The sequence below is a fragment of the Pseudoalteromonas sp. OF5H-5 genome (assembly GCF_021530695.1).
Classification (GTDB): domain Bacteria; phylum Pseudomonadota; class Gammaproteobacteria; order Enterobacterales; family Alteromonadaceae; genus Pseudoalteromonas.
The window spans coordinates 57,672-101,856 of the sequence record NZ_JAKGBF010000017.1; the positions used below are offsets into that span (position 1 = coordinate 57,672).

37 protein-coding genes and 1 rRNA gene are annotated in these 44,185 nt (G+C 42.9%); 19 read left to right on the plus strand and 19 right to left on the minus strand.

The features are described from left to right. Positions 1-13 precede the first annotated feature (13 nt). A complete protein-coding gene (locus L1271_RS20375) occupies positions 14-1,048 on the minus strand; it encodes an MBL fold metallo-hydrolase (RefSeq protein WP_235368671.1) in 1,035 nt (344 codons plus the stop codon). Between the two features lie 197 nt (positions 1,049-1,245). Here L1271_RS20375 and L1271_RS20380 point away from each other — a divergent pair, with 197 nt between their 5' ends. Next, complete coding sequence (locus tag L1271_RS20380) at positions 1,246-1,857, plus strand: TetR/AcrR family transcriptional regulator (RefSeq protein WP_102058609.1); 612 nt, start codon at positions 1,246-1,248, stop codon at positions 1,855-1,857. 120 nt (positions 1,858-1,977) lie between these two features. Continuing rightward, the gene (locus tag L1271_RS20385) at positions 1,978-2,697 is read left to right on the plus strand and encodes a DUF4336 domain-containing protein (protein WP_235368672.1); all 720 of its coding nucleotides are present in this window, start codon (positions 1,978-1,980) and stop codon (positions 2,695-2,697) included. A gap of 227 nt (positions 2,698-2,924) precedes the next feature. On the opposite strand, the gene L1271_RS20390 is transcribed toward L1271_RS20385, so the two are convergent. Beyond that, positions 2,925-4,481: an AbgT family transporter gene (locus tag L1271_RS20390; protein WP_235368673.1), complete on the minus strand. Its 1,557-nt coding sequence runs from the start codon at positions 4,479-4,481 to the stop codon at positions 2,925-2,927. A 186-nt stretch (positions 4,482-4,667) separates the two neighbouring features. On the opposite strand from L1271_RS20390, the gene L1271_RS20395 reads away from it, so the two are divergent. Together L1271_RS20395 and L1271_RS20400 are read left to right on the plus strand one after the other, a co-directional pair. Next, complete coding sequence (locus L1271_RS20395; RefSeq protein WP_235368674.1) at positions 4,668-5,531, plus strand: HDOD domain-containing protein; 864 nt, start codon at positions 4,668-4,670, stop codon at positions 5,529-5,531. 115 nt (positions 5,532-5,646) lie between these two features. Next, positions 5,647-6,879: an NRAMP family divalent metal transporter gene (locus L1271_RS20400; RefSeq protein ID WP_235368675.1), complete on the plus strand. Its 1,233-nt coding sequence runs from the start codon at positions 5,647-5,649 to the stop codon at positions 6,877-6,879. A gap of 69 nt (positions 6,880-6,948) precedes the next feature. Here L1271_RS20400 and L1271_RS20405 read toward each other — a convergent pair whose 3' ends face one another. The 6 genes from L1271_RS20405 to fadI form a co-directional block, all read right to left on the minus strand. After that, complete coding sequence (locus L1271_RS20405; RefSeq protein ID WP_010377735.1) at positions 6,949-7,224, minus strand: YfcL family protein; 276 nt, start codon at positions 7,222-7,224, stop codon at positions 6,949-6,951. A 13-nt stretch (positions 7,225-7,237) separates the two neighbouring features. Beyond that, entirely contained in the window at positions 7,238-8,359 is a 1,122-nt protein-coding gene (locus tag L1271_RS20410) for an ATP-NAD kinase family protein (RefSeq protein WP_174169369.1), read from the minus strand. Further along, positions 8,349-8,915, minus strand: a complete 567-nt coding sequence (locus L1271_RS20415) for an elongation factor P hydroxylase (RefSeq protein ID WP_045990526.1) — start codon at positions 8,913-8,915, stop codon at positions 8,349-8,351. The genes L1271_RS20410 and L1271_RS20415 overlap by 11 nt, the downstream gene beginning before the upstream one ends. Positions 8,916-8,991: 76 nt before the next feature. Further along, positions 8,992-10,524: a sensor domain-containing diguanylate cyclase gene (locus tag L1271_RS20420; protein ID WP_235368676.1), complete on the minus strand. Its 1,533-nt coding sequence runs from the start codon at positions 10,522-10,524 to the stop codon at positions 8,992-8,994. A gap of 204 nt (positions 10,525-10,728) precedes the next feature. Continuing rightward, positions 10,729-12,831, minus strand: coding sequence for a fatty acid oxidation complex subunit alpha FadJ (gene fadJ, locus L1271_RS20425; protein ID WP_235368677.1), 2,103 nt, complete (start codon positions 12,829-12,831; stop codon positions 10,729-10,731). After that, entirely contained in the window at positions 12,831-14,141 is a 1,311-nt protein-coding gene (gene fadI, locus L1271_RS20430; RefSeq protein WP_010605222.1) for an acetyl-CoA C-acyltransferase FadI, read from the minus strand. Before fadI ends, fadJ begins: the two co-directional genes overlap by 1 nt. A gap of 268 nt (positions 14,142-14,409) precedes the next feature. Here fadI and L1271_RS20435 point away from each other — a divergent pair, with 268 nt between their 5' ends. The 9 genes from L1271_RS20435 to L1271_RS20475 all read left to right on the plus strand — a co-directional run bounded on the left by L1271_RS20435 (position 14,410) and on the right by L1271_RS20475 (position 23,725). Continuing rightward, on the plus strand, positions 14,410-15,366 hold the full coding sequence (locus L1271_RS20435) for an AAA family ATPase (protein WP_010377722.1): 957 nt from the start codon (positions 14,410-14,412) through the stop codon (positions 15,364-15,366). A 4-nt stretch (positions 15,367-15,370) separates the two neighbouring features. Further along, a complete protein-coding gene (locus L1271_RS20440) occupies positions 15,371-16,324 on the plus strand; it encodes a DUF58 domain-containing protein (protein ID WP_010605221.1) in 954 nt (317 codons plus the stop codon). Beyond that, on the plus strand, positions 16,325-16,756 hold the full coding sequence (locus L1271_RS20445) for a DUF4381 domain-containing protein (protein ID WP_102057909.1): 432 nt from the start codon (positions 16,325-16,327) through the stop codon (positions 16,754-16,756). Continuing rightward, the gene (locus L1271_RS20450; RefSeq protein ID WP_235368678.1) at positions 16,749-17,732 is read left to right on the plus strand and encodes a vWA domain-containing protein; all 984 of its coding nucleotides are present in this window, start codon (positions 16,749-16,751) and stop codon (positions 17,730-17,732) included. The genes L1271_RS20445 and L1271_RS20450 overlap by 8 nt, the downstream gene beginning before the upstream one ends. Before the next feature lie 4 nt (positions 17,733-17,736). After that, a complete protein-coding gene (locus tag L1271_RS20455) occupies positions 17,737-19,719 on the plus strand; it encodes a vWA domain-containing protein (RefSeq protein WP_102057907.1) in 1,983 nt (660 codons plus the stop codon). Continuing rightward, positions 19,713-21,344 carry a BatD family protein gene (locus L1271_RS20460; protein ID WP_102057906.1) on the plus strand — a complete coding sequence of 544 codons (1,632 nt, stop codon included), beginning with the start codon at positions 19,713-19,715 and terminating at the stop codon, positions 21,342-21,344. The genes L1271_RS20455 and L1271_RS20460 overlap by 7 nt, the downstream gene beginning before the upstream one ends. Before the next feature lie 156 nt (positions 21,345-21,500). After that, on the plus strand, positions 21,501-22,016 hold the full coding sequence (locus L1271_RS20465; protein WP_010605216.1) for a sigma-70 family RNA polymerase sigma factor: 516 nt from the start codon (positions 21,501-21,503) through the stop codon (positions 22,014-22,016). Continuing rightward, positions 22,016-22,735, plus strand: coding sequence for a DUF3379 family protein (locus L1271_RS20470; RefSeq protein WP_102057905.1), 720 nt, complete (start codon positions 22,016-22,018; stop codon positions 22,733-22,735). The genes L1271_RS20465 and L1271_RS20470 overlap by 1 nt, the downstream gene beginning before the upstream one ends. A gap of 144 nt (positions 22,736-22,879) precedes the next feature. Further along, complete coding sequence (locus L1271_RS20475; protein WP_102057904.1) at positions 22,880-23,725, plus strand: Tim44 domain-containing protein; 846 nt, start codon at positions 22,880-22,882, stop codon at positions 23,723-23,725. A gap of 26 nt (positions 23,726-23,751) precedes the next feature. On the opposite strand, the gene L1271_RS20480 is transcribed toward L1271_RS20475, so the two are convergent. Next, entirely contained in the window at positions 23,752-24,555 is an 804-nt protein-coding gene (locus tag L1271_RS20480) for a kinase (RefSeq protein WP_102057903.1), read from the minus strand. A 205-nt stretch (positions 24,556-24,760) separates the two neighbouring features. Here L1271_RS20480 and L1271_RS20485 point away from each other — a divergent pair, with 205 nt between their 5' ends. Then, positions 24,761-27,142: a TonB-dependent receptor gene (locus L1271_RS20485; protein WP_010605212.1), complete on the plus strand. Its 2,382-nt coding sequence runs from the start codon at positions 24,761-24,763 to the stop codon at positions 27,140-27,142. A gap of 62 nt (positions 27,143-27,204) precedes the next feature. On the opposite strand, the gene L1271_RS20490 is transcribed toward L1271_RS20485, so the two are convergent. The 6 genes from L1271_RS20490 to L1271_RS20515 form a co-directional block, all read right to left on the minus strand. After that, complete coding sequence (locus L1271_RS20490; protein WP_102057902.1) at positions 27,205-29,214, minus strand: TonB-dependent receptor plug domain-containing protein; 2,010 nt, start codon at positions 29,212-29,214, stop codon at positions 27,205-27,207. Between the two features lie 136 nt (positions 29,215-29,350). After that, positions 29,351-29,611, minus strand: coding sequence for a CBU_0592 family membrane protein (locus tag L1271_RS20495; protein WP_010379248.1), 261 nt, complete (start codon positions 29,609-29,611; stop codon positions 29,351-29,353). 171 nt (positions 29,612-29,782) lie between these two features. After that, positions 29,783-30,034 carry a hypothetical protein gene (locus L1271_RS20500; RefSeq protein ID WP_010605210.1) on the minus strand — a complete coding sequence of 84 codons (252 nt, stop codon included), beginning with the start codon at positions 30,032-30,034 and terminating at the stop codon, positions 29,783-29,785. A 6-nt stretch (positions 30,035-30,040) separates the two neighbouring features. Beyond that, positions 30,041-30,451 carry a DUF1761 domain-containing protein gene (locus tag L1271_RS20505; RefSeq protein WP_010605209.1) on the minus strand — a complete coding sequence of 137 codons (411 nt, stop codon included), beginning with the start codon at positions 30,449-30,451 and terminating at the stop codon, positions 30,041-30,043. A 51-nt stretch (positions 30,452-30,502) separates the two neighbouring features. Next, the gene (locus tag L1271_RS20510) at positions 30,503-31,018 is read right to left on the minus strand and encodes a response regulator transcription factor (RefSeq protein WP_102057901.1); all 516 of its coding nucleotides are present in this window, start codon (positions 31,016-31,018) and stop codon (positions 30,503-30,505) included. Further along, the gene (locus L1271_RS20515; protein WP_235368679.1) at positions 30,999-32,183 is read right to left on the minus strand and encodes an ATP-binding protein; all 1,185 of its coding nucleotides are present in this window, start codon (positions 32,181-32,183) and stop codon (positions 30,999-31,001) included. Before L1271_RS20515 ends, L1271_RS20510 begins: the two co-directional genes overlap by 20 nt. 237 nt (positions 32,184-32,420) lie before the next feature. On the opposite strand from L1271_RS20515, the gene L1271_RS20520 reads away from it, so the two are divergent. Both L1271_RS20520 and L1271_RS20525 read left to right on the plus strand, forming a co-directional pair. Then, entirely contained in the window at positions 32,421-33,491 is a 1,071-nt protein-coding gene (locus L1271_RS20520; RefSeq protein ID WP_010605206.1) for a ketoacyl-ACP synthase III, read from the plus strand. Between the two features lie 97 nt (positions 33,492-33,588). Then, a complete protein-coding gene (locus tag L1271_RS20525; RefSeq protein WP_102057899.1) occupies positions 33,589-35,061 on the plus strand; it encodes an aminoacyl-histidine dipeptidase in 1,473 nt (490 codons plus the stop codon). Positions 35,062-35,162: 101 nt separating this feature from the next. Here L1271_RS20525 and L1271_RS20530 read toward each other — a convergent pair whose 3' ends face one another. Together L1271_RS20530 and L1271_RS20535 are read right to left on the minus strand one after the other, a co-directional pair. Beyond that, on the minus strand, positions 35,163-36,524 hold the full coding sequence (locus L1271_RS20530; protein WP_102057898.1) for a leucyl aminopeptidase family protein: 1,362 nt from the start codon (positions 36,522-36,524) through the stop codon (positions 35,163-35,165). Between the two features lie 55 nt (positions 36,525-36,579). Then, a complete protein-coding gene (locus tag L1271_RS20535) occupies positions 36,580-36,954 on the minus strand; it encodes a hypothetical protein (RefSeq protein WP_102057897.1) in 375 nt (124 codons plus the stop codon). A 531-nt stretch (positions 36,955-37,485) separates the two neighbouring features. On the opposite strand from L1271_RS20535, the gene L1271_RS20540 reads away from it, so the two are divergent. Together L1271_RS20540 and L1271_RS20545 are read left to right on the plus strand one after the other, a co-directional pair. Next, on the plus strand, positions 37,486-40,077 hold the full coding sequence (locus L1271_RS20540; RefSeq protein ID WP_029215790.1) for a TonB-dependent receptor plug domain-containing protein: 2,592 nt from the start codon (positions 37,486-37,488) through the stop codon (positions 40,075-40,077). Between the two features lie 98 nt (positions 40,078-40,175). Beyond that, complete coding sequence (locus L1271_RS20545) at positions 40,176-41,642, plus strand: tetratricopeptide repeat-containing sulfotransferase family protein (RefSeq protein WP_328266131.1); 1,467 nt, start codon at positions 40,176-40,178, stop codon at positions 41,640-41,642. Here the strand turns inward: L1271_RS20545 and L1271_RS20550 are convergent. Beyond that, positions 41,584-42,504, minus strand: coding sequence for an alpha/beta fold hydrolase (locus L1271_RS20550; RefSeq protein ID WP_102057895.1), 921 nt, complete (start codon positions 42,502-42,504; stop codon positions 41,584-41,586). The genes L1271_RS20545 and L1271_RS20550 overlap by 59 nt on opposite strands. Positions 42,505-42,680: 176 nt before the next feature. Between L1271_RS20550 and rlmF the strand changes: the two genes are divergently transcribed. Beyond that, positions 42,681-43,538 carry a 23S rRNA (adenine(1618)-N(6))-methyltransferase RlmF gene (gene rlmF / locus L1271_RS20555; protein WP_102057894.1) on the plus strand — a complete coding sequence of 286 codons (858 nt, stop codon included), beginning with the start codon at positions 42,681-42,683 and terminating at the stop codon, positions 43,536-43,538. A gap of 562 nt (positions 43,539-44,100) precedes the next feature. Here the strand turns inward: rlmF and rrf are convergent. Next, positions 44,101-44,185: ribosomal RNA gene (gene rrf, locus L1271_RS24990) — 5S ribosomal RNA — on the minus strand; the annotation flags it as partial.

Genomic DNA, 44,185 nt, shown 5'->3' on the forward strand with positions numbered 1-44,185 from the left:
TAAAATACGGATATTAGGGCATCAACGCTTCCCACCAGCTGCTACTTGATAGCGTTTCTGAAAGCGTCAATACTTCACCCACAACAGGTGTTACCAGTGCAACTTGATTTTGCTCAGCTGCGATTTTCACTCTTGCGAGCGGATCAAACCAAGAGTGAAAGGCCAAGTCAAAGGTACCATTATGAATGGGGATCATATGCGTTCCTCGCAAATCTATATGAGCCTGTACGCTTTGCTCTGGCGTCATGTGAATATCAGACCAATCTTTATCATAGGCACCAGTCTCTACTAAGGTTAGATCAAACGGGCCAAGTCTTTCACCTATTTCCTTAAATCCAGCAAAATAACCAGAGTCTCCACTAAAAAAGATATTTTTGTCTGCTGTGCGAATAGCCCACGCTCCCCAAAGGGTTTTATTTGCATCTCCAAGTCCACGTCCAGAAAAATGTTGAGTAGGTGTAAAGGTGAGTGTTAACTCAGCGGTTTCTTCAAACTGCCACCAGTCAAACTGCTTTATTTTTTCAGCGGGAACTCCCCACTTTTGCAAATCCCCCTCTACACCCAAAGGTACATAAAATGCCCCCACTCTGTCTGCTAATCGCTTTACGCTTTCCTTGTCTAGGTGGTCGTAATGGTTATGTGAAATCAGCACCTTATCAATTTGAGGCAATGATTCAATTGTAATCGGTGGTTGATGAAAACGCTTTGGACCAATAAACGAAAATGGCGATGCTCGTTCAGCAAAAACGGGATCAATCAGAAGATACTGCCCTTGCGCTTTAATGAGTACTGATGAGTGTCCCAGTTTAATAACGTGAGTTTGCGTATCTGAAAGTGCCTTTAAATTCGCCTCTGTGAGCTCTTTTATTGGCATATCAACCTTCGGCACCGTATTGACTTTTTGTTCGGTAAAAAAGCGCCAAAAAATTTCCAGCGTCTTACCTAGGCTCGTTTTATTCGTTTCATGAGTATTATGAAATTTACCATCACTATATTGGGTTGATGAATACCCACCTTGATTTACCGCAGCATTTAAATTAGAAGCCATAATTCCTCCTACTCCTATCAGCAAGACCACAATCAATCCAAACCATGTTCGCTTTTTCATATAACCACCAAAAGTAAACTACACAGTGTAGTTTACACATGAAAAATAGAAAGTAAACTAAGCAGTGTAATTTATTTTAGTTTTGCTAAAATACGGAGTATCCACTTGTAGATATTCCCTTGCCTGTAATAGAGAAAATGAAACAATCAGAAAGAAAGCGACTGCAAATTCTAGAAGCTGCGCAGCAATTATTTGCTCAGCACGGTGCTCAAAATACCAGTATGGATCTCATCGCAAAGCACGCTGAAGTGTCTAAACGAACGATCTATAATCACTTTGAGACCAAAGAGCTACTACTCTATAACGTACTTGAACACATGATGCTTCAAGTTGACCAAGGTGATATTTATCAATATCGACCCGATGTCTCGATTGCAAAACAACTTCAAGAAATCGCTTTACGAGAAGTCAATCTGCTCACCTCTGAATCATTTATCAAAGTGGCTCGCGTGGCATTTATCGAGTTGTTGCAAAATCCTACATTGGCTGCGCATTTCAATAACAGTAAAGTAGGTTGTATGCGTTATTTAGAAACGTTTTTAGCAGATGCAGTTGCGAATAATGCACTGTATATCGAACATCAGGCATTCGCAGCACAACAGTTCTTATATCAACTCAAGTCTTTTATCTTTTACCCACGGCTTTATGGATTTGATCTCACAAATATGGAGGAAATGGACTTTATTGTAGAGCAAAGCGTTGCGCTTTTTATGGCGAGATATGGGACTGAACAACGCGCCCAAGATTAATGATAAGGTATGCTAATACGAGGATTTAAATAAATTTCATACCAACTTGCATAAGGCTATATTTCAAACAAAAAGCTTCCCTGATATAGTTATCCACGCTAGCAAGAGTAAGGAAATCAGATGAGCGAATTAATTGCAATTGGTAAAAACATTTGGATCCACAACGGCCCCGCGGTACCATTCTTTGGCATGCCGTACACTACCCGAAGCACTATAGTAAAGCTTTCCTCTGGCGCATTATGGGTGCACTCTCCTGGAAAATTAACGGCAGGATTACTCCGTGAATTGACGCAACTTGGGCAAGTCAAATATCTAATTTCTCCAAATAAACTACACCACCTATTTATGGGAGATTGGCAGGAAAAGTTCCCATATGCAATTATGTTTGCTTCTCCAGGTGTCGACAAAAAACGTCCTGATCTTACTTTTCAGCGCCAACTGGGCAACATTGCAGAACCCGAGTGGCAAGAAGATATTGATCAACTCATTTTTAAAGGCAGCGCGGTGATGGAAGAAGTCGTATTCTTCCACAAAGAGAGCAGTACATTAATTTTGACAGATCTTATCGAGAACTTTCACCCTAATCACTTCTCCGGTTTTAAAAAAGTATTAGCGAAAATCACCGGGATTATTAGCCCTAACGGTAAAACCCCCATAGACTGGCGAACTTCGTTTATGTTTGGGAAGCAGCAAGCCCGAGCCTGTTTTTCAAAAATGGCCGCATGGCAACCCCAATATATTGTTATTGCCCATGGTGAATGCATTACAACAGGCGCTGGGGCATTTTTACATCGCTCATTTTCTTGGCTGGGTATCAATAATACCAATTGTATTAAGTAAATGAGCTATTTTGAAGCGGGGAAATAGCTTTAGTAGCAAGGCAAAAATTTTGCTATTTAGTTGTTCTAAATGAGAAATTTTTAACGAAGCTAATATGATATTTCACTCTTCAAATTGATTGGAGAATTAATTCAATTGGTATAAGGCCGCGTAAGGCGCAGAACAAATAGCAGTATATAAAAAGCGCTGTCACTTTACTGAACAGCGCTTTTTTACTTAACCTAAAATTACATACCAGCAGGGTATGTATAACTTGCTTGTAGACCTAGCGGAATACCAAGCATCCAATAGATCAATAAGAAGATGCTCCAACCAATCAAAAAGGCAATTGAGTAAGGCAACATCATCGCTATCAAAGTGCCTATCCCGGTCGACTTAACGTATTTCTGGCAGTAAACCACAACCAACGGGAAGTAAGGCATAAGCGGCGTGATTATATTTGAGCCGGAATCACCAACACGATAAGCCGCTTGTGTTAAATCTGGTGAAATACCCAATTGCATTAACATCGGAACAAAAATCGGCCCCAACAACGCCCACTTCGCAGAGCTTGACCCTACAAATAGGTTTACAAATGCGGTGAGGAAGATAATACCAACCACGGTAACATAGCTTGGAAGCGCCAATGCCTTTAATATTTGGGCCCCTTCAATAGCAAGCAGTGCGCCCAAATTTGAATGGCTGAAGGCACTGATAAAAAGTGCACAGAAAAACGCCATAACAATATAGTAAGACATGCTATTCATGGCTTTAGTCATGGCATCAATCATGTCTTTTGAAGTTTTGAACGTACCAACAACGAAACCGTATACCGCACCTGGGATCCAAAACAGAAGGAAAATAAGTGGCACAATTGATTGCATTAACGGTGCACTAAAATCAGTTAAAGCACCCGACGGACTGCGTAGTGCTGAATCTTCACCGCTTGATGCATAAACCAATAACGCGATACCTGCTAACATCACCATAGACGCCACCACAAAGCCCTTCTTTTCTTTGCTTGTGATCTCATCAAACGAAGGCAAACTATCGGTATCGCCGTCAATTTCAGTCGCTTTTAGTCTTGGCTCTATGATTTTATCGGTGATATACCAACCTAATAAAATAATGAATAAACTCGATGCTGAAGTGAAAAACCAGTTATTTAGCGGGTTAATCGCGATTTCTGGATCGATGATCTGCGCTGCACTTTGGGTAAAGCTTTGTAGCAACGGATCGATACCAGAAGGAATAAAGTTCGCGCTAAATCCGCCGCTTACACCAGCAAATGCCGCAGCAATACCCGCAAGAGGATGTCTTCCCATCGCATAGAAAATAACACCAGCAAGCGGAATAACTAACACGTATCCAGCGTCTGTCGCCGTGTGGCTTACAATTGCGATAAGAATAATAGAAGGAGTTAGTAGTGCTTGAGGCGTGCTTTTAAGCATGATTTTAAGGCCAGTATTAATATAGCCAGAATGTTCAGCAACACCCACACCTAGCATAGCAACTAGCACCACGCCTAATGGCGCAAATCCCGTGAAGGTTTTTACCATCGTTGCCATAAATCCGGCAAGCGCATTTGGGTCTAATAAATTGTGAACGACAATCGCCTGATTGGTTCTTGGATCAATAGCGCTAAATTCTACGCCTGAAAATAACCAAGATAGCAGCCAAATCAGCAACATTGCTGATAAGAAAATGATTGCAGGATCAGGGAGTTTATTCCCCACCCGCTCAATCCCGTTTAAAAAACGGGTGATCGCAGAGTTTTGCGAGTTCGCTTGTTGTGTTTCGTGCATACCATTGCCCTAAGAAAAAAATTGCTTAACCATAACTTAATATTTACATGTTAAGCAAGAAAACGTGCCTATTGACGAGACACTTTGCCGAATTAGTAGCCGACTTGGTATTTTTTTGTCTCAAGTCAGTGTTCAATAAAGAATTTACGCTATGCTTTTTATATGTCTGAAATTAAGGATTTTTAGATGATAGATCTAGACGACAAAGTGTTAGCTGACGTCAAACATGGTTTCAATTTACCACCTAAACCTGCGCTGATAAGCGAATTGCAAGCAGCACTTGCTACAGCAGATCCAGATCTGAACGACATCGCTTCTATCATCGCTCATGATGTCAGCACCTCAGCCGCGGTGCTAAAAATCATCAACTCGCCCCTATACGGCTTGGCAAGAACGGTCACTGATGTAAAACAGGCTGTCGTCTTTCTAGGTCTAGACTCTATTAGTACGCTTGTGACCGGCTTTTTGCTCAAACAAACCTTTGACCAACGTAAATGTTGTATCAGTTTGGAGCGGTTTTGGGATAACGCTTCAGACATCGCGGATAGTATCATGGTGATTGGTAATAAACTTAAATCGCGTGTTCCTATCGAAAACTTGCACTTACTAGGCTTATTTCACGACGCAGGGATTGCCGCTATGGCAGTAAATTACCCCGATTATATGGAAACGCTCATTGCCGCTAACAAAGATTATGACAAGCTGTTAGTCGAACACGAAGAAGAAAAGTACGAGACCAATCACGCTATTATCGGCTACTTCCTCGCGGCTTCCTGGAACTTGCCACAAAGTATTTGTCAGATGATTTTATGCCATCATGACCCCGAGTTTTTGGGAAACTGTAAAGATGAAGAACAGAAATTAGCTTTCTCTGCTCTAAAAATGGCGGAAAATTTTGTACATATCAATAAACGTTTTGTTGCAGCGCCTGATTGGCACTTAATGAAAGCGGATGTATTGAAGGTTTTAAATTTAGATGAAGATGATTATCAGGACATCAAAGAAGACCTAGATGAATACTTCTTAGAGCAGGATGGGGTAAGCAACTAGTTATCTCACACTCAACACCGCCTGTGAAATGCGACTCAACGACACTGTTGCGGCAATTCTTAAAACTTCGTAGACTGGCAGCAAAATTAAAATAAAAAAACTTAAGGAATTTACATTGCCAGCGCTGCTATCTCTTAAAGGCAAATTTGCCATCTTTGGGCCTGGAATATTAATGGCAACTGCTGCTATCGGTGGTTCACATCTCGTTTCATCAACTCAGGCTGGAGCACTATTTGGTAGTCAATTGATCTGGTTAATAGTTGCTGTTAATTTGCTCAAATATCCCTTTTTTAAATATGCAGTCGAGTACACAAGCCACTCTAAGCATAGTGTCGTCGAAGGTTATCACGCACATTACCGCTTCGGATTTAAGGTTTTTGTGCTACTCAATATTTTCGCAGCCGTTGTAAATACCGCGGGTGTGCTATTACTTACCGCAAGTCTCTTGAGCTACTCGCTGCCATTTCCAATAAATATTGAATTGTTAAGCTTTATACTTTTGACTAGTTGCTTGGCAATCTTACTGGTTGGACACTACAAAATACTCGATGTAACAAGCAAATGGGTGATGATAATTTTGACAATTTCCACTGTCATAGCACTTGCCATTGCGGCTAATAATGGACCGGCCCATCCAGCCCCCATTGATCCGATATCCCCGTACGACATCGCGTTACTGGGCTTTTTAGTTGCCTTAATGGGTTGGATGCCCGCACCAATCGAGATTTCAGCCATTAATTCCTCTTGGCTAAAGACGAAGATGGCTAAACAATCACTAACAAGTGGCCAGATCTTACTGGATTTCAAGGTGGGATATTTTGTTACGCTGGGTCTTGCGGTCGTGTTTTGTTTACTCGGTATGCTAATGCAATACGGTCAAGATAAGCCTGTGGAACTCGCTGGTGTTGCGTTCTCACAGCAGCTCATTGATATGTATGCCAATACAATCGGCGAATGGGCCAGATGGCTAATTGCTGGCGTCGCATTTTTGTGTATGTTTGGAACAACGATCACAGTGTTAGATGGCTACTCCCGAGTGCTTAGTGAATCACTTCAGCTGTTACGACCGAACACAACGAAAAAGAGTTACACGCTCATTCTATTGCTACAAGCAACGCTTGGTATGGCCGTAGTGCTGTTTTTTAAAGCCGACTTAAAGAGCATGCTAATGTTTGCCATGAGCTCAGCGTTTGTCACTACTCCTATCTTTGCTTGGATGAATTTAGGATTAGTGAAAGGTGAGATCTATCGCAGTCAACCAATGTACACCAAGATTTTGACGGGACTGGGGCTGATTTATTTAGTGGGCTTTGCACTGTTATTCATCTATTGGCGATTTTTGATGTAAAGCCAAGCGAGGCGGAGTAGCAGATGCAAATTAGACTTCTAGCATCTGCTACTCTCAGGTGAGGTGCGGTTATTTTAGATTTTGCACCTGCTCCCAGATAGAAACCACGTGCGCTTTATCATCGTCATTTAACTCTCCATTTCGGTATGCTTTTACCAAGCTGCTTTCAACTTTGGCATTTAGCTCATCAATCGAAAGATCTGCTTCCTCTACTTGTGCATAGCCTACCGCTAAGTCAAAGTGACCGCGTAAATAGCCACCAGCAAATAATTCATCATCGCTCGCTCTATCAACAAGCTCATCAAAAAACTGCTGCGCTTTCTCTACATATTCTACTAAAGACATAGTTATTCCTAAATTATTCTTGATGGCCTATGGCGTACATTACATGGTCATTGAACCCAGTGATCACTTTAATAAATCCAGCTAAGGACTCATCAAGTTGTTCGTCACCGGTATCAGCAATTAAAGGACGACCATTTAAGGCCTTTAATTTCGATTTTGTGGCGATAAGGATAATATTATCTTTGCCGATTTTTTTGATGAGGTTAGGACTTAGCTGCTGATTACCGCGGCCAAAAATATGTCCTTGCCCACCAATTAATGTGATCACTAGCTTTGTTTTGTTATCAGCAAGCGACAACAATTGCTGCGCAGTTTGATCTTGGGCGATCAGCGCTTGGTCCCTTACAACATCAACACCTAGAAGTGTATTATCAAGTCCCATCTCTTCCATCACTGCTGCAACGGTAGAACCAGACCCCATAATGTAGGTTTCATCTTCTTCCATTTCGGCAACCACGTAGGCAGCGATATCGGCTAACACTAATTCATCGCTTTCTTTACCACCGTTTTTCACCGCTTGTACATATCTCAGCTCGGTCGGCACTTGCATTTCACCAAATCGCTTAGCGCGCACAGTCCCTTCACGAAATGCTGCTTCATCGATGTCCATCACATCGGCTTCGCCAATGGAGACAAGCTCTCCGGTAACCAAAAGTTCAACGACTCTACCTGCTGCTTTTGGCGTTATCGCGTATACGCCGCTATGAATTTTGCACCCAGCAGGGATCCCAAGTACAGGACATGAATCACCCACCGCGTGGCAAATGTTGCGGGCAGTACCATCGCCACCAGCAAACAAAATCAAATCGACACCGTGCTGTTGCATCATTTGCGCTGCGGTCTCGGTATCTTCAGGACGAGTTGCCGTACTTTGAGTTTGATAAATCACTTGGGTGTTAAAACCCAGCTCTTTTGCCGTACGCTCCCCCATCTCACCATTAACAGTGTATATTTCGATATTTTGTTGATGTGAAAGCAGTTGTGTTAAAGCCGTTTTTGCTCGCTGATTAGCGCGAGGCTCTGCACCTAACGCCAAAGCTTGTTGAGCTGTTTCTGCGCCATCGCTACCTTTTAGTGCAACGCTCCCACCAAGTCCAGCTAAAGGATTGATGATAAGTCCAAGCTTAAATTGCATCGTCAAACTCCATGCTTAGCTCTGTCGGGATATCCCAGTTAAATTGCTGCTGGCGTAAAGGCCAAGGTGTATTATAAAAATTGCTTAATGCGTTGAGTAGCTGAGTTGTTCTGGTATTAAATCCGCTTTCTAATAAAGCTAACACTTGCTGATGCACCCGTTGTTGAAAGCTGAAACGGCAAGTTTGTTCACCGTTGAGGTTATCAACGGAAACATTAAATGAAAAACCAGCTGCGACGCTTAACGCCCACTCAATCGCTTGTGGTTTCACTTCCACTTTTTCAAATTCGAGCTGCTGCGCTTTATCTCGTCCATCGGGACAATACCAGTAGCCGTAATCTTCGAGTTGACGACGCGCTTCACCCGCAACAAGCCAGTGCGCAACTTCATGCAAAGCACTAGCATAAAAGCCATGAGCAAAAATAATGCGGTGATGAGGGTATGATTCATTTGCAGGTAGATAGATGGGCTCGTCGTCGCCCACTACCAGCTCCGTGTTGAGCGTGTGCAGGAATAACCCATTAAAAACAGCAATGAGGTCTTCTATTTTATGCATCAACATCCGCCACAAGTCTAAACTGGGCGCAAATTGTAAAGTTTTTAGCGGCTAAAGTAAAAGATCTCGTTTTAGACTATGCCTTTTTGTCCAACGAGCTCCGTGGCGCGATATAAAGCGAAGCACGATCTCGACCTGACTTTTTCGACTCATAGAGGGCTAAATCAGCTTCTTCAAAACATCGTTTGTGATTAAAGCTTTCGCCAATAAGCTCGTACCCCGCGACGCCAATGCTAAATGTCAGTCCAAAACTGGTGAAACGGGTAAATTCATGCACCAGTCGTTGTGCAAAATTAAGCGCGGCATCCGGTCTAGTTTCAGGGCAGATAATCACAAATTCATCACCGCCCCATCGTCCAATATGGTCGCTTGGGCGTGCTTGCTCTCTTAGAAACTGCCCAACTTCCTTCAATGCATTATCACCATCTTGGTGTCCTGCGGTATCATTTAATTGTTTAAAATGATCAACGTCGATTACCAGTAGCGATAGCGCTCGATGATAACGTATGGCCCGCTGCACTTCTTCTTTCAGCAGCGCTTCAATCTTTCTGCGATTCATAACCTGAGTTAAGAAATCCAGTTCAGCTCGGTTCTTCAATTCTTGTTCTTGACGTAAATCTCGGATCACCGCAATGAAAACATCATTTTTAGAGACGGACACCGTGGATAACGCGATATCCACCGGGATCTCCACACCTGATTGATGTCGCCCTACAATTTTAAGGCCATCATGCGTCACTCTGCGCATCGTAGAGGTACCTTGGAACTTTTCTCTGTCCGCGACGTGTTTACCGGTATACCGTTCTGGGATGAGGTCTTCAACCTTCATACCTAGTAGTTCTTGAGGTTGATAACCAAACAAGTCAGTGCACGCCTTATTGACTTCTTTAAGCCTACCGTCTTTGTCACAATATAAAATGGCATCAGGAGTAGAATTGAATAACTTTCGTTTCTCGTTGATAAGTTTAACCACAAAAATGAGCGTGAAGATGTTTAAGCAGGCAAACAACAAGACTATTGGTAGTAACAACAATACACCGGTGTTACTCAACTCTTGGGTTTGAGCAAGCTTTACAGATTGATTTTGCTTTGCAAGCTCAAATTTTTCTCCAATCAACTTACGCAAATAGTTAAATGCAACTTCTGCGTCAGTGTCATCTACTCTCACTAAGCGGTCCACCACTTCAGAGCTCAACCTACCTGATGTAAATTTTGACTTAGCAAGCGCAAGCATTTGTGTATATTCATCAAAGGTGTGTTGAATAACGGCTAATGCCTTTGTCTCTTGACTGCTTAGCGCCGTACTTTGCAATTTTAAGATGGTCGCTTTGGTGGCTTCAACATCAGCTAAAGCCTGTTCGTAATAAATCTCGTCTTGACGTAGTACATAATTTTTGAAGTGATGAATAAAGCCGTTATAACCAAAACTACGCTCTAGCTCAGCTAGCAGCTCGGCACGTTTAATTGCAACTTCAGTTTCTGATTGCCATGACTGATGAAATGAGGAAATGGAGTGGTTTAACAAAGTGGACCAATAAAATAGACCACCACTCACCAAAATAGTAAATATAACTAAGCCACTGATCTGCAAAAAAATACGTTTATTCATATACTCTGCTGTCCAAATTCAGCAAATCCTAGAGTGCAGTAAGCAAAAGAAGAAATTAGAGGCCGTCTAGGTGCTGTAGAATCCATGTCGATGGTACAAAAGTTACATACCATTACAGCTACTAAGTCTAGACCAGAGAACGAAAAAAGCCGCATTACAGCGGCTTACAGATAGGATATTTTCAATTAAGATAAATTGGTATCGTTACTCGTAATAAGCTTTGCCTTCTTCGGCCATTGCGAGTAGCGGCTCCGCAGGTGTAAATACAGGGTTGTCAGCAGCGTATGTTGATAGCTCTGAACACACCTTATTGGCGCCTTTTTTGTCCATATAACTAAATGGGCCGCCCAAGAATGGTGGGAAACCAATGCCAAAAATAGCACCGATATCACCATCTCTTGCATTACGAATAATACCTTCATCAAGACAGCGAGCAGCCTCATTGAGCATCTGTGCAACGCAGCGGTTCGCAATTTCTTGTTTATTCAATTTAGGAGAAGGCGTGACACCGAGTAACTCATAAACTGACTCGTCCACTTGCTTGCCTTTTTTACCTTCATAGGTGTAGAAACCACGACCAGATTTGCGACCAAGACGTTTGCTATCTATCATACGTGCAAAAGCATCCGGCGCCTTAAAGCGAGCACCTAATTCTTTTTCTAGGATTGGCGCAATCTTAGAGCCAATGTCTACACCTACTTCATCAAGAAGCGCAAGAGGACCAACAGGGAAACCAAACTCAACCAAGGCTTGATCGATTTTCTCTATCGGCTCACCGGCAAGCAAAAGATTTGCCGCTTCGTTGACATAAGGAGCCAGAATACGGTTTACGTAAAAACCAGCTTTGTCTTTTACTACGATTGGGGTTTTCCCCTGCTTGCGAGCAAACGCCACAGTGCGCGCAATAACCTCATCACTGGTGGTATCGTGCGGAATGATCTCCACCAGCGGCATTTTTTCTACTGGCGAGAAATAATGCAAACCAATTACGTTTTCAGGACGCGTTGCTTTTGCCGCGATTTGGCCGATTGGTAATGATGACGTATTACTTGCAAATATCGTACTCTCACTGCATTCGCGTTCAATATCCGCTACCATCGACTGTTTCAGGTCTAAGTCTTCAAATACAGCTTCAATCACCATGTCTGTGTGTTTAAAACCAGAGTAATCTGTTGTCCCCGTGATCATATTCAAAGTTGACTGCATCTCTGCCTTTGAAATAATACGGCGCTTTTGGCGTTGAGTTAGGATCTTATAGCTGTAATTTAATGCGTTGCTAATGCCTTGATGCGCAACATCTTTAATACGTACTGGTGTGCCTGCTTTAACCGCACTAACATGGGTAATACCCGCCCCCATTAAACCACCGCCTAGCACTGCAACACGCTGCACAGGAGCAAGATCTTCACCTTGGAAATCCTTTTTCATTTCCGTTGTCGCAAAGAAAATCCCACGTAGCGAGCGGGATACTTCAGACATCACTAAATCAGCGAAACCCTCGGCTTCGGTTTTGTAACCTTTAAGCTTGTCCAGCTCTACAGATGCACGTACCGCTTTGATGATAGCGAGCGGCGCTGGATAGTGACCACCCGTTTTCTTCTCAACATTTTCTTGTGCTTTTTTGAAAATGATATTGCGTCCGAACGGGTTAGACTCTAGCAATTGGCTAATTTTGTCTAAATTCGGTTTGCGAGGCTTAGGCTTACCTTTTCTGGCAAGCTTCACCGCTACGTCGAGTAAAATACTGTGCGGCACGGAATCGTCAACTAGGCCCGCTCTTTTCGCTTGCTTAGGTCGAACTTGTTTACCAGTTAGCATCCATTCAAGTGCTTTTTGAATACCAACTAATTTTGGTAGACGCTGTGTACCGCCACCACCTGGCAATAGACCAAGCTGTACTTCAGGAAGACCCAGTTTAGTCTTGCTGTCTTCGGTACAAACACGGTAATCACAAGCCAGCGCAAACTCCAAGCCGCCCCCCAGTGCTACACCGTGGATCGCGGCAACGGTTGGGAATGGTAAATCAGCCAATTTAAAAAAGGTTTTATGACACATTTCCGAAATCGCGAGCGCATCATCACGGGTTTTCGCGCTGTCTAACATTTTAATGTCTGCACCCGCTATAAAGTTATCGTCTTTACCACTGATAAAAACCATACCCGTTACGTCGTCTTGCTTACTCTTTGCGATGATCTCTAATAATTCATCAGCAAATGTATCACGTAGGGTGTTCATTTTTTCGCCCGGTACGTCGATTGTAACGATGGCGACTTTATGGTCGTTTAATTCATAAGAAAATACTGACATTATGCGCTCTCCAATACGAATGCGGCTCCAAGACCACCTGCAGCACAGGCAGTTGTCAATGCAAGACCACCGCCGCGGCGTTTAAGCTCATGTAAGCTTTGCGTGATCAAGCGTGCACCGGTTGCTGCGAATGGGTGACCATATGCAAGTGAACCACCAAGCACGTTAAACTTATCCATGTCGATTTCGCCAATTGCTTTACTGCGACCAAGTTTTTCTTGCGCGAATTTGTCTGAGCCAAACATTTTCATATTGGACAGCGCTTGCGCTGCGAAAGCTTCATGCATTTCTATCAGGTCAAGATCAGCAAGGGTAATACCCGCTCGGTCAAGTGCTACAGGCGTTGAATGTGCAGGACCCATCAACATATCTTCGTGTACGCCGATTGCAGAGAAGGCGAAACTACGCACATAACCTAAGATATCGTAGCCAAGCGCTTTTGCTTTGCTTTCGCTCATCATTAATACTGCCGCTGCACCATCGGTCAGTGGCGTTGCATTTGCTGCAGTTACTGAGCCGTGCTGTCTGTCAAATACAGGCTTTAACTTAGCGTAGCTTTCCAATGAGGAGTTTTCACGGATGTTATTATCTTTATCAATAAAGCTTTTGTATGGCTCAACATGGGCAGCCATCACTTCATTGTTTAATAAGCCTTCTGACCATGCTTTTGCAGCTAAGGTATGTGAACGGTGCGCCATCGCATCTTGATCTGCACGGCTGATCCCGTGAGTCTTAGCCATTTGCTCAGCGGTTTGCCCCATTGATAAGCCAGTTGAATATTCCGCAACTGCCGGTGGCACTGGCAGTAAGTCTTTGAGTCTTAGCTTTGAGAAAATCTGTAAACGCTGTTTAAGCGTACGTGCTTTGTTCAAGTCAACAAGGCTACCGGCAAGCTTTTTGCTCACGCCAATCGGTAACACTGATGAAGAATCCGCACCACCAGCAACACCGACACTCACTTGGCCTGAAATAATACTCTCTGCAACGTTAGCAATCGCTTGGAAACTGGTTGCGCATGCACGTGATACAGAGTAAGCGTCAACCGAAACTGGCATGCCAGTGCCAAGCACGATTTCACGCGCAATGTTTGGTGCTTCCGGCATTTGTACAACTTGACCGAATACCAGTTGGTCGATTTCTTTACGATCGAAGTTCAAACGCTCAAGCATTTCGTTGACGACGATTTTGCCTAAATCTAGGGCTGGAACGTGGTGAAAAGCGGTAGCTTGCTTTGCGAATGGCGTACGCAGGCCGCTCACGATAGCGATTCGGTCGCCTTTTGATGTTTTTAGTATGTTTTGTTCAGACATGAATTTTGCTCTCCCGCTGACAGGTCTGACCTGTTAATTTCCTCCGATTCTAAACAACCAAATCGAAGTTGCCAATAGCAAAGCACGAAATGGCTGCTTTTTAAACCGTGAAAACCAACTTTAGATGCTTTTTCAAGCAATCTCAAAGTATTTGAAATTGTTATTTAAAATTTATGAACTTTTCTAAAATTATGGGTCTAATCAACTTGATTATTCATTCAGCGTCCATATAACTATTTTTATTTTTGTCGGCTTAAAAGGCAGTCTCATGGCAGTAAACGAGTTTTCTCAACTAAAAGAATATTTAGACACCCAAATTTTAGGACAAAGTGCACTGACCGAATCCTTGCTTATCGCGCTTTTAGCAGATGGTCATTTATTGGTTGAAGGCCCCCCAGGTCTAGCTAAGACCCGCGCAGTAAATGCGCTAGCTAAAGGCATTGAAGGGAGCTTCCAACGCGTCCAATTTACCCCTGACTTATTGCCTTCTGATGTAACTGGTACAGATATCTATCGCCAACAAACCAATGAATTTGTATTTGAGAAAGGCCCGCTTTTTCATCATTTGATTTTGGCTGACGAAATCAACCGAGCGCCAGCCAAAGTGCAATCAGCGCTACTAGAAGCAATGGCCGAGCGCCAAATAACCGTTGGCAAAACAACGTATCCGTTACCTGAGCTGTTTATGGTAATGGCAACGCAAAACCCGCTTGAACAAGAAGGTACATACCCGCTACCTGAAGCACAGCTTGACCGCTTTTTACTCCATCTGAATATCGATTATCCGGATGCAGAAACCGAGGTCGATATTTTGCGCCTCACTCGTGGCGAGGCGTTGGAGGAGTACCAAGCGACCTTCACACCGATCAGTCAAGCAACCCTATTTGAGGCCCGTAAAACCGTACTAAGCATGCACCTTGCTGAGCCTCTGGAGCAATATCTTGTACAATTAATTATTGCGACCAGACAGCCACAACGCTTTGATGCAACGCTTGCAAGCTGGATTGATTATGGTGCGAGCCCTCGAGCTACAATTGCGCTTGATAAATGTTCTCGTGCTCATGCTTGGCTACAAGGCAGAGATTTTGTCACACCAGAAGATATTCAAGCTGTGGTGCATAACGTGCTACGCCACCGTATCGTGCTGAGTTATGAAGCACAGGCCGATGGGATCACCAAAGATCAGGTGATCAGTAAGATTTTAGAATTGGTTGCTGTTCCATAATACTATGAACGACATCAAGCAGTTTAACTCGGCCAGCTGGTTTAATGAAAGCCACAGTAATGGTGTCGAACTCAGCCTGAAAGAGCTACTTTTTTATAAGTCCAAAGCGCATTTACTTTCGCTCAAACCGAGAGGAAAAGTGAAAAGTGCTCAATCAGGTCAATACCTTGCACCGCATAAAGGTCGAGGTATGGAGTTCGCTGAAGTCAGACAATACCAATATGGTGATGATATTCGTGCAATTGACTGGCGAGTTACCGCACGTACCGGTGAAGCACACACGAAACTCTTTCAAGAAGAGAAAGAGCGACCCGTTTTTGTATTTTGTGACTTTTCCTCAAGCATGCTATTTGGTTCAAAGCTGTTACTTAAGTCAGTACTTGCTGCGCACTTAGGCATTTTAGTGTCTTGGGCTGCATGCCAACGCGGCGACCGTGTTGGTGGGGTGGTATTTAATGACAGCAATCACCACGAGCTAAAGCCGATTGCTCGCGACCGTGGAGTGCTTGCGCTAGCTCATCAGTTCTGTGCCCTACACGAACAAGCATTAATTCAAAAAGAGACTCACCCCTCGGGGGATCGTTTCAATGAGAATTTAAAACGACTTGTGCATCTAGCCAAACCTGGCAGCCTGATTTATCTCATTTCGGACTTTACGGAGTTGAATGATGAAAGCTTTAAATTGCTAGAGCGAGCCACTCGCCATAACGAAGTCATTGGTTGTATGGTAAGCGATCCTTTTGAGCATCATCTGCCTGAATATAGTCAAGCGATTGAGGTCTCAGCTGGAGAACAAAACTGGACATTGCCCTTGATGGACAAGCAATTTAGAGACAAATTCTCGCAAAATGCGTCTGACTTTTTCAATCGAAGATTAGCGCTACTTAAGCGTTCTGGTATGTCGTTACAAAAGTACGACGCGTCATTACCAATCGAATTACAAATCATGAGGGGTTAAATGCAAGTCAATCCACTCGACCAGCTTAATGATGTGGTCATCCCTCAAAGCGTGAGCTGGTGGCCACTTTCTTATCCAATGTGGGGAGCCATTTGTGTTCTACTCACAATATTTGGGGCTACGTGTTGGCTATTATATCGTCGCCAGCAATTTTTAAAGGCAAAAAAGGAAGCCGTAAAACTGAGTCATTCGCAGGATAATGCCCAAGCATTACACACCATACTCAAACGTTTAGTAAAACATTATTACGGTGATACCGCTGCGAGTAGATCGGGCCAAGCATGGTTAACGCTGCAAGCAAGACTCACACGTGTTGAACTCACTCAGCAAGAGCTCGACTCGTTATATGCTCCGACTCAAGACCCCGCACTCAGCGATAAACTATGTCGTGCGATTAATACCTTCAAAGTGAAGGAGCGTCTCGATGTTTGAGTTTAGTTGGCCCCTTGCCTTTTTATTGTTACCTCTGCCTTGGCTAATTGCGAAGTTTAAACCGAGTATCGCGCAGACCAACATTAATATTCGTATGCCAAGTGCCGCAAAGTTACAACTCGCGAGCACAAATCAACTCAATAAGCGCGCAAAAGTAAGCCTAGTGGAAACACTCGTCTGGCTACTACTGGTAACCGCAGCGACAAACCCGACTTGGCTTGACGACCCAATCGTTGTGCCAAACGAGGGACGCGATATTATGCTTGCCGTTGACTTATCGGCTTCAATGACAGAGCAAGATATGGAATACCAAGGTCGCTTAGTGGACAGATTGTCTGTCGTCAAAGCCGTTGTTAGCGACTTTATCGAAGCGCGCCAAGGAGATCGTCTAGGACTTATTCTTTTTGGTGACACCGCGTTTTTGCAAACGCCACTCACCCGAGATTTAGCGACGGTTAGCCAAATGCTTAGTGAGGCACAAATTGGTTTAGTTGGACGCGCCACAGCGATTGGCGATGCTATTGGTTTGTCGGTAAAACGTTTTGGCGAACGTGAACAAAGTAACAAAATCTTGATTTTGCTGACCGATGGTCAAAACACCGCGGGCAACCTTCAACCAGAAGAAGCACTGATCTTAGCCCGAGAAGAAGGCATAAAGATTTATACTGTTGGCGTTGGCTCTGATGGCAGACGCGGTTTTGGTTTATTTGGTTTTAACTCTATGGCTGGTAGTAGTATCGACGAGAAAACGTTGCAACATATCGCCAAAGAAACTGGTGGGCAATATTTTCGCGCAAAAGACGTGGAAGGCCTACAACAGATCTACGCTATGCTCGATGAGCTAGAGCCAATAAGTGATGAAACACAGACTTTCCGTCCTAAGATTTCACTGTTTTATATTCCTCTCCTCGCGATACTCGGCTTGCTTTTTGTGGCTCAGCTAAGTCTCGTATTAAGAACAAAATTAAGAGGGTAAATATATGGAATTTGAATTTATTCGCCCACATCTGCTTTGGTTACTTATTCCTTGGGTGATATACAGTGCACTGCAATGGTCTAAAAAGTCCAATCAAAAATCAGCGCAACTTATCGCACCGCACCTGATGAAGGTGGTGATGGGATCCAGTGGTCAAAAACACCAAAAACAAAGTAACTCTTGGCTTAGTATTGTGTTCTTTTTGTTGGCCATTATTGCGGTTGCGGGACCAAGTATTGAAAAACAAGAAGTACCAGTATTTAAAACTCAAGCACCTAGAGTGTTAGTGCTCGATATGTCTTATTCTATGTACTCAACCGATCTCGCGCCAAACCGCTTAACACAAGCGAGATTTAAAACTTTAGATATGCTCAAGCTTTTTAAAGAAGGCGAGACGGGTTTAGTTGCCTATGCAGGTGATGCATTTACCGTGTCGCCACTCACAACGGACGTCACCACACTTGAGAATTTGATCCCGAGCCTTCGTCCAGAGATCATGCCCTCAAAAGGCTCAAACGTGTATGCAGGCATCGAAGAAGCAGTTAGCTTGTTAACAGGTGCAAGTGCAACCTATGGTGACATTATTTTGGTAACCGATGGACTTGAGCAAAAAGACGCTGAAGATGTGCAAAGCCTCCTTTCTGACAGCCCATTTAAGCTAAGTATCTATGCCTTAGGCACGGCGCAAGGCGCCCCCATCAAATTACCTGAAGGCGGCTTTTTAAAAGACCAATATGGTCAAATAGTCGTGCCAAAACTATTCCCTACTCGACTCGAAAAACTCGCTAGAGTAAAGGGTGGAAAGTTTGCCAGCTACACAACTGACAGTAGCGATATAGATACATTCGAACCTAATTTGGATGCAAATACATCTGTGGTAAAACGGGACAGAGAAAATGCTAAGTGGCGAGTAGATGCTGGAATATATCTGCTGGTTGCACTTATCCCACTCGCACTACTACTGCTTAGAAATCATGCTGTTATGCTCAGTACTTTGATTGTTTTTGCCATGTTGCCAAAGCAAAAAGCGCTGGCGAATGAATGGACACAGTGGTTTAAAAATAGCGACCAAAACGCACTGCAGGCCTACCAAAATGAAGCGTTTGATGAGGCAGCCCTTGCCGATAATTCGGTACTAAAAGGCGCAGCCCTTTATAAAGCCGGAGATTACGAAGGAGCGGTAAAAACACTCGAACAAACAAGCTCAGCAGAAGGCCAATACAATTTAGGCAATGCACTAGCACGGCTTGGTAAGTTAGACGACGCGATTTCTGCCTACGAAAAAGCCTTATCCTTAGATCCTGAGTTTACGCAAGCGAAGGATAATAAAGCGCTAGTCGAAGCGTTAAAGGATCAACAAGGTCAGCAAAACCAACAAGGTCAGCAAAACCAACAAGGTCAGCAAGACCAACAAGGTCAGCAAGACCAACAAGGTCAGCAAGACCAACAAGGTCAGCAAAACCAACAAGGTCAGCAAGACCAACAAAGTCAGCAAGACCAACAAGGTCAGCAAGACCAACAAAGTCAGCAAGACCAACAAGGTCAGCAAAACCAACAAGGTCAGCAAGACCAACAAAGTCAGCAAGACCAACAAGGTCAGCAAGACCAACAAAGTCAGCAAGACCAACAGAATTCACAAGCAGGAAGTGAATCAGAACAAAATAACAACGAGCCAGAGCTAGATGCTGCCCGCCAAGACCAGCAAGCAGCCGAGGAACAAACTCAAGAGCAAAAACAACAGCAAGCGCAAGCCGCACCTACGCCCGATCCCGAACAATCACCGCAGGATGAAGAAAAGGCACAGGCAGCAATGATGCAAGATAGTCGGCCACTTACCCCTGAAGAAATTGAGAAAGCGCAACAGCTTAATCAACTGCTTAGAAAAGTACCTGATGATCCAGCCATATTATTGAGAAATAAAATGCAATTAGAAGCACAACAACGTAAACAAAGACGTCTGCCAAGGGGAGCTGAAAAATCATGGTAAAACGCATTATACTTTTTCTGTCTTTGTTGATATTAAGCCAGACATCGTTGGCTTTGGATAATCTCACAGCAAGCGTAGACAAAAACCCGGTACTGACAGGCGAATATTTCACGTTGTCGATTATCGCTGAGGGTAAGGTCAAAGGCACCATTCCGGATGTTTCAGCGCTTAGTAATGATTTTGTCACCAGCCCTGTAAATACTAGCTCTAGAACCAGTATTATTAATGGCAGCGTTTCAAGTTCCACTACCTGGCAGATGCAGCTCGTTGCGCGCACTCCGGGTACTTACACCATTCCTGCGCTAGAGGTAGATGGTGAAACGACCCAGCCGATCGAAATCAAAGTTGTCGCTCGTGATGATGAACAACAAAGCAACGATATATTCGTAAAAACCGAACTCAAGACAAAAAACCTATATGTTCAACAGGCTGCGCTCTATACCCTTAAACTATATGTAGGAAAGGAGTTACTAGATGGCCAACTAAGTGCTCCAGTTTCAGACGGTGCTAACTTCACACAATTGGGCAAAGGCCATGAAGAATATGAAGTTATAGATGGCCGACGTTTCATGGTGCTCACCCGAGAATACATGATCCAACCGCAAAAGAGTGGCAATTTCACTATTGAACCACCTATCTTCAACGGGCAGATCAGAGATGGCTATCGTAGAATGGCAACTTCTGCGGTTGGCAATACCATCGATTTTTCAGTGTCCCCTATCCCAGCCAACGCTGCTGACAACTGGTTACCAAGTGAGTATTTAAATTTTTCTGAAGAGTGGCAGCCCAAAGACGCTGAATTTACCGTTGGAACGCCTATTACGCGAACATTAACACTCACTGCAGTAGGTGTTACTAAAGAGCAGCTTCCTGACATTCAGCTTGAAGACGTTAATGGATTTAGAATTTATCCAGACGCGTCAGAGCGCAAGCAAATTACCCGAGATGGGAAAGTCATCTCACAGTTAACCATTTCATTTGCTTACCTACCGCAACTTGCAGGTGATTTTACTCTGCCCGAAGTAAAACTCCCCTGGTTTAATACCATCACTAAACGTGAAGAGTTTGCGACGTTACCAAGTAAGTCTATCAGCGTGATTCTCGATCCAAACCAGCCTACTTTACCACAGACAGCTCCAATCCAGCAGCCGCTTTCAAGCCCAAGCGTAAACCCATCACCTGCTACGCAAACCAACGTGGTCACAGAACAAATTATCCCGCTGTGGATGTGGGGACTCGCCGCTTTCGGATACGCATTATGGCTAATAACATTACTAATATGGCGTCTAAGAACAAAACCGACCGCAAGCCCCATAGTAAATACGGTCACTGATGAAAATTCAGCACCTTTTATTTCGTTTGAAAAAGCGGTTAAGCAAGATAACCCAGCGGGCTTTTATCAAGCGCTACTGCACTACATCAAACAACAAAATATCACCATGGCACAATGGCTAGCACTTCAACCCAGCTCATTGCAAGCACAAGTACAAACGCTGCAAAGCTCGTTGTATGGAGGCAATAGAGAAAAAGTAGACTTGTCTCAACTATATGGTGAAGTTAAAACCAGTGTTAAAAGCACTGTTCACACAAATAAAAGCCAAAGTTTAGGTAATCTATACCAATAAGCGCCTCAGGGCGCTTTTTTATTGCAAGACGAATTAGATTTGTTAGTAAATAATTAACAGATCAATTATGCTTGGTGTGAGATACACTCCCAGAATCAACTAAAATAAAATGAGTTTTTGTTGAAATAAACCTGCAAAAAGATAGGTCTCATAGATATGGCCAGTAAACAACATCACTACGAGTCACTGGTTCGGATGTACCACAAAGAGCTATATAAGTTCGCTTATTGGTTGTCTGGCGATCCGACAATAGCAGAAGACTTAGTACAAGAAACTTTTTTGCGGGCTTGGCGCGCACTCGATTCATTACAAGATGAGAATGCAGCAAAGCCTTGGTTATTAACTATTTTAAGACGAGAGAATGCACGTCGTTTTGAGCGTAAGCAATTTGACTATGCGGAGGTTGAACAAGATACGCTGGTCGACGATACCAGTTCGGCTTTGGATGATGCAATGGAGCAAACCGTTGTACAACGACAAATAGCCAACTTAGCACCAGAATATCGTGAACCACTGCTTCTGCAAGTGGTGATGGGATGTTCTGGGGATGAAATCGCCGATATACTTGAGCTGAATAAAAACACGGTGATGACAAGATTATACCGTGCTCGAAACCAGCTGAAAGACGCTTTAACGACTGAATATGAACCAATAAAGGGGGCATCAAACTAATGGATGAACTCGAATTTCGACGCCGCCTCGTTGCTGATCCTCATGATGAAGAGGTCAAAAAACAGGCCGAACAGCAACCTGAGTTGCAAGTGCTGGTCGAAGAAATGCAAGCTTTCGACGATTTCTTGGGTAAATCACTCGATATTGATGTGCCAGAGGGGTTGGCTGACAAGATAATTGCAAAACAAAAGAAGCTTGAAACGGAAGAACAAAAAGTGGTGAAAGCGTCTTGGTTTAGACGCGCTACCGCACCATTTGCGATTGCCGCCAGTGTATTTTTTGCCGCCGTGGTCTTTTACTTTGGCGGTTTTGGACACCCTGTCGATACCGGTGAACATGCGCTTGCTCATGTGTATTACGAAGAAAATGCACTGCAGAAGCAAGAAACAGTGTCACTGCAAACCGTGAATGAGAAGCTCGCGATGTTTGGGGGTAAGTTCGACAACTTGCCGGGTAAAGTGGTTTACGCGACATTTTGTAATTTTAAAGGTCAAAAAAGCCTTCACTTGGTTATGCAATCCGAATTTGGTCCACTCACGGTTTTTGTCGTGCCAGCAGGTCAACAAAGTACGATTGACGGCAAAGATAGTTTTGGTGATAGCCGCTTTGAGGGCTTAATTGCCCATGATGGTAAAGCCAACACTATACTGGTGGCAAACCGAGGTGCGCCAATTGAAACCTTCCAATCAGAAGTGACAAGCTCACTACGCTGGTTATAATGCTACCGCCCCACTCTTTGGGGCGGTGTCTCAATATCCTTACTAAACCTCTCAAAATACAAATTTAATTGAGGTACATACCTATTTAAATAGCCATGTTAGTTCTTTACAATGGCGACAGTTATTTTGGTATATAGGAACTTTATGAAACATTTCATTGTGTTACTTTCCCTTGTTTCTTTTTTATTTACAGCCAGTTTTAATGCTGAAGCGAGAAAGAAGTTTGGTAGTAAGAGCTCAGGCAAAACCCAGCAAACGCAAACGACTCAGCAAAAGCAACAAACTGATACACAAGCATTAAATGCAAAATCTACAGCAAAGCCTAAATCGAGTAAAAAAGGCATTATGGCTGGTGTACTCGGCGGATTACTAGCCGGTGGTCTAATTGCCGCGATGCTTGGCGATGATTTTGAAGGATTCCAATTCCTTGAGATGATTCTGCTTGCCGCTGCTGCCTTTTTAATTTTCAAATTGGTTAAGGGCATGCTTGCAAGAAAACAGCAGCCAACTTATGCCGGCGCGCCACCTATGGGTGGCTACAACAATACTCCACCACAGCAATTTCAAAGCCAAGGACCAATTGGCGGTGGTTTTGGCGCAGGTAGCGTGCCTATGAATTTGCCGAGAGATTTTGACATCAATGGCTTTTTACAAGGCGCAAGACAGCATTATCAAACCATCCAAACCGCTTGGAATAACAACGACTTTTCGACGGTTTCTGAATACTTGAGCCCAGAGTTGGTTGAAGAGTTCAAGCGTGAACGAGAGCAACAAGGTGACGTTAACACTGAGGTGATGTTTGTTGACGCTGAGTTAGTTCGTGCTGATACACGTCCTGACGTTTGGGAAGTAAGCATTAAGTTTACTGGAAAATATCGTGATCTCGGCGACATGCAAGAGGAACCTATCCACGAAATATGGCACTTAGAGCGTAAAACGACGGGAGATGCACCTTGGCTAATCGTTGGTGTTGAAGAGCTAGCAGCATAACTCATCAACTTTAACAAAAATTACACTCAGCTTGTGTATTCGCCAAGCTGAGTGTTTATTTGCAGCACTTCTCTATTCTCACCCAAACACACTTCAATATCCGCGATTCTTGGCAAGCTTCGCATTCCCCATGCCGATAGGCGTTGAAATGGCTGAATAAATTGTCTAACTTGCTCATCACTCATCCCTTTTCCGTTCGATGCTTTGAGCACATGCTCTTGTTGCAGCCGCCACAGATATACTCTGTCGAAGCTCATTCCATTTAAATAAATGAGACTATCTAATTGTGAAAAAATAGCTTGATACTCTTCACATAAAATTTGATTCACTTTTAAGCGAAACGAACCGTCTTTATCAAATTCTTGCTCAAATTGATTAACGGGAGGTGCTAACTCATCGCTAGACTGCGGCTCCACTCCCATACACCATCCCTCGATAATAAGTACCTGTAAACCCGCATCAACTTTTCGCCATTTTGATTTTGGCAACTTCCTATCTATTGATTTATCGAATACTGGTAAAGTAAATGCTTCACCGCGTTTAAATCTGCTCATAACATCTTGTAATAGTTGAAGATCGTGTGTACCAGGTAAGCCTCTTTGTTGAAACAGCGGATGAAACTTTGAAGCAAGTAATGCCCGCTCTTCTGGGTCTAAATAAAAATCATCAAGCGACACACACTTACAAGTAATGCCAACTTCCCTAAGTTGTTTACAAAGAGAATAGCTTAGTGTTGATTTACCAGAACCCTGAACGCCAGAAACTCCGATGACTAACGTTTTATTAGAATTAAATATTCCAAACCCTATTAGACTTTTGGCTAATTCCATATTTCTAAGTATTAATTTTCAAACTAATAACCGTATGATTAGTATAGACTTAAATAAAACAAAAACACCACAACAAAAATAAAGTTACATTAAACTTGAATAATTTACATTAATAAATTATTTTTACCCTTCATTGATACATAGGCAATAGTACAAATATCGGTACTATTGTATTTTTCACACAAAAACAATAAGGGAAATCACAATGAAACCACTGGGGAAGATACCATTTGCTAAGAGTACTCTCTGCCTTAGCATGCTGGCTGCATCAGCAAGCTTTTACGTAACCGCGGAAGAACAACCAGAAAACGGTGCTAAAGAACAAATAGAAAAAATTACCGTTACCTCTCGTCGTAAAGAAGAAACCATCATAGAAATTCCAATGCAGGTTTCTACTATCTCAGCAATGGACATCGCTGATCGTAACTTAGTATCAGCAGAAGACTTTTATAGAACGCTCGCTGGGGCTGCTTCTCCTAGAGGTCAACTTATTTTGCGTGGCTTAAGTGGAGGTAACACTGCATTTCCAGATACAACCAGCGTTTTTGTCGACGACGTTCCTTTTACTTTTGAAAACTTAAACGACGTAGAGCGAGTTGAGGTTTTACGAGGACCACAAGGTACACTTTATGGCTCAAACGCTATCGGTGGTACGGTTAGGATCATCACTAAAAAGCCTGTACTTGATGAATTTGAATTTTTCGCGTCTACACAGGTTGGAAGTGAAAAAGATGTAGATGGTCTACATCGTAATATTTCAATGGGTGTTAACATTCCACTTGTTGATGATACGTTAGCACTGCGTGTAAGTGGTAATACAGAACATGAACGTTATCAAATGGTTAATATGAATACTGGTGTTCAGGGTAACGCAGACCGAGGCTTTATCCGCAGCCAACTATTGTGGCAAGTGGACCCAGAAACTTCTGTTACTCTAGGCTACGCACATACGACATTCAGCGACACAGGTACGACAACAGGTGACCGTTCTACACCAGGTTATTATTGGGACTACAGCCTAACAGCCAATGAGGAAGCAGCTTACGGATATGATGTCGATTTCTTTAAAGTTTCTTGTCCTGAGACAGCTGAGCGCCCTCAATGTAACGCGGGCAACGCACCAATTGCTAACAAAGGTGTGCCACAAAAATACCAAGTGTGGGACTTAATGGACCCATGGTCTGACTCAACTAATGATCTTTTCACTTTAAATATTCAGGATGATAACTTCCTAGATATAGCGTCTTTAACTTACGCAGGCTCTCACCGTACTTATGAAGAAGACAGCATTCAAACCGGATGGAGTCGTTTAGATGCATCAGATATGTTCCGTACTTGGATCATTGACCATCGCAAATATGAGCGTGTGACTCACCAACTGCGCTTCCAAAATATTGATGTAAACTCGCCTCTATCTTGGACTATCGGCGCTTACTATGACGAAGTTGAATACGGCTACGATCCAGACTACCAAAATCAATATCATGAAAAAGGCGACAAAGTATCTGCGCTAGCACTTAATTGGTGGGGGGCAGATGCTACACAAATTGGTAAAGACACATTTGGCAACCCTCAGAACAACTGGAACCTTACCAACATTCGTGATTACTCGGAAGAACTCGCATTCTTCGCTGATGTTGCATACGAATTTGATTTAGGTGATTCCGGTAGCCTTGAAGTGAATGGTGGTGTACGCCGTTTTGAACTTAAAGATGGTTCTCACTACACGCAAGAAGGTATTTGGGCAACTTCTGAAGATAATTTAAGTGGTGAAGAATCAGGTAACCGCTATAAGTTCAGTGTTTCTTACCGTCCAAGTGAAGAAATGTCTGTATACGGCTTATATTCAGAAGGATATCGACCAGGTGGTAACAATGGTCCATTAGCAGCTTCATGTGAGGCTGATCCGCTTGCTAAAAATCGTAAAGACCGTTACACGTCTGATGCTATCGAAAACTATGAGCTAGGTCTTAAAGCAAGTGTACTTGACAGAAAAGTGGATTTCTCTGCTGCAATCTATCGTATCGATTGGACTGATATTAAAACCTCAGTATATATGGACACTTGTGGATTTTCATATACAGCTAACGGTGGTGAAGCTAAGTCTGAAGGTTTTGAGTTTGAGTCAACAGCTCGTTTAACTGACGACCTAACGATGTCATTCAACACGTCGTACACAAGCTCTGAGATCACAGAAGACAATGACTCTATCTCAGCAAGCGCTGGTGATAAGATGACAATGGTACCAGAATGGAATGCATATCTAGCGCTTGATCAAAATATTCAATTGTTCGGTAAAGATGCTTACATCCGAGGTGAATACTCTTTCTATGACGAATATAAAACACACTTTAATGTCCGTGATGAAGATAAAACACCAGCATATAGTGTCTTTAACGTTTCAGGACGTATTCAGCTAAGTGATAGTCTAAAACTAAGTGTATTCGTTAATAACCTATTTGATAAAGAAACTGCTACCTATATGCGTGCTCGCTCTAGAAACGCCAATAATTCAGCAGCACAAGAGTATATTAACTACCTAAATGGCCGCACAATCAGCCTGCGTGTTGATTATACCTTCTTTTAAGTAATAAAAAATGTGCCACCGTATAGGTGGCACATTCATTCTATAAACACCTACCCCATCAGCTAATTAAAATTCTTAATATACTGAATCAATAAATTTCTGCCCTGTTGTGGCACATGACCATCAATCAATCTTGGATCAAATACAGTGTATTTTTTATCAAAAAGATTTTCAGCTTTCAGTTGAATTTTAGTATTGTTATCCAAATTAAAAGAAACGGTACCGCCAATGAGGTAGTAACTTGACTGCTTGAAATCATCTACAGTTGACTCTGGGGGTGCAAGTATCAATGTTGTGTCTCGCCAAATTGCATTTAAAGTAACTTCTACCGCCCCTCTTTTATGAGTAAAGGCAAGCGCAGCAAACTTTTTAAAACTGCCGTTTAATGGCTCGTCAAATAACTGGGTGTATGCACCTTGTATCCATGTTGAGTCACTTAAATTAAAATTAGCATTAACTTCAATACCCTGCATACTCGTCTCAAAGACATTATCAAATGTAAACTCAGCTTGCTCATCATCAATGGATACAAGATTAATAAAATCTTCTAGTTCATTGTTAAACAGTACCGCGTCAAATTGTTTGGACTCGTCTTGATAATGCCAGACCAGCTCTGTCGTTTTTACATATTCTGAAGTTAAGTTCGAATTACCTGATGTAACGTCATCGTTTGAGTTAAGCTCATTACTGACTGGTGTACGAAAAGACTCTCCATATTGTAGCTTAAAAGTGTTTGCTTCATCGTAGCCGTAAACGAATGCAAGCCTTGGCGATAAATTATCGTCTATGTCTTTCACTTCGTCATATCGTGCTCCTGCAAACATACTAAGTTGCTCGCTAAATCGATGCTTAGCTTGAACATAACCCGCATAAGAATCAAAATCCTGACGTAGCGAATAAAATGGCGCGTAGTCAGATATTGTCTGCACACCACCCAAATAGGTATGGTTATAAATAATGATGTCACCAGCAGTTTGGTCATAGTAAGTAGTTCTTACACCTGCTTTACTTTGCTCTTCCTTTGACAACTCAATCCCGAAATTCCATTGTAAATGGTCATTTTGTTTATAACCACCATCTAGGTTATAAGTTAAGTCTCTAGATTGCCAAGCTGGGCCAACTAAAAAGTCACCTCCTTGCGTGATACCTATTTCTGCTGCTGTAACGATGAGCCCTGCACTTTCAATGTTATGCTCAATAAAGCTCAGTTTATGGGTTAACTCGAGTAACTCAGTAATTTGCCACTGATACTCAAATGTTGCCGCATAGTTCTCGCTTTTGTGTTCGTTTTCAGGGGAATAACGGGAAAGATTTAAAAACTCGTCAAGTTGAGTGCGGTTAAACCTTACTTGCCATGTTAACGCTTGATGATTGCCGCCAAACACAGCAAAAAGTGATTCTAACGGGTCTTTTACGGCACCTCCAAAATAGCTATCACCAGTGCGTTTATTAAATGCAATATTAGCGTAGACCAGTGTTTCGTTAGACACTTGCTTTGAAATATTGATCGCCGCTTGAGCGCTGCCATGCTCACCATAGCCAACAGAAAGCTGATTACTATGTTTTTTGGTAATAATATTCATTACACCAAGAAAGGCATTGCTGCCATAAAGTGCGGAGCCCGGGCCTCGAATAAATTCAACTTTATTGATAATTTCAATGGGAATGTACGGGGTGTAGACCGACGCTTTACCGAATGAAGACTCATTCAGCCTTTGCCCGTCAATCATCACTAACACATGTCCAGTATCCAGATACACACCACGGGTATGCTCTTTTGGCACGGCTCCAACCCAATCGCCTCGAGTAGATTGAAAGCCAGGTACAAAATTCATTAAATCATAAACATTGTCGACACCTAGGCTATTGATTTGTTCTGAATTAAAGACAGTAATACTAGAGGGAACCGATGCCCTAGTCTCATCGGTTTTGGTTGCGATAGAGACGTTTACATTCAACAGCTCTTCAAACGACAGCTGATAAAGGTCGGCGTCCATAGCTTCTGGTTCAGCGACTACCGCAAAAGGAATTAAGAATGGAGTGACTTTAATTAACGCGCTTAAGTTTTTCATATTATACGAGCTCTATGTTCCCACACTTCACTCGTAGTGTTAGATTACTCTAACCTACGTAGCAGCATATGATTAACTTAATAATACTTGCTCCTAGCCACTACGCAAGTTTTTGATTAGCCTTTTCTTTTAGACCCTAAGCAGATGCCAACTTTCTCGCTTTGAAATATTTAAATAAACCAATTAAAGACGCTGCGATCCAAAATAACTCTATCACAAAGCTTGCAAGGTTAAAGTTATAACAAAGACTAATCAGTAGTAGGATCGCACCACTTAAATTCATCAAGTTATACGTTAAACTATCGGGAGATGCCTTTTCCAGCTGTAGCATAAAGAATGCACCAACAACCAAGAAAGTGCCTGTCATACCGATGATATCGAACATTAAATCGATCATGTTTTTTCCATTTAGCAAGACCCAATAGGCTGGCCCAGTTCCATGGGAAGGGTCATTTTCATTCATTGAAACAGCAAAGCCAAACGGCGAAATAGTAACAAACTGGGAAATTCAAGACAGGACATTTGTCTGATAACAACAAAAAGTGAGCAATGAAAATTCAAGTAATGACTACTTGAAGGTGACCTTGCCACCAATCATTTTCAGTGCTGGCGCACCTCTCACTAATGTATCCCGGGCAAACTCTTGCTCACAATTGGGGCAGTTTACTTGGTTGGTGGTAAAGTCCTGGGTGATCCGTTCTTTAAAACATTTGACGAGGCTGCCCTTGCCTCCCTTACGATACTTAAATAGCTGCTGGCGGCATCCAGAACAATAAATATCGACGGTTCTAACAGGGCCTTTTTTATTGGGTTTTGCCATACCGAGTTAGCTCATGATCCTAAGTACAAATGCAATGAGCGTAAACTGTAACACATGATAGCCACCGTTGACTAAAAACAGTTTCATCGGGCGCTGCTCAAATATATAGCTTATTCCTAATGAACAGGCGACGAAAAAAACTCCCACACCAAGCCCAACTCCGGTAGCCGCTAACAAAGAGAGCGATAGATCAAGCATCACAGCCATAAACACAGCGGACAACAAAGATAACAGAAATGCGACGCCAAAAGTCATCTTGGGATCGCTCGTTTGTAAGTCAAGCTCTGTCAACCCACACCCCTCCATCCATGTTTTTTGGAACAGCATAGGCGAATACCAAATACCACCTAACATAAAGGAAGACAAAGCGGCGAGAATAATTGCCCAAAGGTTCAATGCTTCAAATGAGAATATCATCGACTAACTCAGCATATTTCATTTTATTTAATAATGAGTATAAGTGAAAACCTACTTATAAACAGGTTTCTTTTGTAATTTCCTCTGCAGCGTTCTTCGGTGCATATTAAGTTGCCGTGCAGTTTCAGAAATATTACCTTCGTTTGCCTTTAGAACTTGCTGAATATGTTCCCACTCAAGTCGTTCTGGAGACATGACTTCTTCTACGATTTCTTGAGTTTTCTCTCCCAATAGCGTTTGTACTATCAAACTGGTACTTGCTGGCTTAGTTAGGTAGTCATCAGCACCCAATTTTATCGCCTCAACTGCAGTTGCAATGCTAGCATAACCCGTTAATAATACAATGCGAGCGCTTGGATTGAGCTGCTTGATTTGTGTTATGAAGTTTATTGAGTTGGACTCACCCAGCTTCATATCCAACAATATGTAGTCGAAAGCTTCTCGTTTACAAGCCACCTGCATATCTTCAATTAAAGTGACGTGTTCAACACCAAAGTCTTGTTTTTCCAAGCGCCTCATCAATGTTTGTGCGTAAGGCACGTCATCTTCAACAAGCAGTAAATTCATCACTCACCCTTGGTAGTTTAATCGTACATTTTGTCCCATCGGTAACGTCGCTTTCAATAAGCAGATGTCCACCAAGCCGTTCAATTGTCGCATGACTAAGCAGTACCGCCATGCCAAGCCCAGATTCACTATTCACTACATTGTGCCCCAGCTGCGCTAGCCTTTCTTCTGCTATTCCCTCACCTTTATCAAGAATGGTTATCACATGCTCAGTCGGCTCGGAGGTAAATATCACCTCTATGTCCGTCTGTTTTGCTTGCTCATTTGCTCGCACACCGTTACTAATAAGGTTCAAAATCGAAGGCATCAACATAGGATCATCGCACAGCCCCCCCTGAACATTAGTAATATCGAATCGAAAATGCTGCCGTGGAAATTGTAAATTCGTTAATTCTTTTAACTGCTCTGCAAGATGCTCTGCAGTTATCATTTGTTTAGACGCTGACTTTATATACTCAGTGAATTCTCTAAAGACATTAAGCTGCTCCTTACATTTCCCAAGAGGTTCCGACATTTCTTGAACACATGGATCTTTTGGATACGACTCCTCCAGCTCTTCGTGTAATAGCGCCAAATGTGCGATTGGCGTGGCGAGTTGATGGGTTGCTTGTGCGGCCGCACTACCTAATGCGATTAATTGTTCTTGCTGTAGCTGCTGCTCTCGTAACATGGCAATTGCCCGCTCTTTTTTTCGATTTTGCTTTACCAATATGCTCACCACGGTAACAACGACTATAATAGTGAAAGTAAAGTTAACTAACATCCCGAGCAAGTGAGTGCTCATGTCCATATGGTGGACATGTTCATGAGACATTTTTATATAAAGATAAAGATAAGCCCCAATCGCCCCAGCCGACACCATCAACATGTTGATAGTTGGAATAGTTACTGCTGCAATAACCGTTGGCAATACCAGCAAGGACACAAACGCATTGGTCGCTCCACCCGTCAGGTCCAACAAAATAGTAAGAAACAAAATGTCCGCCAACAATTGCATTGTCATACCAATAGACGCGGCTTCTTTTGTGTTACGGTAGGCGTAAATACTTAATAGCTGAAATACCGACTCCGCTGCCACCACTCCAACCACTGCAACAAAATCAAATTGTTTACCAAAAACTAGAGCTGCGATAGCGAGCATCACTATTTGAATGATGATTGCCACAGATCGCAACAACAACAGTTGACCCAATGCAGAGCTGGGAGAAAACGCAATTTTCATGAAAATATAAGAAGCTAAGCTAAGATAAAAGAATTATACCTAATCTAGCGAAAATAGGTGTGATCGAACTCAGTTATATCGCCGTTTTACAAGCCACAGCTTCGCTTTTATGGCAATACTGTGAAGGATTTGGTATAAATAAAAAATTGGCCAACTGGTCGGATTAGAATAAGAGACACTATGGTTTATGCAAAAATCACGGGCTGGGGTAAGTGCATTCCACCAGCGAGCATCAGTAATGATGAAATTAGCACCATCGTTGATACCAATGATGAATGGATAAGTACAAGAACAGGTATAAAATCCAGACGCGTTAGTCATGTTAGCACTGCCGAACTTGCAACGGTTGCAAGCCAACACGCTTTGGCATGTGCAGGACTTGAAGGTAAAGACATCGATCTTGTTCTACTTGCAACCTGCACCCCGTCAACTATGGTGGCAAATACAGCTTCTTTAGTACAAAAGAATATTGGAGCCGTGGGTGCTGCAGCATGTGATACCAATGCGGCCTGTTCGGGCTTTTTGTATGCATTACAAAATGCCACCGCACAGATCCAAGCCGGTATGATTAAAAGAGCAGTCATTGTTGCAGCTGAGCGTATGACTTGGTATGTAAACTGGGCAAAGCGCGACAGCGCGGTATTATTTGGCGACGGTGCTGGTGCTGTCGTGCTTGAAGCAAGTGAGGAACCAACCGGCCTATTAGGCACCAAAACTGGCTGTGATAGCACTGACAGAAGTATATTACACATTCCAAACTATGGTACCGATATGGACCGCTGTGCAGGCACCGGACCTTCTGACCTCTCTTTTGAGGGACGTGAAATCTTCAAGCGTGCTGTAAAAGGTATGAGTGAAGCATGTGATGATGTACTCAACCAAGCACAGCTATCACTAGAAGACATTGATGTACTTATCCCGCACCAGGCAAATCTTCGTATCATTCAAGCGATCCAAAATCGTTTGGAAATTTCAGATGATAAAGTCATGGTCAATATCGACAAGTACGGTAATACCTCAGCTGCAACAATTGCAATTGCACTGTGTGAAGCTGTCGAAAGTGGTCTTATTAAGCCACACGCTAATATTATGTCGGCGGCATTTGGCGCTGGATTAACCTGGGCTGCGAGCTATTTAAAATGGGGAGAAAGAACGACCCCAATTGCGATGTCGGATGCACGTTTACCTGATTGCGATAAAACAGGTCTTGAGTTGATTGCACCAGCAGTGGCTGCGAGTCAAGCTCAATAACTAACCTACTCTCCCGAATTAAGGTTAATTGCTCGATCTTGCCCTTGGGTGGGTGGTAATATTGCAATATTATTATCGCTCATCCAAGGAGTTTATTGTGCTCAAAGCGCATACCGAGATCAGTCAATTAGAACCACAAGCAATTTGGAAGTTTTTTGACCAAATTTGTGCCATTCCCCACCCTTCAAAACACGAAGAAGCGCTAGCAAGCTTTATTGTTGACTGGGCTAAAAGCAAAAATTTAGACGTACGTCGTGATAACACTGGTAATGTGTTCATCAAAAAAGCTGCAACAAGTGGCATGGAAAATCGTAAGCCTGTTGTACTACAAGCACACATTGATATGGTGCCACAAAAGAATGACGATACAGCACACGACTTCGTTACCGATCCAATCAAACCATATGTTGATAATGATTGGGTAACTGCAACTGGCACTACATTAGGTGCAGACAATGGTATCGGCATGGCATCATGTTTGGCCGTATTAGACGCTGACGATATCAAACACGGTCCACTTGAGGTGTTACTAACCGTTGATGAAGAAGCAGGCATGAGCGGCGCGTTTGGTTTGCAATCTGGCTGGTTAGAAGGAGAAATTCTGCTCAACACCGATTCAGAGCAAGAAGGCGAAATCTATATGGGTTGCGCAGGTGGTGTAGATGCATCCTTAACTCTACAACTCGTGCGAGAAGCGTTACCTAAACACCATCAAATCTTTGAGCTGTCTCTAAAAGGCTTACGCGGCGGACACTCTGGCGTCGACATTCACACTGGTCGTGCAAACGCTAATAAATTGCTCGCAAGATTCTTAAAACACCATATTGCAGACTTTGATCTAAGACTTATCGAGATCAGAGGCGGCTCCCTACGCAATGCAATTCCGCGCGAAGCATACGCTGTCATTAGTTTTGATGAAACGCAAATAAGCGAGTTCCAGGCGCTGATTGAAGCTTATGAAACCATCATTAAGCAAGAATTATGTGCCATAGAAACCGGGATCACATTTGCGCTCAGCACCTCAAAAAGTACCACGTTGCCAATGAGCCAAGCTTCTGAAAGCAAAGTATTAGCGCTTCTCAATGCTTGCCCTAATGGTGTTGTACGCATGAGCGACGATATTCCAGGTGTTGTTGAAACCTCACTTAATATGGGTGTAATTTCTACTACAGATAACAGTTTAGAAGTCCTATGTTTGATCCGTTCATTAATTGATTCTGGTCGCAGTGATGTCGAGGGTATGTTGCGTTCACTGGCTGAGCTGACACAAGCAGACATTGAATTTAGTGGTGCTTACCCAGGCTGGAAACCTGATCCAAGCTCAGAAGTATTAGCTATTTTCCGTGATATGTATGAATCAATCTACGGTGAAAAGCCACATATTATGGTTATTCATGCTGGTCTTGAATGTGGTTTGTTCAAAGAACCTTACCCGAACATGGATATGATTTCTTTTGGTCCAACCATCAAATTTCCACACTCTCCCGAGGAAAAAGTAGAAATTTCAAGCGTTGGCCTATATTGGCAGCAAATGAAAGGGATCTTAGAAAACATTCCTGAAAAGCAGTAAAACTAATCTAAAATTAATTATACCAATTCGGTTATTAGACAAACTAAAAGCCCAGCTTACGTAGCTGGGTTTTTCATAGATTTCAGGCTCTGTGATTGTGATTAGCCGAACTTTTTCTCAAGATAACTAAACATGGTTCTAAGACCCAATGCTTCACCACCAACAGGTCTACCCGGTAACGCTCTCACGTTCCAAGCCATCACATCAAAATGTAGCCAAGGTGTCGTGGCTGGCTCAACAAATTCTTTTAGATACAGTGCAGCTGTTATTGAACCACCAAACGGCGTCGAACCACAGTTAGCAATATCGGCGATATCGCTCTTGAACAGCGCCTTATACTGATCAAACAAAGGCAGTTGCCAAATAGGATCCGCATTACCCAGACCAATTTCCATTAGCTCAGAAGCAATCGCTTGATCTGTAGAATAAAAACCAGGTAGTTCAGTGCCAAGTGCAACGCGACACGCACCAGTCAAGGTTGCGAAATCAATCAATAGCTCAGGCGCTTCTGTTTGCGCTTCTGCCAATGCGTCGCATAAAACCAAGCGTCCTTCGGCATCGGTATTGTCAATTTCAACCGTAATACCTTTACGTGTTTTGATCACATCACCTGGCCTAAAGGCATTGCGAGAAACCGCATTTTCTACCGCTGGGATAAGTACGCGTAATCTTACAGGCAGTTTTGCCGCCATAATCATATTGGCCAACGCGATAACATGAGCCGCTCCGCCCATGTCTTTTTTCATATTACGCATTCCAGACGCAGGTTTTAAGTCCAGACCACCAGAGTCAAAACATACGCCTTTACCAACTAACGTAAGTTTTGCGTGGTTTTCATTACCCCAACGTAAGTCAAGCAAACGCGGAGCATTGTCACTCGCACGGCCCACCATGTGGATTGTTGGGTAGTTGTGCTCCAATAACTCATCACCAATGATTTGTTCAAATGATGCGCCATATTGCTCGGCAAGTTCTTCCATTACTTCAGCCATGTGCTGAGGCATCATATCGGCAGCCGGTGTGTTTACTAAATCTCTTGCAAGATTAATAGACTCGACAGCCGCTTTTACTTTGGCATATATATCAGCATCTTCGATAGCAAGCTTTGCGACAATCGCTGGCAATTCTTTATAAGCAGAAAATTGATACGCCCCCAGTAAAAACGCAATAGCGTGGCTCTCAACTTGCTCAGAAGCGATATCAATAAAATAAGTACCTTTTGGTAACTGCTTTGCAAGATCGCCCAATAGCCAAAAATCATCGTCTTCAGCAATAACAATAACTCGCTCTACTTCTCCAGAATCAGCATTCGGAATAAGAATATTTTTTTGCGATTGAAGTTGTGCGGTTTTTACGAAAAGCTGTGTCGTACTTGACTGCTGCGCTTGCCATGACGCTAATTCTGCAGCAGAGAAGATAGAAATGGGTGTACCCTTCGCAGAGTGAACGAGTAGGTTGTTCATGTAGGCCTCAAATTTATTATGTTCGTACTTAGATTACCAAGGCTAAAAAGAAAATTCACTGTTCCTCGGTTTTTGTTGGCTTTTTTTTCAAGTTGAATGAGCTAGGCAAAACATCCACGCCCACTAATTGACCGACCTTTACGATTATCGGAATGGTAATGGGGGCAAAAGGTAAAACGGCAAACACACCCAATCCTAATCCTTTGAGAATATCCACAAGTTGGGCGTTTGCTGTTTTTAACTCAGCCTTATGCGCTCGCCCCAAAGTATATCGCTTGTATATCTCAAGCATTTCTTTCGTTTCTTGTTTCTCTTGTTCTAGTGCGCATTTGAGCGCAATCATTGCTCTGCGCAATCTTATTTGCTGTCTGCGTTTACTGATCCGAGCAACGCGCATCGGTGCTTTATGGACAACTTTGATCAGTTTCATTAATAAACTCAAAGATAGTGTTGTCCAGAGTCTATCAAAATTTTTAGCACTTTAGCTATTAGCCATTGGTACAAATTAGCTATTCTAACGAGTAAAGTTATACGTAAAGTGTGTAAAACAACGAACTAGAACAAAATCAACCTCAATTACCACACAAAACTGTACAATAATCACTCACACAAAGACTAGCACCTAGCATTGCTCAATTAATCTACAAAAACTGAATAATGAAATTTCCGTAATCTCGCTAAACTTTGTAACAACAAATTATAAGCAACTGGGTGTTTCTCTTCAAAACTAGTTAAACCGTCCAAAAGTTCATCTTCAACAATAACTTATCATTCAACCTTTGCAATTCTTCTTAGCCTAAACAAAAAGTTATTAAGAAAGTTGCAGTTTCAGAAATCACTGCTAATTTTAAAAAAGCGCTTGCCAACACATAGCAAATTAAATTATATGTGTATTAAAGGTAAAAATATTATAAATGGCCTTTTTATTGGTATGACAACAACAATCAACTGGGGAAACAGGATGAAACTAAAAAGTAACACGGTGCGCCGTGCAATTCGCTTCGCGCTCGCTTCAGCAGCAACAACCTCACTTCTTACTACCACCGCAATGGCTGAAGAAGCCAACCAAGCAAAAGCAGATGAAAAAATTGAAAAAATCGCGGTAGTTGGCTCCCGGGCTGCTCCTCGCTCTGTAGGCGAGTCACCAGTGCCAATTGACATCATCGGTGCTGAAGATATGTCGAAAGCTGCGGGCTCTGACATGCTGGAATTACTGAAAGGATCTGTACCATCTTTGAACGTACATGCAAACCCAATCAGTGATGCAGCGACTCTAGTAAGGCCAGCTAACTTACGCGGATTGCCTGCGGACAGTACGCTGATTTTGTTAAATGGTAAGCGTCGCCACCGTTCATCGGTTATTGCCTTTTTAGGTGGCGGTATTAACGACGGTGCTCAAGGTCCTGATATTTCAGTGATCCCTAGTATCGCGCTCAAACAGGTGGAGGTACTTCGCGACGGTGCTGCCGCGCAGTACGGTTCAGATGCAATCGCGGGTGTAATGAACTTTGTACTTAAAGACGCTAGCGAAGGGGGCTCGTTCTCTATTCGTCAAGGTGAATACTACGAAGGTGACGGCGACACGACGGTTATCGAAGGTAACGTAGGTTTGCCATTTACAGATGATGGTTTTGCTAACTTAAGCTTTCAGTACAAAGAAGCGGATGCGACTAGCCGCAGTGTTCAGCGTCCTGATGCAGCAGCTTACATTGGTGCCGGAGTTGAAGGAGTTGGCGACCCGGCGCAGATCTGGGGTGCGCCAGAAATTAAAGATGATATAAGTATCTTCGGTAATGTTGGCGTAGATGTCACTGACAATGCTCGATTCTATATGTTTGGCAACTACTCCGAGCGAGACGTTAAAGGCGGATTCTATTATCGAAATCCACAAACCCGTCCTGGTGTATACTCTAACGACGGTGGTGAAACGCTGTTAGTGGGAGACTTAGATGGTGTAGGTGTGGGTATCGAATGTCCGGTAGTTAACTTGACGGATAAAAATGTAGCGAACATCCCAGCGTATCAATTAATTGCTGCTGATACCGAGTTAGGTAGAAACTGTTTTGCCTTTAATGAAATTTTACCTGGAGGTTTCACGCCGAACTTTGGTGGTAACATCACTGATACCTCTCTAACTATCGGCGTTGAAGGTGAGTTTAAAGACGGCTTTTTGGAGGGGGGTTACTGGGACTTAAGTGGCTCGGTTGGTCGTAACGAATCACGTTACTTCATCACTAACACGGTAAACGCTTCACTTGGCGCAGATACGCCTATGGACTTCAGCCCAGGTAAATACATCCAACTGGAAAAGAATTTTAACTTTGACGTGTCAAAAGGCTATGACTTTGACCTAGCTTACGATGTAAACGTTGCAGCAGGTCTTGAGTGGCATGAAGAAACATTTGAAGTACTTTCAGGTGATGAAGCATCATTTATTGCAGGGCCACTGACTGAGCAAGGCTTTGGGATAGGTTCAAATGGTTTCCCAGGCTTCAAACCTTCTGCAGCAGGAGAATACACTCGTCGTAACTATGCTGCTTATGTGGATATCGAGACCCCATTTACTGAAGAGTTTATGATGGGATGGGCGCTTCGTTACGAAGATTACGATTCATTTGGTTCGACTACAAACTTTAAGATCACGGGTCAATATCATGTTACCGAAGACTTCTCGGTTCGTGGTTCAATCAGTACCGGTTTCCGCGCGCCAACGGTAGGTCAAGCTAACGTGTCTAACGTGCAGACAAACTTAAGCAGTGGTGTATTGGTAGATTCAGCACTATTACCACCAACAAACCCTGTTTCAGAGCAGCTTGGTGGTACTGAATTGACTCCTGAAGAGTCAGAAAGTTACACACTAGGTGCGGTATATCGCTCTGGCGACTTATTTATTACGTTAGATTACTACAACATTGAAGTAACTGACCGTCTAAGCCAGTCTGAAAAAATCGTTTTAAGTGATGCTGACAAAGCAGCCCTTAAAGCGGCGGGTGTTCCTAACGTTGATAACTTAGCGCAGGTGAGCTTCTTCACTAACGACTTCGATACCACGACTCAAGGTATCGACTTAGTTGGTAACTATTCTATGGATATGCTGGGTGGTTATGCAACATTCAGTGCCGCATACAACTGGAATGAAACCGAAGTAGACCGCTTCTCTGCTATCACAGGTGACTTCAAGGTATCTCGTTTAGAAAACGACTTACCGAAGCACAGAGGCACATTAACTTGGGCTCAGCAATGGGATAACTTCTCAGGTTTTGTTCGTATGAACTACTTTGGCGAATACCAAGGCGTTCACGTCGATTATGATGCAACAGCAAAAACAGCGGACGCGACAATCACATTTGATGCAGAGCTTACCTACTTTGCAACAGATTCGATCAGTCTATCTGTTGGTGCAAATAATATCTTTGACCAAGATGCCGAAGAACTAGACTTCTTTGACGCTACAGGTATCCCAAATAACAACTGGGGTGGCAAATACTATGAAACTTCACCATACGGTATTAATGGTGGTTTCTACTATGTGAAAGCAACCTATACGTTCTAACTTTTACTGTAACCCAGAAACAAAGGCGAACTAGCATTAGCTATTTCGCCTTTTTATTTTTATCCTATATAACAAAGCAGTTAATTTTGAATACAAACATGTTGTTATTAAAGCGAGCCAACGAATTATTAGCCGAAAACAAGCTTAGAGAAGCTGAGTTTATGTACAAGTCTGTACTAAAACAGTCACCAAACAACGGTCCAGCTCTATTTGGTCTAGGCCGCATTTGCACGCGTTTAGAGCAGTATGATAACGCAATCTACTATTTAAAAAGAGCCTGCGAACATTTACCAAAAATGCTTGAGCCGCTCTTCGCATTGGCCGATGCATTTTTAGCCGTAGGTTCACCGGTTGACGCAAAAACCGTACTTGAATACACCTTAAGCGTGGCAAAACATAATGCCCAAGCCCATTACCAACTCGGTCAATTTTATCTGGACTATGGCTTTATTGAACAAGCCAAAAATGTCTTTAAAGCGGGGTTAGATTGTCCTCATAGTACAGTGACTGCCTTTATGCTGTACGAACTGGTACAAATGTCCTCAGCCAAAGAATTACCTACATATTTAGCGATTTTAGAAAAATTGGAAAATGAGTTTGAAGCACCGAGACTAAAAACCGTGGTCCACTATGCTCTTGCTAAGTGTCATGAACAATTAGGTAACTTTAATGCAGCCCAAGATAACTATGCTTTAGCGAATGATACACAGCTGCTGATGAGCGAGTTTCGTACTGTAGACATGCTGCCATTTTTTGAATCAATCAAAAAGTATTGTGGCAAAGCGTTTTTTGATAAACCCAGTGATAAGGTTAAGACAACATTTACCCCTGTTTTTATTGTTGGTTTGCCAAGAACTGGCTCGACTCTCCTAGAACAAATGCTAGTACAACATTCACATGTTGGTACACTAGGCGAGAATACCGTGATCAGCGATAAAATTGTCCCTTACCTCAGTAAACGCAACAATTCAGAGTTCCCAGGTTGTTTAGACCAACTAAGTAACTCTATGTTAGATCATTGCCGCATACTCTATGTCGACGAGATAAAGCGACATCGAGTGCCGGAAGAAGTGGTGATCAATAAACTTCCAGCTAATTTTCAAAATCTGGGCTTAATCCACAAGCTCTTCCCTGAGGCGCGAATTATTCATTTAACTCGCAACCTCAATGCAACAGCCTGGTCGGTCTACAGTAATCATTTCGCCGAAAGCGAGCCTTACTTTTGCTCTTTAAGTGAATTTGCCTTGTATGCGCAAGCGCAAAGCGACTTGATGTCACATTTTAACCAATTTATGAAAAGAGATATTTTTACGCTCAGTTACGAACAACTTATTGCAGAGCCTGAAAAGTCCCTCAGACAATGCTTGAGCTTTTTATATCAAAAATACGAACCTGAATGCTTGGAGTTTCACAAATCTAAAAAGCCGGTGCATACCCTAAGTAAGGCGCAGGTCAGAAAGCCAATCAGTACGCAGCCACTGGAAAAGTGGCTGCGCTATGAAGCATTTATTGAGAAGATGATTGCTCAACCACAAAGCGATCAAACCACGCCAGCAAATCTTTAAACTGATCATCACGTGCATGTTTATGGGTTAACATGTCTATGTGCCCATAATTGTGCCGATGGCCGTGCTTTTTTCCATAAATTCTGAGTTCTTGTATCCCCTTTCCAGATTCACAAATAAACGCTTGAATATCGACAGGTTGTGCCAGTGCTTTATCTTTAACGCCAGCAATGTGCAAGATTGGAGGCAACGTCATGTCTTGTAATACCGCGGCATAATTAAAACCGTCATCCGAGTCAACCCATGGGTGCTTCTGTGCCCAGTCAGCGCTTTGTGCATGTGACTTTAAAGACTCATCATCACTTCCCCAACCAAGTCTCTTCGCAGGTAAGTACCCATGCTTTTTCGAATAATAGTGCGCAACGTTAAACCATATCAGGTTTGCTTTAAGTAATTTGCTCGGGTGATTGTTATGTAAACTACGCTTAGAGCCAAAATAAACACATGCTTTAACATGCTGAATTTCTTCAGGAAAGCGTGCAAAAACACTATTCATCAATACTCCTCCCCAAGAATGCGCAATCCAATATTGTGCTCTAGATCCGGTATATCGTTCGATAAAATTCAGCATTTCAGGGATTTCGTGCAAGATTGATTCAGTTTGACCATAATCCGCTTCAGCGTCGATTTTAGGTATGCTCTCTCCTCGCCCACGAAGATCACCAACAAAACAGCGATAGCCGTGTTCAGCTAAAAAAGGCGCTAGCCCTTTATTACTTTCAGTATAAAAAATTTTGCCATTTTCAACCGCACCATGCATAAAAAACACAGCGGGGCCGCTACTATCCGGTTTTGCTATATATCTGAGGTGGAGTTTATGTCCATCTGCTATATCTACTAATAGTGATTTTTGCTCTATCATTTCTTTGTTTTTATTCTTTTAACACTAACCTCATCGTACCAGTTGACTGGTTGATAAGTAAACTCTTAAACGAAGCAAATAAAAGGGTTGATATGCCTTTAAGATAAAGCCAGTATTCAAGACTTAAGCGTTCGATTAAAAGTGTTATAATCCTTTTTATTTATTCGAAGAATCCTGTGCACCCAAGAAACAAGCATAATTCAGGCTATGATCTAGACAAGCTTATAGCGATTGAACCCGCTTTAAAGAATTTTACTTACAACCGAGCTGATGGCATAAAAAGCATCGACTTCACTAATCCAGATGCCGTAAAACTGTTAAATAAAGCATTGCTTAAATCAGACTACGATATACAAGTTTGGGATATCCCCGCACAATTTTTATGCCCGCCGGTTCCAGGCAGAGCAGACTATATCCATGCGTTGAAAGATCTGTTAGATGAAAGTAACTTGCCAGATAAGGTGCAAGGCGTAGATATTGGCACTGGTGCCAATTTGATCTATCCCATCTTGGGATCAAGAGAATATAACTGGCGCTTTGTGGCCTCTGACATCAATCCTCTTGCTGTGAAGTGTGCCAAAACCATCGCAGAACTAAATAAGCTGCCGGTAAAAGTGATGCAACAAAAGCAGCCTAATCACTTTTTTAAAACAATAATAAAAGCAAACCAGTTTTATCATTTTTCAATGTGTAACCCGCCCTTCCATTCCAGTGAAGCAGATGCAAATAAGGGCACGCAAAGAAAGTGGAAAAACCTTAACCGAGCACCACAAGCCTCGCTAAATTTTGGCGGCCAAGCTCAAGAGTTATGGTGTGAAGGTGGAGAAAAGCGTTTTATACTGGATATGATCTCTGAGAGTGCCACTTTCAAAGAGCAAGTTTATTGGTTTACTTCCCTTATCTCTAATAAAGACAACGTCAAACCACTTAAACAGCAACTTAAACAGTTCGCTGCAGAGCAAGTAAAAGTGATCGAGATGGAGCAAGGTAATAAGACAAGCCGTTTTATCGCCTGGAGTTTTTTCACACCCTAGCAATGTATATGGTGGGCTCGAGCTCACCTCGCGTGACTCTCTATACCCCACCGTTGCATTACTGCAACGGGTTTTGAGGTACATTTTTTGCTGGAACTTCATTGCAAGCCATCGGTGGGTGAACCACCTCTCACCATGTTGCACTGTGCCTATACTGTGGTAGGAGCGAGTTTACCTCGCGAGATTTTTAAATCACACATAGCAAAAAACCCGTCGCATTGCTGCAACGGGTTTTGATGTACATGGATGTTCGAATGTCGATGAAGTTCATGGATGAACGCTTTTCATCAACCTCTTATTTGGCCCTGGCTCGCTACGAAGTAGGATGTTCTCATTTTTTAAATAGAGAGTCACATGGGTGATCCACACTATCATTGACCGGGGCCGACCCTTCGGCTGTTTTGTTTCACTTCTGAGTTTGGGTGACGAGAAACCGAAGCACCGCTTCGCAGTTCGAGGAAGTGAGCACAAGGACGCGCGAAGGGGAGATGCTACATGGAAGTACTTTACCCCAAGCAGAAAAAAACCCGTCGCATTACTGCAACGGGTTTTTCTTATAAGGCCCTGACGATGTTCTACTTTCACATGGGAAGCCCACACTATCATCGACGCTGTTTTGTTTCACTTCTGAGTTCGGCATGGGGTCA

Bases quoted from the DNA above. Each gene is read 5' to 3' on its own strand.
- L1271_RS20390 (WP_235368673.1), bottom strand. From the start codon at position 4,481: ATGCACGAAACACAACAAGCGAACTCGCAAAACTCTGCGATCACCCGT.
- L1271_RS20550 (WP_102057895.1), bottom strand. From the start codon at position 42,504: ATGATAGAGCAAAAATCACTATTAGTAGATATAGCAGATGGACATAAA.
- L1271_RS20500 (WP_010605210.1), bottom strand. From the start codon at position 30,034: ATGGCAAAACCCAATAAAAAAGGCCCTGTTAGAACCGTCGATATTTAT.
- L1271_RS20485 (WP_010605212.1), top strand. From the start codon at position 24,761: ATGAAACCACTGGGGAAGATACCATTTGCTAAGAGTACTCTCTGCCTT.
- L1271_RS20465 (WP_010605216.1), top strand. From the start codon at position 21,501: ATGGCCAGTAAACAACATCACTACGAGTCACTGGTTCGGATGTACCAC.
- L1271_RS20445 (WP_102057909.1), top strand. From the start codon at position 16,325: ATGCAAGTCAATCCACTCGACCAGCTTAATGATGTGGTCATCCCTCAA.
- L1271_RS20545 (WP_328266131.1), top strand. From the start codon at position 40,176: ATGTTGTTATTAAAGCGAGCCAACGAATTATTAGCCGAAAACAAGCTT.
- L1271_RS20510 (WP_102057901.1), bottom strand. From the start codon at position 31,018: ATGAATTTACTGCTTGTTGAAGATGACGTGCCTTACGCACAAACATTG.
- L1271_RS20440 (WP_010605221.1), top strand. From the start codon at position 15,371: ATGAACGACATCAAGCAGTTTAACTCGGCCAGCTGGTTTAATGAAAGC.
- L1271_RS20460 (WP_102057906.1), top strand. From the start codon at position 19,713: ATGGTAAAACGCATTATACTTTTTCTGTCTTTGTTGATATTAAGCCAG.
- L1271_RS20470 (WP_102057905.1), top strand. From the start codon at position 22,016: ATGGATGAACTCGAATTTCGACGCCGCCTCGTTGCTGATCCTCATGAT.
- L1271_RS20480 (WP_102057903.1), bottom strand. From the start codon at position 24,555: ATGGAATTAGCCAAAAGTCTAATAGGGTTTGGAATATTTAATTCTAAT.
- L1271_RS20490 (WP_102057902.1), bottom strand. From the start codon at position 29,214: ATGAAAAACTTAAGCGCGTTAATTAAAGTCACTCCATTCTTAATTCCT.
- L1271_RS20395 (WP_235368674.1), top strand. From the start codon at position 4,668: ATGATAGATCTAGACGACAAAGTGTTAGCTGACGTCAAACATGGTTTC.
- L1271_RS20540 (WP_029215790.1), top strand. From the start codon at position 37,486: ATGAAACTAAAAAGTAACACGGTGCGCCGTGCAATTCGCTTCGCGCTC.
- L1271_RS20520 (WP_010605206.1), top strand. From the start codon at position 32,421: ATGGTTTATGCAAAAATCACGGGCTGGGGTAAGTGCATTCCACCAGCG.
- L1271_RS20530 (WP_102057898.1), bottom strand. From the start codon at position 36,524: ATGAACAACCTACTCGTTCACTCTGCGAAGGGTACACCCATTTCTATC.
- L1271_RS20385 (WP_235368672.1), top strand. From the start codon at position 1,978: ATGAGCGAATTAATTGCAATTGGTAAAAACATTTGGATCCACAACGGC.
- L1271_RS20455 (WP_102057907.1), top strand. From the start codon at position 17,737: ATGGAATTTGAATTTATTCGCCCACATCTGCTTTGGTTACTTATTCCT.
- L1271_RS20410 (WP_174169369.1), bottom strand. From the start codon at position 8,359: ATGCAATTTAAGCTTGGACTTATCATCAATCCTTTAGCTGGACTTGGT.
- L1271_RS20375 (WP_235368671.1), bottom strand. From the start codon at position 1,048: ATGGCTTCTAATTTAAATGCTGCGGTAAATCAAGGTGGGTATTCATCA.
- L1271_RS20495 (WP_010379248.1), bottom strand. From the start codon at position 29,611: ATGATCGATTTAATGTTCGATATCATCGGTATGACAGGCACTTTCTTG.
- L1271_RS20420 (WP_235368676.1), bottom strand. From the start codon at position 10,524: ATGAATAAACGTATTTTTTTGCAGATCAGTGGCTTAGTTATATTTACT.
- L1271_RS20535 (WP_102057897.1), bottom strand. From the start codon at position 36,954: ATGAAACTGATCAAAGTTGTCCATAAAGCACCGATGCGCGTTGCTCGG.
- L1271_RS20450 (WP_235368678.1), top strand. From the start codon at position 16,749: ATGTTTGAGTTTAGTTGGCCCCTTGCCTTTTTATTGTTACCTCTGCCT.
- L1271_RS20405 (WP_010377735.1), bottom strand. From the start codon at position 7,224: ATGTCTTTAGTAGAATATGTAGAGAAAGCGCAGCAGTTTTTTGATGAG.
- L1271_RS20475 (WP_102057904.1), top strand. From the start codon at position 22,880: ATGAAACATTTCATTGTGTTACTTTCCCTTGTTTCTTTTTTATTTACA.
- L1271_RS20380 (WP_102058609.1), top strand. From the start codon at position 1,246: ATGAAACAATCAGAAAGAAAGCGACTGCAAATTCTAGAAGCTGCGCAG.
- L1271_RS20505 (WP_010605209.1), bottom strand. From the start codon at position 30,451: ATGATATTCTCATTTGAAGCATTGAACCTTTGGGCAATTATTCTCGCC.
- L1271_RS20435 (WP_010377722.1), top strand. From the start codon at position 14,410: ATGGCAGTAAACGAGTTTTCTCAACTAAAAGAATATTTAGACACCCAA.
- fadJ (WP_235368677.1), bottom strand. From the start codon at position 12,831: ATGTCAGTATTTTCTTATGAATTAAACGACCATAAAGTCGCCATCGTT.
- L1271_RS20415 (WP_045990526.1), bottom strand. From the start codon at position 8,915: ATGCATAAAATAGAAGACCTCATTGCTGTTTTTAATGGGTTATTCCTG.
- fadI (WP_010605222.1), bottom strand. From the start codon at position 14,141: ATGTCTGAACAAAACATACTAAAAACATCAAAAGGCGACCGAATCGCT.